A 57,671-nucleotide genomic window follows, 5' to 3' on the forward strand; every position below is an offset into this window, starting at 1 on the left:
CAAGATTGCCGGCTCCCAGTGCTACTTCCGAATCTTTGAGCGGGCACGCAGCGTTACATCGGTTCGTGTGCGAGCCGTCGGTTCACTGAACCGGACTAACGTCAGTGATGGACGACCCGAACAGAAGCGGGCGGACCCGTCCGAGAACGACGAGTCCGCCCTTTGTGTACAGAAGATCAGACGACGGTGCCCTCGGACTCGTCGTCCGAGTCGGTCTCCTCGATCTTCCACTTCAGCTGGAACTCGACCTCTTCCTCGCCGTCACCGCGCTCGTGCTCGATCGAGAACTGTGCGCGGGCGGGGACGCGGAACCGTTCCCCGGCGATCTGGATGCGGAACGAGGTCTCGGATTCGAGCGCGTCGGCGAGCCGGCGCAGTTTCGCGACGACGTCGGCGGTGGAGTAGACGCGTTCGACGTCTCGGGGAGCGGTTCCGGTCACGGTTTCCTCCAGAGGTCCGACACCCTGGCAGGGTGTCCGTGGCGTCATTCAATCGGGTGATCAACGCGCGCTGGAGGCGGGGTCACAGTGACCGGGCGAGGCGGAAGCCGACGTCGTCGACGCGGAAGGTCGGGTGACTGCGGCGCCGCACCGAGGCACGGCAGCTCCAGTGTTCGTCGAACCAGCCGCCGCCCTTCAGGACCCGGTACTCGCCGTACACCTCGGCGTCGTACACGTCCCAGCACCACTCCCAGACGTTGCCCAGCATGTCGTGGAGGCCCCACGCGTTGGGCGCCTTCCCGCCGACTTCGTGCACCGACTCCGCCGAGTTCTCGCGGTACCAGGCGATCTCGTCGAGCGGCCCGTAGCGGGCACCGGTCGTGCCGGCGCGGCAGGCGTGCTCCCATTCCGCCTCGGAGGGCAGGCGGTAGCCGTTCGCCGACCGGTCCCAGGTCGAGGAATCCAGCTGGTAGGCGGGAGTCAGGCCTTCGCGTTCGGACAGGGTGTTGCAGAACCGGAGCGCGCCCGGCCACGAGACGTCGACGAGGGGAAGCCTCCCGGGCTCGCGAGTGACGGGAACCGGGGCGAGCAGGAAGGACGGGACATCGACGGTCCAGCTCCGCTGCGTCCGCCGGTCCGACAGCGTCACCTCGCCCGCCGGCACAGTGATCATCTCCATGGTCCGGCCGATGTTACCCAGACCGAGGGCGCCGGTGCGCCATGATGGACGCGTGCCTCTGCTCATCGAGCCCGCCCTGCCCACCGGTACGTTCCGGTCGGTCCGGCAGCCGTGCCTGATCGTCGATGACAGGCTGGTGCTGAGACCTTGGTGTGTTGACGACGCGGAGGACGTCGTAAGCGCCTTCGCCTGCCCCGCCATCCAGCGCTGGCACGTCCGCTGTATCGACGGAGCGGACGAGGCCCACGAGTGGATCGCGGGCTGGGAACAGCGCTGGACGGACGAGACGGACGCGAGCTGGGCGGTGGTTGACGCGCGCGAAGACCGGCCGATCGGGCAGGTCGGTCTCCGCGCCATCTCGCTATTCGAGGCGTCGGCGCAATTGTCCTACTGGGTTCTCCCTGCCGCTCGCGGAGCGGGGATCGCGGGCGGCGCGGTGGCGGCGCTGACGCGGTGGGCGTTCGAAACCGTCCGGCTGAACCGGTTGTTCCTCCTGCATTCCACCGCGAACGCCGCCTCATGCCGCGTCGCGGGCAAGGCCGGATACGCACTGGAAGGCACCTTGCGGTCATCGATGCTGCACGCCGACGGGTGGCACGACGTCCACCTGCACGCGAGGCTCAGGAGCGAATCGGCGTCCTCCGCCACAGGACGAGCGGAAGCGGAACGAGGGCGATCGCCGCACTGATCCAGATGGCGTGCCGGTAGTCGCCGGTCGACTCCGTGACGAAACCGGCGAGCACCGGCCCCAGGAACGCCCCGGCGTTCAGCGCGACCGTCGCGAACGAACCACCGAGGGTCGGCGCCCCGGGCGCCACGTGCATGACCCGCGCCACCAGCGCGGAACCACAGCCGAACGACAGTCCACCTTGGACGGTCGCCATGACGAACAACCCGATCGGCTGCGCGCCGGCCGCCGCCAGCACCGCCCAGCCCACCGGCAGGGCGCACAACGCGAGTACCAGGCCGCGCCGGAGTTCACCGTCTCCCGTGCGGCCCGCCACTGTGACACCGAGGAACGCGCCGACACCGAACGCCGCCAGCAGACCGGAAACCGCTCCGGCCGGAAGATGGGCGACGTCCGTCGCGATGACCGCGAGGAAGGCGAACGTCGCGAAGGTCGCGCCGTTGATCAACGCCGCCTGGAGCATCGCCTGCCGCACAGGAGGCGATTTCAGTTCACGTGCCTCGCGCCTGATCGAGACTTCGTGCGGACCCGCCGCGTCGGCGGGCGCCGAACGGAACACCAGCACCAGCGCGGGAAGACACAACGCGGTGACCGCCCAGAACGCGGAACGCCAGCCCGCGAGATCACCCAGTACGGCGCCGGCGGGCACTCCGGCGACACACGACAGCGTGATGCCCGCCAACAGGATCGCGGTCGCCCGCGCTTGCTTTCCCGGTGGTGCCAGAGCGATCGCGACGGGCATGGCCACGGCGAGGAATCCGGCGTTGACGACGGCCGCAGCGACGCGGGTACCGAACAGCAGCGGGAAACTCGTCGTCACGGCGCCGATGACGTGCACAACGACAAAAGCGGTCAGAAATCCGGCCAACGCCCTGCGGCGGGGCCAGCGCGCGCTGAGCACGGCCATGGCGGGTGCGCCGACGATCATCCCGACGGCGTAGGCCGACGTCAGCGCGGCGGCCGCGCCCACCGGGACGGACAGCTCACCGGCGATCCCCGGCACGAGACCGGAGGCCATGAATTCGGAGGTGCCTTGCGCGAAGACGGCAAGGCCGAGGACATAGACGAACAGGGGCAACGGACGACTCCCAGAGAAGAAGTGAGCAGGAGGAGCCGTGCGCGGGGCTGGAGGAAACCCGGCCGGACGCACGGAACAGCGCTCCGGTCACCGGGAAGCGAGAGCGGCCGATGCCTAGCGGCCGGGCACGACGACTCGCCGCCGGATGACCGGCGGCGGGGTTCTGTCCGACTCGGGGCTCGTCACGGGAACGCACACTACACAGGCCCGCCGTCGCCCCTCAACCCCAATGCCACGTAGCTTAACTTGAATATGAAAACCAGCTCCATGTTGCCGTTGTTCTGGCCGGGGCAGAACGGCAGGGGCTCGGGTTACCTGAGTGCTGCTCGGCGGTGCTGGTGTGGCGTTGGCCCCACGTATCCCTGTCGCCACACCAGCCACTGTCCACAATGGAGAAGCCTGCCCGAGGTCGCACCGGCTACCGTCGCCGACAAGAAACCGCAGGTCGAAAGCTTGATCAAGTCAAGCTACGTGGCATTGCCCTCAGCCCGATTGCCGTCACCGCGGGAAACGGCGCCCGTTCCGCGTGCCGGAACGCTTTCATTGCCCATTCGAAAGAACCCGGGTAATGCGTTCTGACCTGCGGTTTTCGTGATTGTTTCGGTACTGGGAAACGACCTTGGATTCGGTTAACCTCGACTTCATGATTCCCACAGTTGTCTGGGGTACAGGCAACATCGGCCGTGCCTCCATCCGGGCCGTCGACGCGCATCCGGCACTGGAACTCACCGGTGTGCTCGTGCACGATCCCGCGAAGGTCGGTCGCGACGCCGCCGCGCTCGCGGGAGTCGAAGGTGAGCTGGGTGTGGCGGCGACCGATGACGTCGAAACGGTTCTGGCGGCGGGTCCGCGAGCGGTGGTGTACGCGGCGTCCGGCGACATCCGGCCCGCCGACGCGCTGGCCGACATCGTCCGCGCGATCCGGGCCGGGGCGGTGGTGGTGACACCCGCGCTCTACGCGCTGTACGACCAGCGCAACGCGCCGGAGGAACTGCGGGAGCCGGTGCTCGCGGCGATCGCCGAGGGCGGTGGTTCGCTGTTCGTCTCCGGCGTGGATCCGGGGTGGGGCAACGACATCCTGCCGTTGCTGATCAGCGGGCTCGGCACCACGGTGGACGCGGTCCGCTGTCAGGAGATCTTCGACTACTCCACCTACGACCAGCCGGATTCCGTCCGCTACCTGGTCGGCATGGGGCAGCCGATGGACTACCAGCCGCCGATGCTGGCCCCGTCGGTGCCCACGATGGTGTGGGGCGGACAGGTTCGGCTGATCGCTCGGGGCCTCGGGGTCGACCTGGACGAGATCCGCGAGACGCTCGACCGCCGCCCGCTCGAGGAAACCGTGACCACGCGGGCCATGGGCGAGTTCGAAGCCGGCACGCAGGGCGCCGTCCGGTTCGAAGTGCAGGGGATCGTGGACGGCGAACCCCGCATCGTCATCGAGCACGTCACCCGGATCCACGCGTCGTGCGCACCGGACTGGCCGACGCCGCCCAGTGGCGACGGGGCGCACAGGGTGATCATCGAAGGCCGTCCCAGGATCGAGGTCTCGGTCGAGGCCACCGACGAGGGCGAGAACCGGTCCGCCGGCGGCAACGCGACAGCGGTCGGCAGGCTGGTCGGCGCCATCGACTGGCTCGTGGACGCCAAACCGGGCCTCTACGACGCACTGGACGTCCCTTTGCGACCGGCCACCGGCAAGCTCGGAAGGAGCGCGCGATGAACATCGACATTCCCGAGGGCAAGGATCCGATCGGCTACGTGTGGGGCGAGATGGTGCCCGGCATCGGCGTCGCGGCGTCGAATCTCTCGCTCGCGGTCTACTCGCACACCACGCTGGGGCTGCGCGAGTTCGAGGCGGCCCGGTTGCGGATCGCGCAGATCAACGGCTGCGTCTTCTGCCTGGACTGGCGGACCGAACGAGACGGGGTGAAGGTCGAGGAGGAGTTCGCCGACGCGGTGACCGAGTGGCGCACCACCGCCGCCTTCGACGAGCGGACCCGGCTGGCCGCCGAGTACGCCGAACGCTACGCGCTCGACCACCACGGGATCGACGACGAGTTCTGGAAGCGGATGGGCGAGCACTACAGCCAGAAGGAAATCGTCGAACTGAGCATGAGCATCGGTTCCTGGCTCGCTTTCGGAAGGCTGAACCACGTTTTGGGGATCGACACCGTCTGCGTTCTGCCGAAGATATGAGAAAAGGCCGGGGGCGTCACCCCCGGCCTTTCTTCGATCGTCGTCACAGATCGGTGGCGACGATCTTTTCGATGTTCCTTTCCGCCAGTGCGGTAATGGTGACGAACGGGTTCACCGAGGTATTACCCGGGATCAGCGCGCCGTCGATCACGTACAGCCCCGGATAGCCGTGGAGCCTGCCGTAATTGTCGGTCGCCTTGCCGAGTATCGCGCCGCCGAGCGGGTGGTAGGTGAGATGATCGCCCCAGATCTTGTACGTGCCGAAGAGGTCGGTCCGGTAGATCGTGCCTTCCTTGGCATTGATCTTGTCGAAGATCGTCTTCGCCATCTCGATCGACGGCTGTTTCCAGGCGGTCTGCCAGTCGAGGTCGACCTTGTTCGCGCTAGCGTTCCACGAGAACGTCCCGCGGTTGGGGTTCTTCGTGATCGACAGGTAGAACGAGGCATAGGTCTCGATGCCGGTCGGTAGCGGCGCGACCTCGGCGAACGCGCCGCCCGCCGCCCAGTTGTCGATACCCGCGGTGGGGATGGACGACTGCAGCGCCCCGGTGGCGTCCCACATGTGGTTGGCCCGTCCGCACATGACGTTCCCGTTGTCGCCCCAGCCCTTTCCGACCTCGTTGCCGAGGTTGGGCAGCGCGCCGGTGGCCTTGAGCTTGACCAGCAGTTTGCTCGTGCCGACGCTGCCGGCGGCGAAGAACACCTTGTCCGCGGTGACGGACTTCGTCGCCGTCACGGTGCCGCCGGTGTCGAGCTGCTCCATCACCACGGTGTACCCGCCGCCGGACGCGGGCATGACCGAGGTGACGCGGTGCAGCGCCGAGATCGTCACCCGCCCGGTCGCCTTGATCCGCGGGAGATAGGTCTGCTGCAGAGATTTCTTGCCCGCGTTGTTGCCGTAGAGGATCTCCCCGGCCAGCGCGGACCTCGGGACCGTGCCCGCCTGCTCCTTCTTCATGTAGTCCCAGTCGTACACATCCGGGACGAACAGGAACGGGAAACCCGACCGCTGCGCGTGTTTCCGGCCGACTCGCGCGTACTGGTAGCACTCGGCGGTCTCGAACCAGTCCGGGTCGATGGTGGCGACGCCGAGGCCGGCGTTGGCGCGCGGATAGTAGACGCCGTACATCTCGTCGGCGTTGACCGTGGGCAGGATCGAGCCGAAGTTCTCGCGCTTCGGCGTGACGGCCATCCCGCCGTTCACCAGCGAGCCGCCACCGACGCCGCGGCCCTGGTAGACGGTGATGCCGCCGAACTCCTCGGCGTCGAGGATCCCGGTGTGGCGCGGGACGTCCTTGTCCAGCGGGAAGCCGAGGAAGTTGCTGAGCGGCTGCTTGGTCCTTGTCCGCAGCCAGAACGAGCGGTAGTCGGGCTTGGTGGTGTTGGCGAAGATCTTGCCGTCCGTACCCGGGGTGTCCCATGCCATGCCGAGTTCGACGAGGTGGACGTCGACGCCGGCCTCGGCGAGCCGGAGCGCGGCGACGCAGCCGCCGTACCCGGAACCGATGACGAGCGCCGGGATTCGAGCGGCGTCGGCGATCGAATTTTTCGCGGAAGCGGTCCCGCCGAGGGCGGCAGCCCCCAAGATAGAACCAGTTCCAGCAATGAAGAGGCGGCGGGATAACTGTCCGGAAGCGCTTCTCCGCATGGTTTCGTCGCTCACGTGATCTTCCTCACCGTTGAGGGATTTAGAACAAGTTATACCTGCGGCTATGCCGAGTGGCAATAAAGAAGGCGGATGGGCCACTATGTACTGCTGTGGAGTCCACTCGAGTTGATCGCTGGCTGTGGGCCGTCCGGCTGACCAAGACGCGTCCGGACGCCGCGGCGGCGTGCCGTGGCGGTCATGTCCGTGTGAACGGCAAACCGGCCAAACCCGCGACCACGGTCGTGGCGGGTGACGAAGTGCGTGCGCGGGTGCACGACACGACGCGGATCCTGGAAGTGACGCGGGTGATCCAGAAACGGGTCGGTGCGGCCGACGCCGCGACCTGTTTCATCGACCGGACACCCGCGCCGCCGCCGGAGGCCGCCGTGCCGGTCGCGCGGCGCGAGCGGGGCGCGGGGCGTCCGACCAAGCGGGAACGCCGCGTGCTCGACCGTTTCCGTTCAGGAGAGCGCTGAGCGCGACCCCGGTCACCAGTCCGTGAAGGCCTCCTTGAGGGACCCTGGGTCCCTCAAGGAGGCCTTCACGGACTGGTCGAAATGTTCACATATATGGACATGATTCACATCCGTTGACGGCCGACAGGGACGTGAACTATAAAGACTGGGTCCGGGTGTACACGCCGCAACACCTTCCGTCAGTCCGTCACGGAGGTTTCGGGTGTCCCGAAAAAGTCCTCTTCGTCGTGCCGCCCTACCGGCGGTCGCCGCCGTGGTCGCCACCGCCGCACTCCTGCAGGTACCGCCCGAGGTGGCGGACGCGGCACCGGGGCCCGGCGCGCTGACCGGCCTCGACCTCGGCGCGGCCAATCGCCGCGCGCCGGTCGCGGGGCTCTACGACTGGTCCAAGGCCGGGTACCGCGGTGGTGCCGCGCTGCCGGGCTCCGGTGAAGTGAATCCGAACGCCACCTGTCAGGTCACCGCCGCCGAACTTGCGAGCCAGTACAACGTCAAGCCCGACGACGGCGCCGATGACACGAACGGGATCCAGGCGGCGATCGACGGGATCAAGAGCGCGTGCTCGCCGTCCGGGAGCTACACCAAGCTGAGCACGATCACCTTCCCGGCAGGCCGCTTCGACGTCACGCACGAGATCCACGTCGACGCCGATTACCTGATCCTGCGCGGCGCGGGCAAGGACGCCACGAAGTTCGTCTACAAGCCCGACGTGAACACCCTCTACGACACCCTCACCCCGGACGGTTCCGACTGGGACGAGGACGGGATGACCTCGGGTGCGGGCAAGGGCGGCTGGTTGTGGCCCGGTCGCGGGCTGTTCCGTGTCCAGTCCAGGGGAGTGCACACGTCCTATGCGAGCGACTACGCCTCGGCGCCGGCGAACCGCAAGGACATCTTCGAGGGCACGATCAACGTCCACTGGAAGGCCGGGGTGAAGCTGCGGGGCAAGCCGGGTGACACCGCGTTCGCAGCCCGGATGGGGGACAAGGTCGTCCACCTGGCGAGCAGCGGCGCCCTGACCTCGCTCGCCGCCGGGAACCTGGTCAACATCCGGGCGGCCAACTCGCTGAAGCTCTACGAGCAGCAGCAGGCGACGCCGACCACGTTCCCGTTGCTGAACATGCACATGCGCCAGCAGATCTTCACGATCGCGGCGCTCGACACCACGGCACGCACCATCACCCTCGACAAACCGCTCGAGTACGACGTCCCGGTGAACTCCACGTCGGACGGTTCGGCCCCGATCGACGGCGCCACCTATGACTCGAAGGCCGCACCGCTGGTCGACCCGGTGCTCGGCGTCGGGTTCGAGGACCTCGGGTTCACCCAGGACATGCCGGGCCTGAACCCCGCGGAGGCGAACAACAACTACGGGAACATGGCGCCCGCGGCGGAGATGCACGGGATCGTGTTCAAGTGGGCGGCGAACTCGTGGGTCCGCGGCATCCGGGCGGACATGGCCGGTTCGCATCCGATCGTCACCGAGGAGGCCAAGAACCTCCAGATCGTCGACAACGAACTCAACGGCTCGTGGAACAAGGGAAAGGGTGGCAACGGCTACTTCCGCGGCTCCCGGGTCTGGGATTCGCTCTACGCCGGCAACACTTCGACCCTGCTGCGGCACTTCACCTTCCAGTGGTCCGCCGCCGGCAACGTGGTGATCGGCAACTCGTTCGACTCCGACCTGAACCTGCACGGAGGCTGGGAACGCAACAACCTCTTCGAACTCAACACGGTCAAGGTCCCGTACGCGCACCGCTCCGGGAACTGCCGCGCCAACTGCGGTGAGGAGGGCGGAGGCGGTCCCGACGACTCGAACTGGTTCCCGATCTGGTGGGGCGCGGGCAAGAAGGCGGTCAAATGGTCGGGCGCTTCCGGCTACCGCAACGTGTTCTTCAACAACGCCATGACCAAGCAACTCGCGGACAATGGTCCGTATAACGACTTCTACGCCGACCGGCACCGCGTCTACGCCTTCGGCTGGGACGGCACCGCGTACAAGCACCTCGACGTCGGCGGGACACCGATCGCCGACTGGGCGAAGAACGAGCAGCGGGACTACACCGGAGGGCACGGGGTCGACGCGACCAAGACCGACGCCACGTCGTCGCTGTTCCTGAAGTCCGTCGACGGGACCCCGCCGTCCTCGACGACGAGCCAGACCACGACCACGTCCACCTCGACGACCACCACCCAGACTCCCAGCACGTGCCTGACCGCGACGTTCACCCGCAAGTCGGTGTGGGACAGCGGCTACGGTGCCGGCTTCACGATCACCAATACCTGTTCGGCCGCGGTGGGTTCGTGGACGGTCGAGTTCGACCTGCCCGCCGGGACGACGATCACCGGTTCGTGGAGTTCGGTGCTGACCAGGACCGGGCAGCACTACCGGTTCGGGAACGCGTCCCACAACGGGAGCGTCAAACCCGGCGGCACGGCGACGTTCGGCTTCAACGCCACCGGTCAGGGGCTCCCGGCCGCGTGCTCGATCGCCGGAACGAAATGCGGAGGCACGGAATGACGAGGAAACGACTGCTCGCCGCGATCGCGGCCACGGCGTCTGCGGCGGGCCTGTTCGGCGCCGTCGTCACCGCGGAGGCCGCCGCGCCCAGCCTGACCGCGGTGTTCGCCCAGAGTTCGGCCTGGGACAGCGGGTACGGCGGGAAGTACACGCTCACCAACGCGGGCGACGCGAACAGTGCACAGTGGACGATCGAGTTCGACCTCCCCGAAGGCACCGCGATCACCACCTCGTGGAGCTCGGTGCTCACCAGGACCGGGCAGCACTACAAGGTCACCAACGCCGGCTTCAACGGCACGATCGAACCCGGCGGCACCGCGTCCTTCGGTTTCAACACCACGGGGCTGGGCCTGCCGACCGGCTGCACGGTCAACGGCAGCCCGTGCGGGGGAGGGGCGCCGACCACCACCACGGCACCGACCAGCACCACGACCGTGAGCAACCCGCCGACGACGACCACCACCACCGTTCCCTCGGGAGACGTCGTCGACGTGGGCACCGCGGCGGAACTGCGGGCCGCCCTGGCCGCCGCGAGCCCCGGTCAGACCATCCGGCTGGCCGAGGGAACCTACCGGGGGTCCTTCGTGGCCACGAAACCCGGCACGGCGGACGCGCCGATCACGGTGACCGGACCGGCGACGGCGGTCCTGATCAACGACGGTCCGTCGGGCGAGGCGCCTTCCTGCCCTGCTCCGACGGCGGGCTGGGATTCCGGGTACGGGTTCTGGCTCTACGGCGCGCCGTACTGGCATCTCAAGGGCTTCACCGTGCAGGAATCGAAGAAGGGGATCGTCGCGGACGACTCGCACCACACCGTGATCGAAGGTGTGCGGGTCCACCGGATCGACGAGGAGGCCGTGCACTTCCGTCGCTCCTCGGCCGACAGTGTCATCCGCGACTCGACGATCAGCCACACCGGTCTCGTGCAGGCGGGTTACGGCGAGGGCGTCTACCTCGGATCGGCGAACTCGAATTGGGCGTGTCACGGGAACTCCGGCGGAGTCGACCGAAGCGACCGGATCCAAGTGCTCGACAACCACATCGGGCCGTACGTCGCCGCGGAGGGCATCGATGTCAAGGAGGGCACCGCGGACGGGGTCATCCGGGGCAACAACTTCGACGGCCAAGGGGTTTCCGGGCAGAACTCGGCCGATTCCTGGGTCGACGTCAAGGGATTCGGGTACGTGATCGAGGGGAACACCGGCACCTTCGCCTCGCCGGGGACGTTCGCGAACGGCTACGAGACCCACAACCCGAGCACCACCCCGTCGTTCCCGAACGGCTGCGGCAACGTGTGGCGGGACAACAAGTCCGATCTCGGAGGCGTCGGTCAGTACGCCATCAAGATCACGTCGACGTCGAAGTGTCCGGAGCGGCCCAACGTCGTCTACGCGTCCAACGCCGTGTCGAGTGCGGTGAACGGGCTGACCAACATCCCCGTCACGCCTTGACGGCCGCCGGTGGCGGGAGCGGCACGGCTCCCGCCACCGGCGGGTCAGTCCCGGACCGCGGTGATCGCGACGGTGGCGTAGCGCGTGGTGAACCGGCCGCCAATCCTGTCGATCGCCGTCCCGACCTCGGTGAGGATCTTTTGTCGCACAGTGGGTTCGACCCAGGTGAGCGAGCCGAACGTCGGGAGCTGGTCCAGCCATTCGTCACGGGTGTAGACCCGCTCCCAGTCGTGGCGGCTTCGCTCCGGCTCGCCGAACCTGCCTGCTTCCCGCAGACCGTCGGCGACCTTCACGATGAGTGGCCCGTACGGGTCAGAGGACTGTTTCGGCACGCTCTTGAGATCGATCGGGGCGTCCGGCACGAGCCGCCGGTAAGCGTCCGCCAAGGCCTCCGCGACCTCTTCCGGAGGTTCGGGCACATGCCAGAACGCGGCCAGGATTCCTCCGGGCCGTAGCACTTCGGCGGCCTTGGCGGCGCCCGCCACCGGGTCGACCCAGTGCCAGGCCTGCCCGGAGACGAGCAGGTCGAACCGGCGTCCGGCGGGGTCCCATGCCTCGAACTTCGCGACCTCGACGTCGATCCCGCTCCGGCGGGCGAACTCGGCCATCCGGGGGTCCGGTTCGACGCCCAGTACGTGACAGCCCGCCGCCTGGAACTGGCGAGCTTCGATCCCGGTGCCGGCGCCGACGTCGAGGATTTCGCGGCCGGGAGCCGCGGCGATGAGGTGATCGATGAGTTCCGGGGGATAGGCGGGCCGGGTCCGGTCGTAGCGTTCGACGTCCACGCCGAAGGATTCCGCGGCCTGTCGGTAGCGGTGAGGCTCTTGCCCCGAAGGTAGAGTGGGCATGCGCCCACCTTAAGTGGGCACTTGCCCACTAGTCAACGCAAGGGAGCCGTATGCCGACCGGGGTAGCCTTGCGCGCCGTCCGCGCGCAGTTGTTCGACGCCGCCGAACGGGTCCTGCTGCGGGACGGGCCGAGCGGGCTCACCAGCCGCGCCGTGACCACGGAGGCGGACTGCGCGAAAGGCGTGCTCCACCGGCATTTCGACGACTTCGACGGATTCCTCGCCGAGTTCGTGCTGGATCGGATCGAGAAACTTGACGAGAAGGGCCTCCGGGAGGCCATCGGCACCGGAACGGTCGTGGACAACCTCACCTCGGCGCTCACGGCGGTGTTCGAGTCGGTCGCGGTCGCGATCGTCCCGCTCGTGATCTTCCGCGACGAGCTTCGCGCCCGGTTGCGCCGCGAGTGGCCTGTCGGCATACCGGTGCTGACGCAGGCCGCTGTCATGATCGGCGCTTACCTCGACGAGGAACGAGCGCGAGGCAGGATCGCCGAGGACGCCGATGTCGAGACGCTCGCGGCCACGCTCATCGGTGCCACTCATCTGCTCTACGCCGACCGGACCGCGCCCGCGCCGGAACCGGCGCAGGTGCGGAAAGTGGTGGAAACGGTGATCGCGACGTGAAAAAGGCGGCGAGTCCTCAGTGGACTCGCCGCCTTTTCCCGTGGATCAGGACTGCGCGGCGGTGACGGTGTGCCGCAGCAGCAGCGACGTCGTGACCGGGCCGACGCCGCCGGGGACCGGCGTGATCGAACCCGCGATCTCTTCGACCGCGGCCTGGTCGACGTCGCCGACGAGGCCGCCTTCGGGAGTCGGGTTCGTGCCGACGTCGATCACCACGGCACCGGGCTTGACGTGGTCCGCGCCGATGAAGTGCGCGCGGCCGACGGCCACGACCAGGACGTCCGCGGTCTTGGTGACCGCCGCGAGGTCCTTGGTGCGGGAGTGGCAGACGGTGACCGTCGCGTGCTCGCCGAGCAGCAGCAGAGCGGCGGGCTTGCCGACGATGGTCGAGCGGCCCACGACGGCGACCTGGGCGCCGGACAGGGCGACCTGTTCACGCTTCAGGATCTCCAGCACCGCGGCGGCGGTGGCGGGCGCGTAGGTCGGGAGACCCGCGGTGAGACGGCCGAGGCTGACCGGGTTGGCGCCGTCGACGTCCTTGCGCGGGTCGATGTGCGCGCCGACGTCGTCGAGCGTCACGCCTTCGGGCAGCGGGGTCTGGCAGATGATGCCGTGCACCGACGGGTCCGCGGACAGCTTGTCGAGTTCGCGGGTGACGTCCTCGCCGGTCGGCTTCTCGAGCTGGACGACCCGGCAGTCGACGCCGACCTTCTTCGCGGCACGTTCGATCGAACGCACGTACCAGGCGGTGGCGTCGTCGTCGGTCGGGACGAGTACGGCCAGTGTCGGAGCGGTACCCGATTCGCGAAGCTTGGCGGCGGTCTCGGTGACCTCGGCGGTGATGGCGGCGGCGATCGCGCGCCCGTCGATCAGCGTCATCGGGCGAGCCTTTCGCGAACCTGGGCGATGAGGGCGTCGGCGCGCCCGGCGGCGGGGGTGTACTCGGTGAGACGGGTCTCGGTCTCCTTGCGGAGCTGCTCGTCCGACATGGACGCCAGGTTGACCTCGACGTTGACCACGCCCGATTCGAGCGCGGACTTGGCGGACGAAGCCGCGACCGCGATGTCGGAGATGACGTTGGTGTTGGCGCCTTCGAGGATCGAGGCGGCGACGTCGATGACCTCGGCGGCGAGGGCGGCCGTGCGCAGCGGGACCTCGGCGGCGCCGACCAGGGCGGCCTGGATCGCGGCGGTGCGGGCCTGCTTCTCCTCGTCGGTGGCCTTCGGGAGCTTGTAAGCGGCGACCACCGCGTCGAAGGCGGCGGCGTCGTCGGCGGCGAGGCCGAGCGCACGCGTCCGGAGGTCCTCGGCCTTGCCCAGCGCCTCGGTCATGGTGGCCTCGTGCTCGGCGTACTTCGGCTTGCCGATGGTCAGGTTGCACACCATGGAGACCAGGGCTGCGCCGACCGCGGCGTTCATCGCGGCACCCGCGCCTCCACCGGGCGTCGAGGCCTTCGAAGCCAGCTCGTCGAGCCACTGACCGACCGGTCGATCCTCCACGCGATGTTCCCTTCACGCTGGTTTTGCCGTCGCGCCGAAGCCTACCCGGGGGTTCCTGGACAGCCCGAAGGCCACCTTCGCGACGATCGACTTCGGCGAAGGTGGCCTCGGGAGAACGGGGGTCAGGACCGCTGGTACTCCTCCCAGGTGAGCTTCGGCGAAACGGCGGGGCCGTCGTCGGAACCGCGGCCGGCGAGGCCGTTGTAGCCGAGGTAGTAGTCACCGGCCTGGTGCTGCGCACCGGACGACAGGTCCGGATCGGACAGTGCGATGGCGTGGATGTGGTAGGCGAAGCCCTGGGCCGGGGTCCGGACCCAAGCCGCGAAGCCCACCTGACGCAGCTTCCTTGCGACGTCGGTCCGCGTGGTCGAGGACATGCCCTCGACGCCGATGTCGAGCGCACCGCCACCGTCGTGCGTTCCCGCGGAAGCGCCGACGCCGCCGGGGTTGTACGAGCCCTGTGTGATCGTGAGCTGCCTGCCGAGCAGGCTCTCGGCCTTCACCAGCATCGCCTTGGTGCGGGTGTTCATCGTCTCGCCGTGGTAGGTCAGGCGGCTACCCGCCGAGACCACCGCGGTGACGGTGTACCGGCCCTCGCCCAGCTTCTCGAGTGACGTTTTGCCCGGCAGGCCGGAGGCGTCGATCCCGGTGTAGCCCAGCGACTTCTGATAGCTGGAGTACGCCGTGATGGTCGACGTGCCGAAGTGGCCGTCGACGTATTGCTGGTCGAGCAGCCCCTTGGCGGCCAGCGCCTGCTCCACCAGCAGCACGCTGTCCTTGGCTCCGGGGGTCAACGCGCTGTCGGCACGGCGCGGGTCGATCTGCGCGGCCTTGAGCACCGCTTCCATGCTGGCAGTGGGCAACGCGGTCACCTCGGCGCCGGCCGGTGCGGCCACGCCGAGGGAGAGCACGGTCGCTGTCGCGAGCACGGCTACCTTGGTCAACAATTCCTGCCTCCTGAGCGGATCCGGTTGTCCGGGCAGCATGGGCAGCGTGAATACAAGGGCCGTACAAACGAACCTTTCTCAGGTCCTTGTCGCCCGGTCGGGTGTCACTCCGGCGAAACCGGGGGTGAGCTGATAAGACTTCCGGTGGACGCCGAAAGGTCGAGATCCACATGGTGCTACGTACTTCGCCACCCTCGAGGGCTCATCTCAGACTGCTCGCGGCGGCGGACGCGTCCCCGCCTGCCCGGCGCCGGGACCGGTACGGCGGGATCCCCGACCGGAGGCTGGCCGCGATCCTCGCCGCGGAGGACGTGGCGGAGGAACACGGGCTGAGCGCGCACGTCCGGACGACCTGTTACGTCCACCGCGGCTGGGTGCATCAGTGCATCTCCGATCCGATGCACGTCCTGGTCGTGACCGGCCATCGATGGTGCCGTCGCTGTGATCGCACGATCGAAGTCCAGGTCGACGAGACCTTCCCGGGATCGGTCGAGCTCTTCTGCGACGGCTGCGGCGTCCCGCCGGACACCGTCGCGAACCGCGAGGTCCTCCTGGCCTGCAGGGCCAGTCTGAGCGCCATGCACGGAGGAGAAGTGTCGACGCTTTACGTCGTTCCGGACCGCTGACCGGCACCCGATCGCGCTGTCCGACGGCGCCGGACAGCCGTACCTCCGGCGTCCGATCGGAGCAGTCGGTGGTTTGGACCACCACTGTTATCGAAGCGTGATCTGGACATATCGCACGGACGGCTACTTTGTTGTGGCGCGCAACGAATTGCTTCGCCCGTGGATTTCCAACGCCGGAGGTGTCACGACGTGAACCGGATCTTTGTGCAGCCCGAACGGCGGAAAGGGGTCCGTGGCGTGCTCGCCCTCGGCCTTTCCGCGCTCCTGATCGCCACCGGACTCGGTGGTGCCACCGCCGCGGCCGCCGACTACAGCCAGAGTGCCGCGTCCTTGAACGCGACCCAGGCACAGTTCTCCTTCACGCCGGCGACCCCCGCGCGGTACGTCGACATCCACTACACCGGTGTTCCGGGAGTGGGGCAGCAGAACGTCCGCATGGCCGACGACGGCGGCACGTGGCGGCACACCGTCGGCTCGCTGTCGGCCGGCACGGTGCTCGACTACTGGTTCACCTACGAGAAGAACGGGCCGCAGTACGACACCCCGCACTTCACCTACACCCACGGCGGCGGTGGCACGACCGTCGCCTCGCCGACGTTCGATCCGCCGGGGGGCAGTTATCCGAGCGCCCGCTCGGTGACCTTGTCGAGCGCGACGGCCGGCGCGGCCATCCGGTACACAGTGGACGGTTCCACGCCGACCGCGTCGTCCACTCTGTACACCGGGCCGATCACGGTCTCCGCGTCCTCGACGATCTCCGCGATCGCGCTCAAGTCGGGCTCGGCGAACTCCCCGGTGGCGTCGGCGAGCTACACGATCGGATCGACACAGGCGACGTGCCCCGCCCAGGCCGAGGTCCCGGACTTCGGACCGAATGTGCGGATCTTCGACCCGGGCATGTCGGCGTCGTCGATCCAGGCCAGGCTGGACGCGGACTTCACCGCGCAGAAGGACACCCTGACCGCGCAGTTCACCGAGCGCCGGTACGCGCACCTGTTCAAGCCCGGCGTGTACAACGGGATTCACGACAACGTCGGCTACTACACCTCCGTCGCGGGCCTCGGGCAGAACCCGGGCGACGTCGTGATCAACGGTGACGTGACCGTCGACGCGTTCAACGAGTCGGACAAGGGTGTGGCGCTGCAGAACTTCTGGCGCTCGGCGGAGAACCTCGCCGTGGTCCCGAGCAGCGGCTCGACCCGCTGGGCCGTCGCGCAGGCCGCGCCGTTCCGCCGGATGGACATCCGCGGCGGGCTGCAGCTCTACCCGGCCAGCTACGGGTTCGCGAGCGGCGGCTACACCGCCGACACCAAGGTCTCCGGTCAGGCCGCGTCGATCTCGCAACAGCAGTGGTACACCCGTGACAGCAGCTACGGCAGCTGGGACGGCGGGGTCTGGAACATGGTCTTCTCCGGGACGAGCGGCGCTCCCGCGAACACCTTCCCGAACCCGCCGGAGACGACGCTGGGCACCACGCCGGTGTCCCGCGACGTCCCGTATCTCTACCTCGACGGCTCCGGCAAGTACCGCGTGTTCCTGCCCTCCCTGCGTACCGGCGCTTCCGGGCCGAGCTGGGTCAATGGCGGCACTCAGGGCAGCTCACTGCCGATGAGCCAGTTCTACGTCGTGAAGGCGGGGGACACGGCGTCGTCGATCAACGCCGCGCTTTCCCAAGGCTGCAACCTGTTCTTCACGCCGGGCGTCTACCACCTCGACCAGACGCTCAATGTGACGAAGGCGAACACCGTCGTCCTCGGCGTCGGCTACCCGACGCTGGTGCCGGACAACGGCGTCGACGCGATGCGGGTCGCCGACGTGGACGGCGTCCGGCTCAAGGGCCTGCTGTTCGACGCCGGAACGACCAACTCGCAGTCACTGCTCACGGTCGGCCAGGCGGGCGCGACGGCGAACCACTCGGCGAACCCGACGACGGTGCAGGACGTGTTCTTCCGGATCGGCGGTCAGATCGCGGGGAAGGCGACGAACAGCCTGATCGTCAACAGCCGCGACACGATCATCGACCACATCTGGGCCTGGCGGGCCGACCACGGCAACGCGGGCACCTACGGCTGGACGATCAACACCGGCGACACCGGCGTGGTCGTCAACGGCGACAACGTGCTGGCGACCGGCCTGTTCGTCGAGCATTACCAGAAGTACCAGGTGATCTGGAACGGCCAGAACGGCAGGACGATCTTCTTCCAGAACGAGATCCCGTACGACGTCCCTGATCAGGCGGGCTGGAAGAGCCCCAACGGGCTCAACGGGTACGCCGCCTACAAGGTGGGGGACAACGTGACCACGCACGAGGCGTGGGGCCTGGGCAGTTACTGCTTCTTCAACGACAACCCGTCGGTGAACCTCCACCACGCGTTCGAGGTGCCGAACCGCTCCGGCGTCCGGTTCCACAACATGGTGACGGTTTCGCTGAACTACAAGGGGACCATCACCCACGTGATCAACGACGCCGGGGCGGTGACGCCGCCCGGGACGACACCGAGCAACTTGGTGAGCTACCCGTAACGCGGCCGCCCTCGTGAGTGGTAAGGACGGTTAGAACCGTCCTTACCACTCACGAGTCCTTCACGCGCCGACCATGTGCCCCGCCACCGCCACGTCGCGAAAGCCACGTTCAGGACATCCAACGTCGCGAACGTGGCTTTCGCGACACGCTCCGACATCACGAAGCTACCTTTGCCTTACCCCTCATGGAACCGTCCTTGCCACTCACGAGTCTGTATAACGTCCTATACCACTCGGCTTCGTGTTGATCTTCGTCAGGCGGGCTGGTCCTGAGCACGGCGATCATCGATCTCTCGGCGCTGGAACTGCGGTTCGGCGACGTGGGGGAAAGCGGGATGACCCGCTATCACGGTCGCTACTCGATCGACAACTTCAGCCACGTGAAGGGCGTGCGGGACAAGCCGCTCGCAGGTGAATCACCGGCCTTCCCGGCTGCCTTCGTAAGCCCGCTCGCGTAGCCCGGCGAGCCAGCCGGGCCGCGGCTCCCAGCCCCGCGGCGGGTGAAGCATCGGATCGAAAGCGGGACGAGAGGCGTCTTCGTCCACCTCGTGGAGGGTCAGCGTCGCGCAGGGCTTCCGATGTCCGTTGGCGCGGACAGTCTCGAAGAGGTAGGTCACCGGCCCTTCCGCCACCAGTCGCGTCAAGGCGTCCAGTGACGCTTCGGCGTGCCGTGACGTCTCCGCGCGGGCCGACAGCCAGATCAGGTCGCCCTTCGTGCGATAGGGCAACAAAGTGCTGTAGCGCCCGGTGGTCCAGGCTCGCGCCGGCCGCGGCAACACGCGGCCGGCGAGGCCGGTACCCGAAGTAGTCAGCGTGAGATCCCACGGATCACCGTCGGCCGAAGGAATCCGAACCGCCAGCCCCAGCGCGTCGGGCAGCCGCCCCGGGAGTCCGGCTCCCTTGGACATCCGCACGGTGACGGCCACCGGCTCCTCCGGCAGCGCGAGGTCATCGTGCGCCAGAGCGTGAAGTTCTCCTTTGAGCAGTAGACCGTTCGGGTGAAAGGCTCTCGCCCCGCGAAGTACCGCGAGGGCATGGAAGCCGATGCGGAAGAACTCGCCGACCGGCCCGGCCCGCGATGCGTTGACCTCAGCCACGATTTCCACCCTCCGTGTGACGCGCGTGCTTTCGCGGTGGCTACCCCGGACGCGCCGGATCACACGGGAAATCCCACGAATTCGAAGACGCCGATCGGTCTCGGTTTTCCGGTGTGACCGGCTTTCGCACGGGTACCCGACGTGGTGTTCGCCCAACGGGCGTCCGAGAGTCTCTTCCACCTTGGATCGGAGGAAATCATGACTGCATCGCCGACCATGGTTCGGCGGGCTCCGCGCCAGCTCATCGCCCTCGGGGTGGGCGCGGTCTTCCTGCTCGTCGGCATCCTTGGCTTCATCCCCGGCATCACGACGAACTACGAGCAGCTGAGCGGCGCCGGGCATGATTCCGGCGCGTTGCTGCTGGGTGTGTTCCAGGTGTCGGTCCTGCACAACATCGTCCACCTGGCGTTCGGCGTCGCGGGCATCCTGCTGGCCCGGACGGTGAGCGGCGCGAGGGCGTTCCTTGTCGGCGGCGGGGTGATTTACCTCGTGCTCTGGCTTTACGGGCTGTTGATCGACCACGGATCGGCGGCGAATTTCGTGCCCGTCAACACTGCCGACAACTGGCTGCACCTCGGGCTCGCCGTCGGGATGATCGCCCTCGGGCTCATTCCGCTCTCCGGCTCGAAGGCACCTATCGCCGACTCGCGTTAGTCCCTACCCCTGAATTCTTCGGAGGTTGTCAGTGTTCCGTCATACCAAATCGCTCCAATTCGAGGCCAAGCCGGAAAAGCCGGACGCCTTGTACGCCCGAAGGCTGCAGGAACTGATCGGTGGCGCCTACGGTGAAATGACCGTCACCATGCAGTATCTCTTCCAGGGCTGGAATTGCCGGATCGAGGGCAAGTACAAGGATCTGATCATGGACACGGCGACCGAGGAGATCGGTCACGTCGAAATGCTGGCGACGATGGTCGCCCGGCTGCTGGAAGGCGCGCCCGCCACCACGGTGGCCGAGGCGGCGAAGGACCCGGCCACCGCGGCGATCCTCGGCGGGATGGATCCCCAGCAGGCGATCATCTCCGGTGGCGGCGCCACGCCGAGCGACAGCCAGGGTTACCCGTGGAACGGCCGTTACATCGTGGCATCGGGCAATCTGCTGGCCGATTTCCGGGCGAACGCCGCGGCGGAGGCGCAGGGCCGGTTGCAGACGGCCCGGCTGTACAACATGACCGACGACCCGGGTGTGAAGGCGATGCTGCAGTTCAACCTCGCACGGGACACGGTGCACCAGAAGCAGTGGCTCGCCGCGATCGAGGAACTCAAGGCCGACGGCCTGGAAAGCGACATCGCGCCGACGGCGCTGTTCGACGAGGAGAACCAGGCCCACAACAACACCGTTTGGCACTTGTCCGACGGTCCGGACGGCTCGAAGGGCGGCTGGAGCTTCGGCGAAGACGGGATCGAGTACCTGATGGACCCCGAGCCGCTCGGCGGCCCGGGCACCGCTCCGAAGCCCGATCCGGCGCTCTACGGCACCTATGCGCCGCTGCAGGACGCGGTCGGGACGGTCAAGGGCAAGGCCAAGGACATGAAGAAGAAGGCCACCAAGTCGCGCAAGAGCTAGGCGCGCCGAACCGCGTGAAGGGAGCCCTTCCCCGGCACTGCCAGGGGAGAGCTCCCTTCATGGGTGCTGTGGGCGAACGAGTCAGTCGGCGGGTGATCCAGGGGCACGCTCTTTGCCACGCGCGAGTTCGGCGTCCAGCTCGGCGCGGAGGAGGATGAGCGCGGCCGCCCACAACGCTGCCGACAGACCCCGAGGCAGTCAAGCCGAGTGTCCAGGTCGGAGCCACGCACACTGCCACCGTGCAGGTCGATCGACACCGTGATCCTTAGCTCGAACGCGTGAACCCCACCGCATCCCAAACCCACACGTCCGTCCCAGCCTGCTCGAACTTCTCGATCAGCACGTCCGCCAAGTGCGGCAGCAACACCTTCAACTGGTCATCGCACGCCGGACATGATCACAGAGGCACCCGCTGCCCCCGACAGCCGGCCCACCACGCCGATCACCAAACTTTGGACAGAGCCGAACGTTTTACAGTCCCGCGGCCGTGAAGTCCCTGACCACGATAACCCGGTCGCGGTTCCACGGGGAACTGCCGGGTGATGTCGAGGAGGGCGTCCTGACTGTGCCCGGAGCCGAAAGAGCCGCTCCCGGATCAGTACACCTAGTCGGCCATCAGCCTTATCGTGCACAGTTGAACTGCGGCACCATTCTGAAAACGGCTCCCTGGTCCGCCGTCGGCCCTGTCGGCGCTCGGCAGGTGACAGCGGGCCGCCGTCAGAATCGGGAATTGAGGACGTGGTCGACGGCTGCGTGCAGTGTCTCGGTTTCGGTGGTCAGGATCGATTCTTCGGAGGGCAAGGCTCTCTGGATCGAGAGTCCGTTGAGGACGGTCACAAGAAATCTGGCACGTCGCCGGTTGTCACCCTCGGCGAGCGCGCCTTCGTTGCCCAGGACGGTCAGCCAGTACTCGACACGGCGTTGCGCTTCCCGATCGATGGCGAGATACGCTGCGCGATTCTCGTCAGTCGGTTCGCGTTCGATGTATGTCGTGAAGATCTCTCCCCAGGCTGCTCGTGCTTGTTCGCCCACGCCGGCGAGAGCCAGCACCTGCCGGAGACAATCGGCCAACCGCTCCCGCGCCGGCACCGATCGGTCGTGGATCCTGTCGCCGGGTGCCACCGCGTCATAGATGCCGGCGAGGACCGTGTCCTGCAGCGCGCGCTGTGTCGGAAAGTGATACCTGAGCGAGCCGGTGCTCACCCCGGCCCGCGCCGCGACCGCCCGCACGCTGAGCCGCGCAGCCGGATCCTCGCCGAACATCGCCATGGCCGCCCGAAGGATCCGCTCCCGGCTGCTGACACCCGTCTCCTGTTCCACGTCACACCTCCACTGACACACTGTACTAGCACGCTGTGATACTGTCGCGTCCGATTGGAGTAACACAGTGTGTTAGACGCGGCCGGCACAAGGTCGCTCAACAAGCGAAACGGACGTGAAACTCATGCACCGCCTCCGCAGGCCGTTCCAGATCATCCGCGCTGATCTCCGGGCGTACCTACTCGTCAACGCCTTCGTCTACGGAGTACTGCTCCTCGGCATGGCGTTGGGGGCGCTCTTTCCGGACCTGCACGCCGCACGGACCGCGTCGTTCGCGAGCGGCGACCAGGGGGCGCTGGTCAACGCGGTGGTCGGCAACGGATGGGTGTTCGGCACGGTCATCTTCGTCGTCAACGTGTTCCCGACCGCCCTGCTGCTCATCACCCTCCCGTCGCTGGTGGTCCCCTTCGCGGGACTCGCGGTCTTCGCGCTCAAGACGATCGACCTGGGCATCACCCTCGCCCCCGTCGACGCGACATCGGGGCTGACCCTCATCCCGCACTCCCTCACGCTGCTCATCGAGTTCCAGGCCTACGCGCTCGTGATGTTCGGCGCCTACCTGCTCGGCAGGTCGTGGCTGCGGCCGGCGACCGTTGGCGCCCCGACGCGCCGCCAGGGATACCTGCGCGGTCTGAGCCGGCTCGGCTGGCTCTGGCTCCCGGCACTCGCGCTCTTCGTCATCGGTGCGGTGTACGAGGCCATCGAGATCTACTTCCTCGTGCCGCTGGTGCTCGGATCCTGATCCGTGCGCACCGGCGGCCCGGCGACGACACGCACGATGCCGGGCGGCGCACCGTGATCAGTGCCGACCACCATCCCTGTCCCGGCGCTTTCCGTTCCCACCGAATCTATCTCCGTCGGCGATCCCCGGCGGGGTGAGGAGAAGCTGTTATGCACGAGTCGAGCCGCCGTCGCGCGGCGAAGCGGGTCAAGCCCGGCACCGGGAGAGAACTGAAGCCGTTCCGTTGGTGGCAGCTTTTCTCGCGATCGCTGTACTCGCTCGTTCTCAGCCGCGACGACGGGCGGCCGGCGACGTACACCGTCGACGTACGTCATCGCCGGCGGTTCTTCGCGAACGACGGCAAGGGCACAGCCGACCTCTACCTCCACGGACGCCATCACGCCGAATCCAAGCTCCCCGCCGCCTTTCCCGTCCCGGGCGGCACGATCGAGGTCGCAGAGTCCCCGTTCGGGCTGAAGCGCTGCCACTGTGTCACGACAGACGGGGCGGAGTATCAGCTGATTCCGGATCGCAGGTCGGCCGAAGGACGCCGTGCGCACCTCGCCCGCACGCACCCCGCGCTGAGCCGCGCGATCAGCATCACGTCGGTCGTTCTGCTGGTGATCTCGGTGCTCCTGCTCATCCCGCAGCTCATCGAGGTCGCCTTCACCCTGCCGCCTGTCGCGGCGCGCTTCGGGACCTTCCGCTCACCCGTCTCCCTTCCTGCGTGGCTCAACTCTTTGCTCGGCGTCGGTGCCGTGCTGGCCAGCATCGAACGCGCGCTCCGCTTGCGCCACAATCGGTTCCTCGACACCGTTGGCTAGCGCCGCATCCCGGGCGTGGGACAACGGAACGCTCACCGGGTCGGTTACGGGGCGGATGGAGACGACGTCAGGCCGGCGGTGCGGATCGGCGCATTCGCGTTTCTGGACAGCGAGTGCGAGCCGTAGTTCGTGGATCTCGTCGCCGTGGCGGGCCGACTCAGGATCTGCGGTGCTGCGGTGAGCGACGTGGTCGTCCCATTCCGCGAGGATGGTGTGCGCGCGGTTCATGGTCGCGCGGCTGACTCCGGCTTCCTGACAGAAGTCCTGCTTGGCCAGCCGTCCGTCGGTGTGGCGTGCGGCTCCGGTGAGATGCGGCGGTGGGAGTCGTGGCGAGGTGCTCGACCCCGATCATGCTGTTGTGGCAACGATCGGGACGGCAGCGGTCGTGCAGCGGGCCTGAGTGCCCGTCGGGGATGGTGGTGTTCTCCAGGACCGGGGGTCCTCGAGCGTCGGCTGGATCCAGGCGAAACCGTCCCTGCCGAACCAAACCGACACGACCTCGTTTCGTGCCCACCTACCCGCCGCCTACGTCGAACACACGACCGCCCCAGGCGAATAGCGCACTCCCGAATATGTGCGGGTCTTCCGTGGGGCCGTCCGGGTTTTCCACCGTGGCAGCCGAGGAACCCCCTGCTGGGGACTTCTTGGCTCACCCGGTGGCGCCGGGGCGAAACAGCGGGTCAGACCGGGCGGGAACGCGACGGTGGCGGCGGCGGGACCGTCTTCGCCAGGACGATGTCCGTCAGCCGGATCGTCGCGAGTCCGCGTTTGGTCTCCACCGTGCACTCGGTGTCGTCACGGGAGCGCAGGTAGCCGAGCGCGTCGGTGAACCCGCCTTCGATCCGGTACCGCACGACGACCCTCGTGCCGACCGGGACGTCCGGAAGGGTCACCGGTTCAGGTGTGCGGTGAGCTCGTCGTCGCTCGGCTCGACCAGGTGGGTGCCGTCCGGCCAGACGATGGTCGGGATCCGCCGTTCACCGTTCTGCAGCGCTCGCACGGTCTCCTCGGCGCCGGAGTCCGCTTCGACGTCGATGTAGTCGTACTCGACGCCCTTCGCGTCCAGCAGGGCACGGCTGCGTTTGACGTCGGGGCACCAGCCGGCGCCGTACACGATGAGATCGCTCATGCCTCACAGCATGCCAGGTCGCGGTCCGGCGGCGTGTTCGGCGAGAGCCGCACGGTCGGCGAGCCCTGTCTTGGCGAGCAGGCTCGCGACATGCTTCTCGACCGTCCGCGGCGAGATGTGCAGCCGGGCGCCGATGTCCTTGTTGCCCATCCGCTCGGCGAGCAGCACCAGGACCTCGTACTCGCGCACGGTGACGCCGGACGCGCGCAGGTCGCCGGGGACCCGGTCGACCCCGGAGCGGCGCTGCCGGACGGGTGCGCCGAGCTTGCGCAGCAGGCTCCGGCAGGCGGCCGCGACCGCCTGGATGTCCCTGCCGTGGAAGTACTCTTCGGCTTCTTTGAGCCAGCCCGCCGGATCGCCCCAGCCATCGGCGGCGGCCGGTTCGGCGATCAGCCGGAGCCCGAGATGCCGCGCAAGGGGATAGGGCGCCGAGGTCTCCAGCGCGGAGGCCACCGCTCGTTCGGCTTCCGCCGCGTCGCCGCGCCTGCCGTACTCGACGGCGTGCGCGAATTCGACGAACTGCCTGTTCCACCGCATCCCGCTCACAGCGGATCCGTCCTCCGGGCAGGGAGCGCCGCCGAGCGTGTCGACGAGCGTCCTGAGCCCGTGCTGGCCCGCGAGGTGGAACCGGCTCGGCCGCCGGTCCTCCAGTTCGATGACCTGGTCGAGTTCGCGGCGGGCCCGGTCGAAGTCCTCTTCGAGCAGTGAACAGAAAACGCGCGCCAGCCCGATGCTGAGCACCATCTCCTGCGCGTTCTCGCCGCCGCTTTCGCGGAAGTCGTCGAGTGCCTGCTCCATCGCCGGGCGGTCCGCCCGGTGTCCTGCCGACATCGCCCTGGTCATATGCGCGTACTGGAGCAACGCGGTCAACCGGAGCCTGCCCAGCACGGCGAGGTTCTCTTCCAGCAGCGCGTGCGCGGTGCCGAACTCGCAGCGCAGGATCGCGTGCATGGTGCGCACGGAATCGACCGCGCAGTGCAGCGTGATCGACCCGGTCCGCTGGGCGTCCGCGCGGGCGAGCAGCAGGGTCTGTTCGTCGCCGTTCATCAGCACGCGATGCCCGCCGAGCCGGACCAGCGCCTGGGTGCGGAGGTGGTGCAGATGGTTGTCCTCGGCGGTCCGCCGCGCGAGTTGCATGTAGTGCTCGGATTCGGTGAGGTCCCGCGAAAGCGCGAGCATGCCGAGCACCTGCAGCGCCTGGCAGACGACGAAGGGCTGCTCGGTCGCCTCGGCCACTTTCCACGCCTGGCGCGCGAGCCGTTCCGCCGTGCCGGTCCGGCCGGGGACGTCGAGCCAGAGGTTCGCTTCGACGGCGTCGAGCGCGGCCTGCTGAGCGGGCGAGATCGCCGAACCCAGGGGAGCGCGGGCGCGTTCGATCTGGCCGAGACATTCGTCGTGCCGTCCGGCGATGTAAGCGGCCCACGCCAGCTGGGTGTGCAGTTTCGCGGCCCGTTCGAGCGTGCCGATCTCGCCGAATCCGGTGGAAAGCTCGACGGCGCGGTCGAATTGGCCGGTCTGCCCGAGCGCGTACAGCAGCGTCTCCAGCACCTCGGCCCGATCACCCGCGTCGGCCCCGGCGAGCAGGTCGACGGCCTTGGTGAGCATCGTGACCGCGGAGTCCGCAGCACCGGCGTCGAGGGCGCGGCGGCCGGTTTCCGCGAACAGACGGCCCGCCGCCCGCTCGTCCAGCGCGGTCAGCCGGAGCGACGCGACGAGCGCGCACAGGTCGCCCGGCAGTCCCGGGTACAGCTTCTCGACGGCGTCGGCGGCCTGACGCGCGAGTTCCGCCTTCCGTGCCGGTGACTGGCGCGCCAGCAGCGCTTCCGCGGTCAGCGGATGACGGAAGGCGTACCAGCCGGGTGTCGTCTCGTCGGTGGTCACCAGGTTCGCCGAGACCGCGGCGCTCAGGTGGTTGTGCAGGGTCCGGTCGTTCGTACCGGTGACCGTCTGCACCACCGTCAGCGGGAAGCGGCGGCCGATGATCGCCGCGACCGACAGCAGTTCGCCCGCCTGCTCGCCGAGTTGCTCCATCCGGACACCGATACTGGTGACCAACGCGGCGGGTACGCGGGCGCGGAGTTCGCCGATGACGCGCCAGCCGTCGCGGCCCTCGACCAGCAGGCCGTCGTTCACCATGCCATGGAGCAGTTCCTCGACGATGAACGGAAGGCCGGCGCTGTTGCGCCACAACAGTTCCGCCGCCGAGGACGGCAGATTCTCCGGCTCGGTGTCGAGACACGCCGCGGCGAGTGCGCGGGTGTCGGTGAGGCCGAGCCTGCCGAGTTCGACGACGGTGCAGCTCATCCGCTGCGCGCCGGAGGTCGCCAGGCGGAGGGCGTCGGACGGCTCGTTGCGGAGCGTGCCGACGAACAGGGTCTGCGCCGCGGGCAGGTTGTCGACGAGATACTCGAGAATGAACAGCGTCTCGGCGTCGGCGTCCTGGAGATCGTCGAGGACCAGGAGCGTGCCGCGGTCGCGGCTGGTGACGGCCAGCAGCCGGAACACCGCTTCGGCGAGCACCATGAGGGAGCCCGACTCCCGCGGCCGGTCGCCCCGGCCCCAGTCGGGGATGAGCTGGGCGAGCACGGGGATGAACGGGTCGAGTTCGGCCGCCTCCGGCGGGCCGCCGCCGCGGAAATGCGACAACAGTGCCTGGGTGAGCGGCCGGAACGGGACGAGCGGGCCGATCGAACTGGCCCTGCCCTGCAACACCGGGATGTCGGCGGCGACCGCTCGTGAGGCGGCTTCGATGGCGAGCCGGGATTTGCCGATGCCACCTTCGCCCACGAGAAAGATCGCGCCGCCGCGATCCACGATGGCGCGATCGAGAGCTTCGGAGAGCTCGGCCAGTTCGGCGTCGCGGCCGATCACCCGCGACGAACGGATACCCACCGCCGTGACTATAGCGAGCGGATTCCCCCGTCACGGCCAAAAGTCGATCACGAAGGCGGGCGGCGCGTACCCGCCTTCGTGAGCTTTCTCAGATCCAGCCCCCGGTGAAAACACTGACGACGGACGGCGAGCCGGTGTCCGTGGACAGGGTGGCGAGCGGGTTGGCGCTCAGCCGCGGCTTGCTGCCCGCCAGCGCGTGGTTGCGCGAGCCGACCTCGAGGGCGCGCGGCAGGTTCACGGCGCCGAGGGCGTCTTCGGTGGCGGGCAGATCTCTTTCGTACATGTGGTTCTTCTCCTCATACTCGATTTACCGGCGGAACAACGGTGGCCGCGGGATGCGGCCGGTCGGGGCGGAGCAGGAGCGCGGAGGGGACCCGATCGCCGAATCCCAGCCTCAGCAGGCCGTAGCCGATCCCCGCCAGGCCGCTCAGCAGCCCTGGCGAGGGGACCGCCCCGGGAGTCCCGCAGCGGGCACCGCGCTGGTCGATGGCGGCGAGCAGATGACCGGTCCGGCGGCGTACCGCGGCGGCGGCGCCAGTGTGCCCGTTCTCCGCCAGCACGCACAACACGTCCAGCACTCCGGACTCGCCGTGGCAGAGACTGAGGTCCTTCAGCGGTGCCCCGTCGGTCAGTCGTTTGACCGTCCGGTCCAGGTCTCTGGCGTGACCGGGATCGGGCAGGCGCGCGGCTTGTCCGAGGGCGTCACCCGCTAGTCCGTCGCACCAGGCGCCGGTGCTTTCCGCCCGATCGTCCGCCTTTCCGGATGGTTCTTCGCCGGAACGGTCGTGTGCCCGCAGGACCCAGTCGACCCCGGCCGAACCCCGGGCGAAAGACCTCTCTTGCGGAGGTTCGCGGTCGAGGAGCTGTTCGGTGTAGCGGTCCGCCCGCGCCAGCGCCGCCTCCAGTCCTGTTTGGACATACACCGAGCGCATCGAGGCGACGCCGCCCGCCAGTCCCGTCGTGAACCCGGGCGGCGTTTCGGAGGTGGCGTCGGGCATCAGGTCGACGGCCTGCTCGATGAGGTCACCCGCGGGCAGGCCGACCAGCGTGCTGAGCCGGGCGATCGTGTACGCGACGCCGCCGAGTCCGAGAAGCCCGCCGCAGCCGGCGGTGGCGGCAAGCTCACGGTCGGCGCGGAGAGTGGCGAAGAGACCGGGAAGCGGGCTGATCGCGTATGCGGCCAGATCGCGGTACCGCGCGATTCCGGTCAGCTCGGCGAGCTGGGCGAGGAACAACGCGACACCGCAGTAGCCCTCGCCGAGTCCCGCGCCCATCGGCAGCACGGTCCAGTAGCGGTCGTCGACGAGTTCTATCCCGAGCCAGTTGGAGCGGTGTTCGTCGGAGAAGGCGTTGGCGACGATCTGATCGGCGATCCCGCACGCGGTCACCAGCAGTCGTTCCGCGTCGGGAGCCTGATTCGGCACCGCGATTTCCGCGGTCTCGCCGCCGCCGTGATGGCCGGCGGTCGCCGTGCTGATGGCGAGGGTGGCCGAGATCAGCCATTCCTGGTCGCGCTGGTCGAGTGGGTCCATGTCGGCGACCTTCGCCAGCACGGTGTCCAGCGACGGCCGGTCGACCACTCCTTCGACACTTTCGCCGCGTGAGTCCGACAGCGAGGTGGAGCCGGGGGTCGAGGTGAACATCGGCACGTCACCCGCCCACAGGTCCTCCCGCTCGTGCGGCACGAGGCGGCGCAGCTTCTCCTCGTCCGCCGAGTCCTCTTCGAGCAGGTCGAACGCGCGGTCGCGGTCGGCGGCGTCGCGCAGCAGGTCGGGATGGGTGGTCTCGTCCAGCAGGCGGAAGTAGAAGTTCGTCGGCCGGATGAGTACCCGGATGGGATCTTCGGCGCAGCGCCGGAGGTGTTCGGCGAGTTCGTCCCGTCCGGTGGAGATCGCGTCGTAGCCGAGCCGGAATCCGGCCAGCAGCGCCGCGCTGTGCTCGGCGGGCGTGACGTCGCGGCCGTCGAGGCGCGGCAGGTTGTTCGCGCCCGCGAGTTCGCCGGGCACCCGGACCAGCCGCATCCGGTCGGTGCCCGGATCGACCCAATCGACCCGGTCGGTGGGCAACTTGCCGCCGCGACCCGCGAGGCCGGAGATGTCGACGGCGCCGTGCTCGCCGGCGAAGAGCTGGGGGAGCAGCAGCGTGCGCTGGACCGACCGCGCCAGCATCGCCGTCGCGGGGTCGCCCTCCGGCGGATCGGGCGGCGACGGCTGGAACAGCGTCTCGATGTCGATCAGCACCGGATGGTCGCCGCAGGCGATGATGTTCTCGTAGTGGACGTCGGTGGCGTCGAGCGCGTACAGGAGCGCCAGGAGGATGCCCTGACGGCGGTAGAAACGGTCGACGTCGGCGATATCGGCGCACGGCCGGTGCTCGACGAACCGGAGCCAGCCGTACCCGTCACGCGGCAGCGCGTCGGCGGTCCGCAGTTCGAGACCGGGCAGCCGTTTGTTCAGCCGTTCGACGACGTCGGTGAAACGCTCGTGCAGGATCAGCGGGCGGGGTTTGTAGATCACCTTGGCGCCGCTGGAGAAGCGGAGCAGTTTGACCGAACGGCCGCGTGCGTGCGAGTCACCGATCCCGCCCGCCACCTCGACGAGCGTGCCGAGTTCGCCGTCGACGACCGAGCAGGGCAGCAAGGCGGCGTCGGCCGAGAAACGGGCCAGCGTTTCGGCGTGGGCTTCGGCCGCGTGAAGGCAGGCTTGGGCGAGAAGCCTGGCCAGAACCGGGTATTCGCTGAACAACCGGACGAGTCCGGCCGGAGTGGATTGCCTGCGCACGAAATCGGAGAAACGTTCTTCGGGCGTCTCGCCCTGGAGATTGCCGGCCTTGCGGGCCCTGTGGAGTTCGAGGACCAGCGTGCGGACCGAGAGGTTGAGCAGATGCTGGCCGAGTTGAGTCGCGAAACCCTGACGGAGTGACTGGACGTCGGCGTCGGCGAGGTCTTCCGGGACCGCTTCCCGGGAGGCGGCGTCGACGAGCGACCTGAAGACCCCGGCGAACTCGACACGCCAGTCACCGACTGGGGGACGCTCCGGCAGAAGCGCGGTGACAGCGTGTTCGGCGAAGTCCGCCCATACGGGCTTGTCCGCTTTCCGTTCGCGCGGGGTCTGGCCGTGCGCCCACCACCTCGGCGGCAGGGACGTCGCGGATGGTTGGGGCGTCACGGCAGTCATGCTTCCAGTTCGGCGGGGCACGCACATGGGGGCGACACCCCCACATTCAGCGCACGCACGAAGATGTCCGGAGAGTGACGGCCGGGTACGGACGGTCGATACCCATGGCCTCACCGGAATATGGGGTCCCGATACCCATGTGCGGGAGCGGGTCCCGGTCGCACCATGGTCGCGAGGAACTCGCGGTGGTCGCAGGGGGATCACCGCGGTGTCGGGCGCGGGCCGGTTTCTCTGGGGGTCCGGCCCGCGCCGCCGGAGGTGCGTCGACCCGGCACGGGTTACGAGACCACCTACGCCGTGGCCCCAGGCCGCCGGCCACGACGTCGACGGCCCGGACGAAACGGCCGCGACCCGGCATCGGGTCGCGGCCGTCGTCGTGCACGCTTCGCTCCTCACGAAGCGTTGTCATCGATCAGTAGGGGTAGACGGTCCATCGCTGGTGCGCCTGCCCGCTGTCCACCTGCTGGACGACGGCGGTGGCATTGGGATCCTGGGCACCGGCGGCTTCGACGATCTTCGCCGAATGCACGCTGCGCAGGGCGACCGAGCCGTCCGCGGTGGTGGTGAACTCCCACTGCTGCGTCGTCCCGTTGTGGCACTGGTACTGGACGATCGCGTTACCGTTGTGCAGCTCGCCATAACGCAGGTCCAGGCACTTGCCCGAGTGGCGGTTCTTCAGCGTGTAGACGTTGTTGCCGAGATGGGTCACGTCCCAGAGCTGCTTGACGCCGCCGACACAGTCCCACAGTTCCATGCCGGCGAGGTCGTTCAGCGCGCCTTCGCCGATGAGGCCGGCCGTCTGGATGCAGCGGCCCGACTTCGCTCCCCTGAGGTCGACCGTGTTGTGGGGGACCGCGGCGACGCGGTAGGCGATGGTTCCGCCGTTCTCACTGCTCCAGTCGATCCGGCCGTTCTGGAACACGCTGCGCTTGCCCATGGGCAAGCCGGTCTCGTCGGACTTCGGGTAGCCCAGGTATGACCGCTCGGCTCCCATCGCCTTGTACTTCAGGCTGATGTTCCCGTAGACCAGCCGGGCGCCGGTGCTGGGGTGCCAGTAGATCGAGCCGGAACCGACGGCGAAGTCGGCGACCTTCCCCACACCGTCCGAAGCGGACCGGATGTCACTCGTCGGGTACCCGAGGGAGCCGGTTTCGTAGCCGTACTCGGCGAACTTCCGGTGGATGTCACCGTTGATCGCGACGGTGCCGTTCCGCGTGATGTAGACGGAGCCCGCGGTGAAGCGCTGCATCGGGCTGTTGTCCTGGCCGTAGGTGCCGGCGTCCGCGACGGGGTAGCCCATTCCCGCCTCGAAACCCATGGCGGCGAACTTCCGGTGGATCTCGCCCTTGACCTGCCGGATCGCGCTACCGGGTACGTAGTAGACGGTTCCGGTGGCGAAACGGCTGTAGCGGACGTTCGTGCCGCTGACGGTGCCCTCGTCGGTGAGCGGGTAGCCGTATGGACCCGTTTCCCCGCCCGAGTTCGCCCAGATCTCGCCGATCAGGCCGAAGACGATGTGGGCGCCCGTCGACGCGCTCCAGACGATGTGGAGGTTCTCCCCGCCCATCGTGGGTTTGACGATCCGGAGGACCTGGCCGTTGCCGTCCTTGGCCGGCACCTGGTCGGTCATCGCGCCGCCGACCCCGGCCGGCCCGCCGAGGGCGAGGAGCTTGTCGAGGACCGGGCCGTTGTACACCGCCTGCACCGCGATGCGCTGGTTGGTCCCGTCGTCGCCGGCGGTGAGGTAGAGCCTGCCCTTCTCGTACACCCGGTGGCCGAGGCCGACCCCGTTGGAAGTCCCCTCGGGGACGAAGTCGCCGATGGGCTTGCCGAGCTTGTCGCGCAGCGGCTGCTCCGCGGCGTAGCGCCGGTCGACCGGGTGTGGTGCCTGCGGAGCCTCGGCGTGCCACTCCGGCGCGACGGCGTAGTAGTCGTCATCGATCGCGCCGGTGACGAAAAGGTACTTGCCGGAACTGCGCGACGGGCGGATGGAGACGCTGGACGCGTCACCGCGCACGCACCAGGTCGCGTCGCCCTTGAACGCGTTCGAGCCGTCGGTCGGGTCGACGTAGGCCGTCACGCGCTTGGACTGCGGGGGAATGAACGCCGCGTTGGCCGCCGAGGAGGCGCCCGAACGCCAGCGCAGGTAGTGGTTGGGACGGCTGACCGACTGGAACGAGAAACACTCGGGATTGCTCAGTCCCGGCTCGATCCTCCACTGCGCTTCCGGACGATTGCCCGGCTGCCACTGTTCGAGCACGACGTCGCCGTTGCGGTCGGTGAGGTAGACGTCGACACCGCTGTACGCGTCGACGCGCAAGGTCTGGACCAGGTTCTCGTACTGGCCGGTGCGAAGGAACTTCTCGCGGTCGCTGCGCTTAGCGGCGAGGGCCGCGTCCGCGGCCGCGACCAGCGCGGGCCGGATCAGCTGGTTCGCCGCGCGGGTGCGCAGTTCGGTGATCTGGCGGATGTACTCCTGGTCGCGCTTGTTCAGCTCGTTCACGATGTCCCGCAGGTGTGCTTCCTCGGCACCCTGGTTGATGAAGAAGGTCCAGTCGGCGGGATCGAGGCTGCCCACGGCGTCCTCGGCGGCGCCGTGCACCTCGGTGTCACGGGGGACGGCCTTCCAGATTTCGACGACGAAGTCCCGGTCCTTCAGGTTGATCAGGTACTCCAGCCGCGCCGTGGGCACGGATCCCAGGGTGTGCGACACGGCGTTCGCCTTGGCGGCCTTCGCCCGTTCGGCGGCCTTGGCCGCTTCGTCCTTCGTGGCGTCGTCCTGGATGACCCGATCCACGTCCTTCTTGTGCTCGGCGAAGACCACGACGGTCAGGAACCGCCATTGGTCGTCGGCGGTACCCCGCAGCGCCGTGCGGGCGGCCTCCTTGACCGCCATGTCCTTGTAGCCGTCGGCATTGAGTTCCAGGTGGACGATGAAGTCGAAGATCGACTTCGCCAGGACGGTGTTGTCGACCGGGATGCTCAGGGTCGAAGCGGCCAGCGCCTTGGCGGCACGTTCCTGTTCCTGCTGCTGTCGCCGATCGGTGACGATCTTTTCGTCTTCCCGGTGCGCGTCGTGGATCCCGACCTTGATCCACTGCGTGGACGCCGCTTCGCCGTCGGCGGCGAGAGCGGCGATGGCCGTCTCCTTGAGCTTCTGGTGCTCCGGTTCGAGCGGGTGCTGCTTGTCGATGTCATCGGCCGCGTAGTACATCGCGGCGACGAAGCCGCGGTCGCTGAGGACCAGCAGATCGGGTCCGGCCACGATCTTCAGTACGGCGGCGGCATTGCCCTTGTCGATATCCGTGGACTGCGCCGCGGCCGCCGGCGCCGATGGCGGCGCGGCGACGGCCGTGGCGGGCGTCACGACACCTGCCGTCGTCGCGACGATCGCGGTGGCGACGATCAATCTTTTCAAAACCCCTCTTCGCCGTGCCGATGGCACGCCGAAGGGACCCCAGTATCCGTTCAAGACATCCTCTCCTTGGACGAAACGCGCGAGACCGGCATTCGGTCTCCATCGCGAGTTCGAATAGGAGACCAGTTCATGGTGAAAAAAAGACCGCGACTGTGACGTGGATCACGCCCTTTACGGGCGTTGTGTCCCTGTGCCATAGTCGTCCTCGGCGTGCGCAGGCACGCAATTCTGGGGTCTGGGGTTCTGGGGATGAGATTTCGTGTGCTGATTGGCGCCCTCATAGTGTCGGTCATCGGGATCAGTGCCAATGTCGCTACGGCGAATGGAGTAACGGGAACGGCCAATAGTTCGAGCGTTCCGGGTATCGAGAATTCGATTTACTATCCGATCGTGCGGCAGAACGCCCTGTATCACGCGGAAGACCTGGTCAGGGTGGCGGCCTGGCAGGCGTTGCGGTCGGACGAGGGTGAGCCGGCGCTGCGCGAGTTCGTCCGGACGGGGTTCCTCGAGGCCAGGAAGCGGGCCGAGGGGTACAACGCGCGCAACAAGGAGTTCGCGCGCCGGGTCATGAACAACTACAGCGCGCAGTATTCACCGAACGTGCATGCCGAGGCCACGGCGGCGTACAAGGGCGGCTCCGCGCAGCAGGAGCAGTTCTTCCGGACGGGGTTCGCCGCGGCGAAGGCGCTCGACGACGCCGCTCGCGAGGCCGATGAGCAGCACAAACAGCAGATTCTGGAAGAAGATCGCGCTTTCGTGCGCTTGCTGGCGGAGTCCGACCCGGGCGAGCAGGTGCGCTTGGCCGCCCAGTACGCCTTGCGCGCCGGAGGTACGGACAGTCACCTTCGGGCGTTCTTTGCCTCCGAGTGGATGGCCGCGTCCGCGACGGACATCGAGATTTTCCGGATGCGCACGCAGGAGGCCGGGGTCCGCTTCTACGCCCTGATCCCGCAGTTGATCGCCGATGCGGAGGAAGCCGAGCGGGAAGCACTCGCGGCCGAAGGCGCGGCGGCGGAGCAAGCTCGCGCGGTCGCCGCCCGGGCATGGGCCACCACCAGGGAAAAGGCCGACGAGGCCCGTGCGGTTTGGGAGGCCGAAGCGCTGGCCTGTGCCGAGCAGGCACGGTACTGGCGGACGGTGATCGAGCGGGCCAACGCCAGTGCCGACCCGGTCTGGGCGATGATCGCCGCGAAGGCGGACAAGAACCGTGCCAACTGGGCCACCGACGGAACCTTCGCGGATGGGCAGACCCAGTACTGGGCGAGTGTCGAAAAACATGCGAAAGAACATCGAGACCAAATGTCCCCGGCGGGCTGAAGCAAGCTTCACTTTGATCATCTGTCACTGAAGACTTATTTTCCGAGGTTCTCGAAAAACGTCTTCGATGTGCGCGAAAACCGCAATCGACGGTGAACGGGACGAGGTAGTGCGAATCTGCGCTCGTCCCGTTCTCTCCGCTGCCCGGAATTTATTTCCGGGGTCTTCTCGTGCGCGCTTTCGCTGATTTCCACGATCTTTCGACTACTGGGTTCCGACTACTGGGGAGTGGTGTGCCATGAAGAGGAAGACGCGACCCGTCAGACGTGGGCCGCTGGCCTCCAGGTGGTGCCGTGGCGCGGTCGTGCTGACCGTGTCCACGGCATTGGTCATCTCGGGTGCGGGATTGGAGATCGCCTCGGCCGCACCCGTCGTCCCGGTGATGGCGGCCGCGCGGCAGGCACCCGCTCCACCACCGGCGACGGCGGTGCCGCCCGCTCCGGCGACGGCGACGAGTGATCCGGAAGAGGAAGCGCTTCTGCGGCAGCTACAGCTGGATCTGCTCGCCGACATCGCGGCGCTGGACGAGGACGAGGAAGTCCGCGTGGCGGCGCGGGAGGCCTTGAAGAAGGCCGAAGCCGGTGACGACACGGCCATCACGACGTTCTTCGAGCGCGGGCACCAGGAAGCCAAGGCGCAGGCGAAACGGCGCAAGGAAGAAGCGGACAACCGCAACCGCGCGGTGATCGAGTCGCTCGCGGGCACGGGTGGCCCCGCCTTCAACGCCGCCGTCGACCGCGCTCTGCGAGGCAACGCCTACGACCGCGTGAACTTCCTGGCCTTCGGAAGGGACATCGCCGCTGAGCAGGACCGCCGGTCCGGCGCGTACGAGAAGGAACTCCGGGACCGGCGGCGCGCGCATGTCCAGGTCGCCGCGGACCGGGGGACGCCGGAGGTCTCCGCCGCCGCGAAGGTGGCGCTGGCCCAGGGTGACGCCGCGATCGAGGAATACCTCAAGACCGGGTACCTGGCCGCGGCCAAGCGCGACGCGGACGCCCGCGAGCGTCAGCTCGCCGAACTGGAACGTCAGCGCAAGGAAGCCGAAGCGAACTCGGAGCTGGCGCAACGGATCGCGCGGGTCATGCGGGCGCGGCAGAGCCTGCTCGCCGCGCACGCCGACGGCGTCCGATCGCTGGAGCGGACCGCCAACGACATGACGCTGGCGGCGAACGCGTCACGTGAGGCGGCGCGGACACTGGCCGCCGATCAGGCCGGGCACACGTATCACCCCGAGCTGTACCAGCGGGCGAAGGACGACGTCGCCCGCTTCGTCCGTGACGCGCGGACCGACGCGCAGCAGGCCCAGGCCGCGGCCGCGCTGGCGAGCGCCCAGGTGGACATCCTGGTGCAGAACCAGATGCCGCACGGCACCCAGTGGGCGACGGTGGTCCAGGGCATGGCGGCCGCCGCGAACGCCGCGAAACAGGCCTCCGAAACCGCGGCACACGCGATCGACGCGATCGCCGCCGACGCGGCGGCCACCGACGCCGCGGAGAAGGCCGAAGCCCGGGAAGAGAACGCCCGGCGCTGGCAGGCCAATGCCCGATCCCACGCCGACGCGGCGGAACGCTTGGCCGGCGCCGCCCGTGAGCAGGCCGCGGCGGCCGCTCAGGCGGCGGCGCAGGCACAGCAGGCGCGGACAGACGCGGAAACCGCGCTGCAGAACGCCAGGACGCACGCGGCGAAGGTGAAGCAGGCGCGGACGGAAGCCGAACGCGAACGTGACGTGGCCGGAACCAAGCGGCATGAAGCCGAGCAGTGGCGCGATCAGGCCGCGCTCAAGAGGCAGGAGGCCGAGGCCAAGCAGCAGGAGGCGGCGAACGAGCGTGACAAGGCGAAGCGGGAGGCGGAGACCGCCCGGCTGAAACGGCAGGAAGCCGAAGCACAGCAACGGATAGCTTCGGACAAACGCGTCGCCGCCCAGGGGCAGGAGCAGATCGCCGCCGACGCAGCCAAGGAGGCGCGGCGTCAGGAGCAGATCGCGGCCGACATCGACCACAACGCCGCGATCGAGGAGGACAAGGCCCACCAGGCCCGGGAGGAGGCGGCGCGGCTGCGGCAGTCCGCCGAGACGACGGCGAAGAAGGCACAGGCACTCGAACAGCTGGCGGCGCGGGCCGAAAGCTCGTCAGAGGTCCTGCAAGAGGACAAGCAGAAGGTGCGTGCCGCGGCGACTCAGGCACGGACGGAAGCGAACACGGCGAGGGACGCCGCGCAGGCTGCCGACGGCTTCGCCACCCAGGCCGGTCAAGCGGCGGTGGCGTCGCGTGCCGCGGCCACGGAGTCACAGGCGGCCGCGGGCAGGTCGCGGGCGCACGCGGATCGGGCGATGGCGGCGGCATCGCAGGCGCGTGCGGCGGCTCGGGAAGCCGAGGTCGCGGCGGAGAAGTCGCGTGCCGCGGCGAACGAGGCGGAGGCCGCGGCCGCCCGGGCCAACGAAGCGGCGTCGCGTGCCGAGCGAGAGGCCGCCGCCGTCCACGCGGAAGCGCTGAAAGCTCGGGCTTCGGCCGAAGAGGCGACGGCGGCGGAATCGCGTGCAGCCGAGAACGCCCGCAACGCGGCGAACCTGGCGCAGCAGACGGCGGTGGAATCGGAGCACGCCCTCAACGCCGCGCACCGGACGCAGGAAGAGGCCAACGCCGCGGCGGCGGAGGCAGCGACCGCCGCGACCCAGGCCGGGATCGCCACCCGCGCGGCGGTCGCCGCCGGACTGTCCGGTGCCGGGATCGCCGCTCCCGCCGACCAGGCGATCAACCTGGTCAGCCCCTTCACCGGAGACGACCTCGACGCCGATTTCGTGCTGATGGTGGCCAACCGGGCGAAGGACGTCGGCGACACTCAGGTCCGCGCCGCCCAGGCCGCCGCGGCCGATGCGGGCGCTCAGTCGGACCGTGCCGCCGAAGCGGCCAGGAACGCCGGGCGCGAGGTCAAGCCCGCGTTCGAGGCCGCTGCCACCGCAGCCGCCTCGGCGGCCGACGCGGCACGGTCCGCCGCGGCGGCTCAGCAGTCCTCGGCGGCCGCGGCGGTGTCCGCCGCCGCGGCGAGGAAGGCGTCGGCCGACGCCGACGTCGTCGATGCCGACGCACAGGCCGACGCGAAGGCGGCGCGCGCGGCAGCCGACCAGGCAGCGGCCGACGCCGCCCTGGCCGGGCGGGCGGCCGACCGGGCCGAGGCGGACGCCGCCGCGGCGAGGAAGGCGGCCGACGACGCCACCCGCGCGGCGAACGAAGCCGTCGCCGCGGCCAACCGGGCCCAGCAGGACGCGACCGCCGCTCAGCAGGCGGCGGCGCAGGCCCAGCGGGACGCGGACGCTGCCCGTGAGTCAGCGAACCGGGCCGCGGACCACGCCCGTGACGCCGATTCCGCGGCCACCAACGCCGAGAAGTACGCGAAGAACGTGGAGGACAGAGCGAAGAACGCCGAGGCGGACGCCAAGGCGATCCAGGACCAGCTGGCCCAGCTCCAGGAGCAGCTGCGTCAGGAGGAAGAAGCACGGGAACGCGCGGAAGCCGAGCAGGCCATCATCGACGACAGCGAGGTCCCCGCGCTGACGCCCGAGGAAGAGGAACTGCTGCGCGCGGAGAAGGGGCAAGCGGGTGTCGACGATTACAACCGGGCCCGTGCCGACGCGAACAAGGACCTGATGGGGCTGATCGTCGAGGAGGGCGGCCAGGTAATCCTCGATCTGATCGGCTACACCGACGCGAAGCGCTGCTTCATGGAGGGCGACTTCATCTCCTGCGTGATGACCGTCATCAACGCGTTGCCGATCCTCAAGATCGCTTCGGTGCTGAAGAAGATCCCGGACGCGGTCAGCGCCACCGTGCGGATCGTGAAGGGCATCCGCACCTTCAAGGACGTGAAGATGCTCGGCCGTCGCATCGCCGACAACCTGCGCGACCTGATCAGGCAGCTCAAGGGTTGCAAGAAGCCGCTCGCCGCGGCGTCGGCCGCCGCCCCGCCCGCCTGCGAGGTCGTCGACAGGGAGGCACTGCGCAAGAAGACCGAGGACGAACACAAGAAGCAGCCCGCGGTCAATCCGCAACCGGGGCAACGGCTCAACACCGTCGCGCGGCAGAGGGAGGTCGACGGCTGCTTCAAGAGCGTGATCCCGGCGAACGTCTCGTTCAACTACCCCATGGAGGACTTCACCTGGCTCGGTAAATCCGCCAAGCGGGCCACCGGCGGCATCGTGTGCGCGAACCAGACCACCACACGATCGGGAGAACCGGCGGCACCGGTGGGGCATCCCGAGGATCCCGCGAAGCTGAACAACATCTCGGTGCACAAGGGACATCTGGTACCGGCCAGGCTGCACGGTTCCATGCTGGTGGACAACATCGTCAGCCAGTGGCGCACGGTCAACCTCTCCGACGTCAAACGGGTGGAGAACGCGGTGGGGGACATGCTGGACCGCCACCCGAACCGGGATGTCTCGGTCATCTACGAGGTCCACGTGCAGTACCCGAGTGCCACGGCCGCGATGCCGCGGTGGATCTTCATCGAGGCGATCTCGTCGAACGGCGCGACGTGCTTCGCCAAGATCGAGAACGTCCCGACCGGTAACGTCGTGAAGGAAACCTGCCCCGCGTTCCGGACGGCTTGACGGCGACCAGGAGAAGAAATGACAGACGCGGCACAACGGTCGTACGTGGACGAGATCTGCGAGCTCGTCGGGTGGCGGGCCGGGGACTTCCGGCCGGAGCTGGACTGGGCCACCGTGGAACGCGAGCTGGGAACACCGCTTCCCGGGGACTACAAGGAATTGCTCACCCGGTTCCCCTCCGGCGGCTTTCGGGGCGTCATCATCGCCTCGAACCCTGGTGAGAGCGCCGAGGCGTGCGCGAGCGTCAAGGGGGAGAACTCCGAACTGCTGGAGCTTTTCGGCGACGAAGATCTCGGCTACCTGCGAGGCGTCCCGTATCGGCTCTTCCCGGAACCCGGCGGGCTCTATCCCTGGGGGAGCAACGGCGCGGGGGGAACGTTCTGGTGGATCCCCACCTCGGCGAATCCGGACGAGTGGGGAGTCGCCTACAACAACCGCGACGCGTGGCACGAGGCGCATCCCGGGCCGATGACGAAGGTCATCCGGGATCTGCTGGTGAGTACCGGCGAGGACAACCTCCTCGGCTGGGACATGGCCGGTAAACCGGTGAACTTCAGCGGTTATTGGGGGGACCGGCACATCTCCTACCCGGGCTGAGACCAGTCCTGGCGGTGTCCCGTTCGTTTGATCGCGAGGCACCGCCAGGATCCGGCCGCGGTTATCGGGGTGACGGGCGTCGGCGGGCTGGCTAGCATCGGCGGCGATCATGGAGTGGATCAGCGGCAGATCGCCCGGCTTCGGACCGGGAGGGCGCGGGTTCGAGTCCCGCCTCCATGTTCATCCTGGAGTAGTTCAGCGGTAGAACGCCCGGCTCGAGACCGGGAAGGCGCGAGTTCGAGTCTCGCCTCCAGGTCTCGATGGACGGGGGGAGACCGGTGAACGAGGGGCAGTTCGGCTACGCGTACGGCCAGTTGCGTCGCGCGCTGCGGCACGCCGGCGCCGATTCGGCGCGGGCGGCGGGCTGGCGGGCCGTGCTCGACGGGATGGCCGACGGCACACTGACCGTCGGCTCCCGCACGCCGGTCGCCGACACCCCGGCCTGGGTGACACTCGAGGTGCTGCACGGCGGGTTCGCCAGCGGCCGCTACCTCGCCGAAGAACCCTTGCGCGAAGACGAGATCGAACTCGTCCGCGCGTTGCCCGACGGCGCGCCGGGCACGACCGACCGGGAACGGCTGAACCTGCACTACCTGACCGACGAGGGCCAGGCCGTGCTGCTCGGCGCGCTCGCGGCCGGGTCGTACCGCGTCGAGGTCCCGGAGCACGCCGCGCTGATGACGGTCGCGTGGCTGCTCGCGCACGACCACCACGCCGCGGCGCTCGACCTCGTCGTCGTGGTGCGCCCGCTCATGCACCGGCTGCGGATGACGCCGGTCTTCGGGGAGCCGTCGGCCCCCGCCGGTTCCGTCGTCAGGCTCCAGTCCGTCAAACAGGTCAAGACCTCCTTGCGCGCGATCACGACGCCGTCCGCGATCGACACGATGCGCACCAGGCTGCGGGAGCGTCCGCTGTACGACCGGCTCGTCGCGCTCTGGTGCGAAACTGTGGAAGGCGAGCTGCCCGCACTGCACGACGACGGCGTCGTCACGGGCGGCTGGCCGTGCCGTGTCTGGCCCGCGGACTGGAGTGCGCGCCGGACGGCGTTGCTCGCCGAAACCGAAGGCGTGACAGCGCATCCTCGCGCCAACTTCACCCGGCTGCGGACCGCGCTGGCCGCGTGCGAGACGGACAGCCGTTCGCTGACCGCCCGGGACGTCGGATGGGTACGCCGTGCGCTCGCCAACACCATCGGCAAGCACGGCGTCCCCGGTTCCGAGCGGCGGACGGCGTTGCGGGAGGCGGAGCTTTCCGTGGTGGAGCGGCCGACCCGGGCCGAACTCGCGGAAGCGGTCGCCGTCCGTCTCGACGCCTACTCGGATGACGGTGGTGTCCCGTCCATCGAACCGATCACGGAGGACGTCGACGGCTGGAGCGTGCCGGACGGTGTGGTCGCGAAGGTGAGCCGGGCGTGGGAGGCCCCGGTCGAGGAGTTGGTCGCGCGGGACGTGATCACCTCCGGCGAGGTGCTCGCCACCGTGCTGCCGCAGATCACCGCGTCGCTGCTCGCGGCGAACATCGAAGACCCGGCGCTGTCCGCGTTGTACGCCCGGACGTACGCGGCGTTCCGGCGCCGTCGCAGCCTGCTGCTGCTCGATCTGGCGACCCAGGTCGGTTTCAGCGAGTTGCCGTGGGTGGCCGCGCTGGAGCCGCTGCGCGCGCACCGGCGTGACGCCGCCGAGGCCGCGCGGCAGACCCTCGCCCAGACCACGACGCTCGCGCTGACCGCCTTCCCGCACGCGATCCTGCCGAACCCGCTGGTGAGCGAGTTCGCGTCGCTCGCCAAGCAGGCCGGCCTGCGGATGCCGCTGGTCGAGGAAGTCGCGGCGGACATCTTCATGGGCACCTTCACCACGAAGTTCCGCGACGCCGCGGTGATCGCGAGCCGGGTCATGGCGGGCTCGCTGTACGCGCGGTACTACGACCTGCCGGAGACGTGGCCGGAAGAAACCACGACCCGATGGGGCCGGAAGACCGCGGACGAATTCGCGAAGGTGTGCAAGGCCAGAGCGGCGGAGGCGCGTCGCGGCCGCATGCCCGGCGTGGCAGTGAACGGCACCGTCCTGGAGCAGAGCCAGATCGTCACCACGCACAACCTGGCCGTACTGGCCGACGGGCTCGGGCTGTGGGACCGGCTGACGGTTCTCGCACCCGGCCTCGCGACGCGGTCGCTCGGCTGGGCGCTGCGCCGCACCGCCGTGCCGACCAGCGACCGGCACGCCGCGCTGACGGCGGTCAAGAACGCGGCTTACGCGTGGCGGCAAGGGATCTTCTTCCTCAGTTTCTGCGACACCGAGAAGCAGAGGACGATCGTCGATGAACTGCGCCCGCGGCCGGCGGGCACCGATCTCGGACCGGCGGTGGACGGGCTCGCCGCCGTCGTCGCGGGGTACCGGTTCGACGCCGACGGAACGGTCCACAATGGACGCCGGTGGCTCAGCTGGGGTGGCGGCGAACGGTGCCCTTGAGGTGGACCTCTTCGCCCAGGCCGACGCGAGCCGTGTGCGAGGGACGATCTACTCGGGATTCGGCTGGCAGACCGACTTCGTCGTCGGGGCGTTGCAATCACCCGGTGGCCGGGCGATCATCACGCTGCCGTCCTGGCATCCGAAGGCCGATGTTTCGACGGTCGTGCCCCGGCTGTCCGGCTCGGTGACGTCGTTCCAGCACAGTTTCCTGGTCAGTGAACACGGCGCGCGACCATCTGGGGCAACGACTCGAACGAGCAGGCGCGACAGATCGTCGACCACGTCGCGCATCCGGCTGCCCGGGAAGAACCCGTGACGCGGGGCAGGGAGCTGGGGTTCACGCTTTCGTAGGGTGAATGGACCTACCGGAACCCGGTGAGAGAACACGGTCGTGTCCCCTCACCGGGTCGCAAACACGGAGGGCCGACCCGCGCCAACAGACCGGCCCCGTCAAACCCTGTGCCTAGAGCGTCAGACCAGCCAGCCGAGCACGTGAGCCAGGTGCGCGAGCAGACCCGTGATCAGGTCGTGGCCGTGGTGCACGTGCTGGGTGAACATCTGCATTGAGGGGCTCCTTGTTCGGATTTCGTGTTCGGTTGTGCTCTCGCGAGGAGCGATCGAAGATTTTCACCGGGTTGGCAGCCTGTCAAAAAACGATTTCCCGGGCCCGTGGTCGGTCATGAATCTTCCCACGATAAACATGTAAGTCTTTCGTGTTTTGCGCGAGGGGTGTGGTTCGCGAGCGCTGACACTGTGGGTAGCAGGCCTGAGGTGAGCCGATGTGGACGCCAGGATTCCACTACGGCAAGTGGGCGGGGGCGTAACACGAAACGGTGATCCACCTGCCACGAATGGTGAATCGGCGAGAATCACCGATACGGGTGACAAGACGAGGCGGATCGGTCCGCTCAACAGGGGAGCGGGTCCTCTCCGAGGATCCGGACTCCGTTCGCCGGTGATGGTTTCACCGCGTCGAAACCCTCGGCGATCATGTCTCGTTCGTAGGCGGCTACGACGTCCATGAGCGGGCTGCCCGCAGCGGCTTCGGCCAGCGCCGTGGAAAGTGCCGCCGCGTCCGCACATCACGATCGCCGAGGACACCGAACTGCGCGTGGCGGTGCCGGTAGTCGGCACGTTCGCCGGCCGTGCCTCCGTGCACGTCGACGAACTGGTCGACGCGCCCTGGATCGCCGGCCCCTCGCCGAGCGCGAAGCCGATGCTTGGTGTCTGGCCAGGTCCGCCGGGGCGAGTACGCGTCGTCCACAGTGCACGGGACCGGCTGACGAAACTGCATCTGGTCGCCGGCGCGCGATTCCGGAACGCTTGTCGCCAGTTCTCCCACTCGGCGTGATGTCTCTGCGGGCCGACGGAGCGCCACCCGTGATCCGCCGTGTTTTCGTGGCCAGGCTCCCGGTGCCGTCACATCGGCGATCGCAGCGCTCGCCCGGGCGATCGCCGGCCTCAGTCGATGAGGACGTTCTTGTAGAACAGGTTCGCGTAGCGGTTGGAATTCTCCATGCTGCTGCGCGACCCGAATCCCAAGTACAAACGGGTTTCTCCGGCCAGGCTCCGGTAGATCCCGAGGCCCTCCGGCTCGCGGTATACCAGCGACTTTCCCGCCTTGGTCAGCGCGCGGCTCTTCACCTTGCCGGTGTTCATGTCGATGCACGTGACGTAAGAGTTGATATCGGCGGGGTTCTCGTGGCCCGTACCGTCCAATGTGTACAGATACTGGCCGTAGATGGTGTATCCCTGGAACGTCACCGGCTTGTCGGCCAGCGCGGGCTGCGCGAAGTGCACCAGCGGTGCGCTGAAGTCACCGGCGGCGGCGGACGCGAGCGGGTGGACGCTGATGAACATCTTGCCGTTTTCTTTGCGGCGTACCGCGATCCTCTTGTTGATCGGATCGGTAGCGCAGGTGATCGTGTCGCTGCCGGTGAGGAACTTCTTCACCGACGGCGTGCCCCCGTTGACGAACTTGAACCTGGCCAGCGCCGTCCCGCGACCGTCGCCGGTGGGTCCGTCCGAGTCGCATTCCATCCAGATGTAGGAGTCGGTGCCCACCGGTTCGACGCCGATCGACACACCGTGCCCGGCGTTGTTGAGATGCATCGACCCCTGGATCTCCCCGGAGAAGTTGACCTGGGTGATACACAGGTCGTCCCCGGTCCCGCCATTGCGGGCGTTCACGATGAAGATACGCACATTCTGGTTGTCGAAGGCGAAGCCCTGCATCACGTGGTGCGACTCGTGCAGGATCTTGCTGCGGAACTCGTCGTAGGACGGCTCGGTGAGGTCGAAACGCTTGGACGCCGGCATCGCGGTGATCGCGGCCGAAGCCGGTCCGGCGAAGATCGCGCCGGCGCCGAGCAGTGCCGTCGTGGCGGCGAGACCACCACCGGTGCGCAGCAGTGAACGCCGCGAGAACGTGGATCCCCCAAGATCCGGGTGCACCTGCTCGGACATGAGCGTTCTCCTTCGTCGGATTTTCGTGGTCCGATCGAAGGTTCTTCAAGCTCGTACAAGATTCGTACAAGTCGGCCGCGAACCTTTTCGGCCCGTTCATCGTGAGACGTTTCAGCTCAGCCGAGGTTGCTTCCGCTTGATCAATCCCACTCGGCGCATGTCGAGATCGTGAGATGGGCATTTTCGGTACCGAGAGCGATTGAGGGCGGCATGACGCCACCGATCGCCGCCGGGGATCGGACCGCCCACCCCGGCTACGGCAGAAGGGGAAGATGATGACCACTCGCACGAATATCCGCCGGAGCGCCGCGGTCCTGCTCGCTGCCGGAGCGGCAGCCGGGGCCACGGTACTGACCACCGGTACCGCGGGCGCGATGCCCACTGACTTCCACTGCACGTCGGGTCAGGTCACCAGCCGGCTCGTGTACGGCGGGGCGGGCGCCGGTGGACGGGACGCTGCCATCCAGTTCACCGCGAAGTCGGGCGAGACCTGCACGCTGCCCGGTTCGCTGCCCCTTGACCTCGTCGGCGCCCGCGACGTGGTGTTGTCTTCCGACGCCGCGCCGGATGCCCCGTCGGTCGAGGTCAGTGACGGGTCCTCGGCCTACATCCCGCTGCACTGGACCGCGATCGGCTCGCCCGAGCAGGAGACACCGTTGGCCATCACGGTCACCGCACCCCAGGAAACCAGCCCGCGCGGCGACACCAGTGACCGGCGGATCACCCTGCCGTGGAACTTCGGTGCGGTGAACGCGGCCCCTGAGAGTCACACCATCCGCACCGGGGCGATGACGGCCGGACCCGCGCCCACCGTCTGACCTCGCACACGTGCCCCCCGCGAGGGGTCGTGAGTGTTTTGGCTCGTTCTAAGAGCGTGTCTTTGAACCTGTCTGGGTGGTCCTGGCGCGCTTAGTGGCGGGTCAGGCGTCTGGTCATGATAGTGATCATGGAGATGTTGATGAATGCGGCGGAGTGCTGCGGGAGGCGTTCGTAGTCGCGGACGTTGCGGCGGGCTTGGGTGATCCAGGAGAAGGTGCGTTCGACGACCCAGCGGCGGGGCAGGATGATGAATCGGGTTTGCCCGGCGATCTTTTTCGCGATGTCGAGGGTCATGTGCAGGGTGGTTTTGGCCCAGTCGATGAGTGCGGCGCTGGTGTAGCCGCCGTCGGCCCAGACCCAGCTGATGTTGCGGTGCGCGGCGTGCAGCGCTGCCAGCAGCAGGCGGGCGGCGGAGCGGTCTTGCAGGTTGGCGGCGGTGACCAGCACGACCAGCAACAGTCCTTGGGTGTCGGTGGCGATGTGGCGTTTGCGGCCGTCGATCTTCTTGCCTCCGTCGTAGCCGCGGCTGGGTTTGCCGACGGTTTCGGCGGCCTTGACCGACTGGGAATCGATCACCGCCGCGCTCGGCTGGGGACTCCTGCCCGCCTTCACCCGGATCCGGTCGCGGAGCCGGTCGCGGATCTTCTCGAACACCCCGGCCTTGGACCAGCGGGTGAAGAACCCGTGCACGGTTTTCCAGGGCGGGAAATCCGAGGGTAGGGCCCGCCATTTGCTGCCGTTGTCGGCCACATAGCGCAGCGCGTCCACGATCGCGCGACGAGGGTGTTTCTCCGGACGACCACCAGCGGCGGTCTCACACGCGGGCTTGGGCAGCAACGGCTCCAGCAACACCCACTCGGCATCAGTGGTGTCCGACGGGTAACGACGAGCACGGCAGCCCACTGACGTGGGCCGATCGACAACAGGGTACAAAGGAGACCGGGCCTCTGCTGGGTCGTGATCGAGATGTGGTGTCAAGATCACTAGCAGAGGCCCGACCCATACCCGCAACCGGCATCAAAGACAGGGTCTCAGTGCGATCAGGCAGTTGTGCCAGGCGGCGGGAGACTGCTGGCACCGGTCCATGGCCCTGTTCGGACTGGGGATGGCCGAGGTCTGCTTCGGCGGTGACGTCGACGCCAGCGAGCAGTACATGCGTGAGGCACTGGAGATCGATCTGCGCGCATCTGATGTGCTCTCCGCCGCGTATCGGATGGACGGGTTGGCATGGAGCGTTTCGTCGGCCTCGGCGCCGCGCCGGGGAGTTCCCACCAGCTGTGGGCGGGATCGCCGGGATCGCACGCGTGGATGAGCAGGGCACGGTCGTGGTCGTCGAGCAGTAGAACCCGGGCTCCGACGCGCGGTTCCGTCACGGTGGACATGGCGCCGCTCCTCTAGCTTTGTCGGTCAAATTCTCTTGGCGTGAGCTGGCAGGGCCGGCGTAAGTGAATTATCGCCGCATCCCAACCTAGTCCCGGTGGAAGGTTACCGGTGTGTGCAACGAGGAGCAGCCAGGCGTTGTGTGCTTCACTTCGGCAATGGCAGCGAAATCGCATCGTCGAGCCGCGCGAAAGCGGAAACAGCGTCAAGCACGGGCCGCTGCCGCACCGGCGTTGGACGTCCACACTGAAGTCATCCTTGATTCAGTGTCGTCGATGGAACAAGTGATCCTGTCACTCGCCGCCTCCGCGGATCCCCTCGGAAAGATCGAGGCAGACTTTCACGATGCCGTTAACGACCTCATCGACCGTATGCGCGACTTCGGCGCCATCCGGCTGACCGAGGTTGCGCGTCTGGCGTACCTGCCCTGGGGCGGTGGCGGACAGCCTGTCGTCTCGGCCGACGTGTCGGCCGCCCACGTCGAACTCGTGGCGCTGATCGCTTTGGCGGCCCGGATCTCGGGTGATTCCGGAGGTGATCAGAAGATGAGCCACTTCGTGTCCGGAGCGAAAGAGGACTTGAACAACCTCCTGTACCAGTCCCAAGTGCGAGCGATCGCGGCGACGAACCCATCAGACAAGCTGGCGATGGTCTCGATGCTGGTCCGGGGTTCGGAAGTCTGGCTCCGCAACACCTCCTACCCCGATCGTGCTGAAGCCACGGTGCGCGACCTGCTCGACGGGTGCCCAGACGTCAGGCAGGAACTGATCACCAGCTTGGGGTTCTCCGGCGGAGAAGCCCTCGCCGTGCTCGAGGCGTGTCACGATCTCCAGCAGGACAACATGAATTCGCGCATGCAGGAGATGGTGCAAGCGATGAACGAAGCAGGCGCGTCGGTGATCGGTGGCACGCTCGACCCCATAGTGAGAGACGCTACGCGGGCGAAGTTCAACGCCGCGTGGGAACCCGAGGTAGAGGCTGCGACAGTCGGTATCGACCAACTCGTAGCCAGCACGGGACTGCCGGAAGACCGCGTCCTCGCCATCGTGGACCAGTTCCGCCTCAACGTAGGTGCCACCACACCGGCGCAGATCGTGGATGACTTCATGGCGGGGAAGAATCCTCTACGCACCCACCCCCTGCTGGTCAGCGACTGCGGCAGGGTGATGCTGCCTCACCACGCCCTCACAGGCGGTGCGATCAAGCACAACCTCGAACAACATCTCAAGTCGACCACCGCCTGGGATGCCTACGCCGACCACCGCGGGCATTTGCTCGAGACACGAACGCGAGCAGCTCTGGAAAAGGTTCTTCTTGGAGCGCACTTCCGCGATGGCTTCGAGTACTACGTACCAGATTCTCCCAAGGAACTGGCCACCGGCGACCCCACCCGGTACACCAAGCGGGTCGAGGGCGACCATCTGATCATCCTCGACGACGTGGCAGTCATCGTCGAAGACAAAGCCGTTGCGCTGAGCGCGCTCTCACGCGGCGGCAAGGTAAACCGCATCCGGACCGACCTCACCAACATCATCACCAAGGCGGCAGTGCAAGCAGGGCGTCTCCGCGACGCCATCGAACGTGACCACGGCGTACGGATCGACGGCGAAGGATGGGTCGACCTGCGGCACATCCGCGAGATCCACACGATCGCGGTGAGCCTCGACGACCTTTCTGGCGTCGCGACAGCGACCGCAGAGCTCGTCAAAGCAGGCCTGCTCGAGCGCTCCAACATCTGCTGGACAGTGTCACTTCACGACCTCGAGCTCATCACCGAGCTCGTCGACCGGCCTGCCGAGTTCCTGCTCTACCTGCGTCGGCGGCGCAACCCCGACGCCACTGTGCTGTACTCGGCCCCAGACGAACTCGACCTATTCCTCTACTTCTTCGAGTCCGGCCTCTGGGTCGAACCTGACCCCGACCAGATCCGGATCACCTACCCATACCTGCCCGAACCAACTCCTGGTCAACGACGACGCCACCGCAAGCAGACCCGCGCGATCATCGCTAGCCGAACAGATCAGCTTGACCATTGGTACTACGCCAAAAATGGCAACGGACCAGAGGTAATACCGAAACCCACAATGACTGGGACGCCTCTCATACCGTTTGTCGACAGCCTTCGCGAACGAGGCGACTACGGATGGCTCTCTATCGGCGCGACCCTGCTCGCAGGCGCCACCGCCGCACAGGCAAGAATGGCCGGGGTCGCGAAAAAGCTTTTGGACAATCCCCGGGCCGATGGCCGGGGCAGAAGCCTCACCATGCCTCTCATCAGCAGCCCCGATCCAGCGGAAGGCTGGCTGCTCGTCTGGGTGACGCGCCCACCAGGCCAAGACCCGGCGTCCTTCGAGAAGGACTCGACAGACTACCTCCGAGTGAAGATGCACCAGCTGTCACTAACGCGAGGCGCGGTATTCCTCTACGACGAATCGACCCGGGAGTTCTGGGGGAGTCGCTACAGCGGACAGCGCGATCCTCTGCCAGACGCCCTCAAAGCTCGGCTGAGCCAGCTCGAGCCGCCAGAGGCGGTGCAACACAGACTGCCATCTCCAGCGAAGAGGAAGAAGAAACAGCGGAGCCGCGCCAGGAAATGATCGGAGGGTTATGCGATGCGATCGGGATGCGACTCGGCACCGCCTGTCCTCGGAAGGCGGCACGCTTGCTGTCACTCCACAATAGATCGATCTAGGAGCGGTTCGGTCGCGGAGTAGCTCTGCGCTGATTTGGGTGACTGTTCATGCGTGACGTCGTGGGACTCGGCGAGTGGGCTGCTCTCGGTCCCCGCGGCCGCGCTGACGTGCTGGTCGAGTGAGTCTTTCAGGCGACGCCGGGCTCCCGGCTCACCTGGTTTCGATCCGAGACCGAGTGCTCGGCGAGCTGGACTTGCTGCTTGGGCAGCATGACGCGAAGACCGGTCCGCCAGCGGTCGTGCCGCCGCTGGTGACCCCGGTCCCGGAGTCCACCGGGTTCAGCTGGCACAGCGGATTTGTGACCGTGCAATGGATCTCGGGGCGAGCGGAAACACTGGGGGTGTCGTATCGCACGAAAGCCGCGCTGATCACGGACCTGGCGGCGAGGTTCCCGGATCTGCCCGCGCCCGCGCTGCCCACGACCCGTCGTGCAGGGACCAGCGGTCTTGGGGTTCCCGGCGGTCGATGTTTTCGCCGCGGTCAACGCCTGGTGTCACGCGCACGGCCGGCGGTTGCCGTGGGCGGGCTGGCTCGCTACGGCGATCTTCCGCAGTGGCTGGATCTGCTGCCCTTCCTCGCCGAGATCGCCACCACGATCGAGGAGCCGACAACCGCGATACCGTGAAGGCCGCGTTCGCCGCGGCGGGCCGGACCATGGCGGACAAGTTCCGTCGGCAGATCCTCGCTGCAGTGCGCGCAACACCAGCGGGACTGTGGCCGTGGATGCCTGCGACGCGCATGGCACCGCCGCAACCTGGCTACCGCGCGGTGACCTCTGTCGGGAACTGATCCAAGTCTGGCCACGGCCCAGCGGGCCACGCCGTACGAGCGGCGCGGTGCTCGGTAAGGGTCATGGAGCCCGTGGTCGCCGAGGCGGCCACGGGCTCCACGGTTCCGGCGAGAGGCGGTTCCGGACTCACGGCCTCGCCGATACGGATCTCAGCGGACGGTGAGGGTGTAGTCCGTTGTTCCGGTGTTGCCGGTGCTGTCCGTCGCGGTGATGGTCACCTTGTAGGTGCCGCGCTGGTACGGGCCCATGACGGTCATCCGCGAAGTGCCGCCGGGGTTGACGGTCTGCGGGGAGAAGGTCGGCGGGTGGGGAACGCCGGTGCCGCTGAGCCGGATGGGACCCGTGCCACCGGTGACCGTGATCGTCGTGTTGGCGTAGCCGCCGGGCGGGACGGTGCCGGAATTCGACGAGAGGGACGGTTTCGGGCCGATGGTGTTGCCACCGTCGCCGACCGTGAGTGTGAATTCGGCGGTCTTGGCTCCGGAGGTGCCCTTGGCGGTGACGGTGACCTTGTACGTGCCCGCCTGGGTGTTCGCTGACGGTTGCAAGGTCAGCTTGGCCACGTCACCGGAGTTGATGCTCGCCGAGGGCTGGAAGGTGGCGGTCGTACCGGCGGGCAGGGTGGATGCGCTTAGCTCTAGCTTCTCCGGGCCTTGGTCGCCTGCCTTGGTGGTGACGCTGGTGGAGACGTGCTTACCGGGCTCGGCCTTGCCGGAGGACGGAGACAACGCCATCGTGAACTTGCCGTCGCCGGGCTGGGTCCCGCCGATCTCGGCGCGGGCCCAGTCACCCATCGCGTTGGTCAGGCGGGCCATGATGCTGTAGCGGTCGCAGGCGCTGGAGCCCCACGACGAAACGCCGACGACCACGCCGTCCACGATGAACGGGCCGCCGCTGTCACCCGAGCAGTCGGCGGTGCGCCCGTCGTTGTAGCCGGTGCACACCATGAGGTCGCCGTTGACCCGGATGTCGAAGACCTGGCAGCCGGCGGGATCGTTGACCGGCATGGTGGTCTTGCGGAGTTCGCCGGAGCCGCCGTCCGACGACGTCTTACCGTAGCCGAGGGAGGTGCCGGAATTGCCCGGCTGGGTGAGCGCGCTGTCTCCAGAGCCTGCCACCTTGGCCCATTGGCTCTCTGGCACCGGGATGTCGTCGACGGTGGTGACCACCGCGACGTCGTAGCCGGTTCGCCAGCCGCCGGAGCCGGTGTAGCCGGGGTGGGTCTTGAATGAGGCGACGGCCGTGCGGAACGTCTCGTCGCCCGGGGTGTTCAAGTCGTCGTCGCCGTAGAAGTAGCTCTTGGCGCCGGTGGTGTCGACCATGCAGTGTGCCGCGGTGAGTATCTTGCGCTTGCCGACGACGGAGGCGGTGCAGGACTGTCCCTGCGGGCCGCCGCCTCCCACGCGCATGCCCGCGATGACGAACGGGTACTCCTTGACGGTGGTGCGTTCCCCGTTGACGATCCGGGTTCCCCAGTCTCCCGTGCGGAGCTGGTCGGTCGGGGTCGCGGCGACACTGACCGTGTCGGGTGGCGCGGCGACAGCGGTGGTGTTCATGACCGGCAGCGCCACCGTGGACAGTGCCAGGGTGAGTGCTACGGCTAAGCGTGGCGTTCTCATCATTCTCCTTCGAGGAAACGGGGACGGCGATGTCCGTCCACTTCGGTCAGAACGTGATGGACCAGCCCGTGAGCGTGCCGACATCGAACCGGTAGGTGTCGCGAACCGACAGCCGCCACGTGCCGTTCGCGTCCTCGCGTGAGGCGTCGACGGTGAAGTTCTGGTGCACACCGCCGGATTCGCCGACACCGCCCGCGCGCTTGAGCGGGTAGGACACGCCACTCGGCCCGATCAGATCGATGTCGAGGTCTGCGGTGTAGGTGTGGTCGATGTCGACTCGAACCGGTAACGCGGCCGACGCCTTGCCCTGGCAAGAGTCCTGGCTCACGGAGGTGTCCACTGCCGGACCCGCGTCGGGGATGGCCACGTCCTGGTCGTTGCTCTTGGCCCCACATTTGGACGGCGTGCCGCCGCCGATGTCGCTCACGTAGAGCACCTTGTTGGGCGAGTCCGTCCCGGGGTTGGTGATCAGGTCCGGGCTGGCGCTTCGCACCAGCGCGTCGCTGACCTGCTGCGGGGTCGCGCCGGGGTTCGCGGACAGATGCAGCGCCGCTGCGCCCGCGACATGCGGGGAGGCCATGGACGTACCGCTGCCGGTGCGGAACTCTCCGGTGTGATCACTGGAGTAGATGTTGCCGCCCGGAGCGAAGAGATCGATGCAGCGACCGTAGTTCCCGCCGCGGGTGCGGTCTTTGTTGAACCAGCCGACGGTGAGCGCCTCGGGAACACGCGCCGGGCTGACGCCGCACGCGTCCTGGCCGTTGTTCCCCGCGGAGACCGCCACTACGATCCCCTTGGCCACCATGGCTTTGACTTGCTCGTCGCCGACGCCGGGGACGTCCATGCCCAGACTCATGTTCACCACGGCGGGCTTCACGGCGTTCTTGGCCACCCACTCCATGGCGCTGACCGTGGCCGAGTCCGGGCCGGAACCCTTGCAGTCCAGCGAGCGCACGGCCACGATCTTGGCCTTCTTCGCCACCCCGACCGTCGCGCCCGCGATCGTTCCCGCCACATGTGAGCCGTGCCAGTAACAATCGCTCGCGTCGGTGTCGTTGTCGAGCACGTCGTAGCCGTGACTCGCCCTGCCCTCGAACTCGGGGTGCTGGGCGTTGACGCCGGAATCGACGACGTAGGCGGTCACCCCCTCACCCGAGTTCGGGAAGGTGTACTTCTTGTCCAAGGTGGAGGTTCGCTGGTCGATCTGGTCCAGGCCCCACGAAGGCGGGTTCGGCTGCTCGCCCGTCGCCCTGGTCGTGCCGTCCTGGTGTACCGATTTGAGCGACGGATCGGCGGCCAGGCGTCGCGCCTGCCGCTCGGTCAGGTTGCGGACCGCGAAGCCGTTCAGGGTGACCGAGTACGTGTCGGTCACCTCGCCGCCGTAGCGCCGGCTCAGTGTCGCGGCGTGGCCCTCGGTCGCGGCGCGGGCGCCGTTTTCGAGGATCACGATGTACTGTCCGGGGTAAGGGTGGCCGGCCTGCGCGACGGCCGCTTCCGCCTGCTGCGCCACAGCTTCGCCCGCGGTGGTCGCCATCGCGGCGGCGGCGACCGCGACGGTGAACAAGCTCGAAAATAATCGTTTCCTGCGCTCTTGCATCTATTCCTCCAGCATGCGTTCGAGCGGCGATCGGCAGGGACTTGGGACATCAGGCCGCTCGGCAATCCACTTTTCGGCGTGGGCGACAGGGAAACAAGCGTGGTCGAGACCCGTATGAGTACGGAATCGTCCGTGCGCGCCGAATGCGCGTGCTCACGGGGTTACGCCGCCCCGGCGGCCGACCTACCCTGTAGGACAGTCCTTTTCGCATGATCACCGGCAGGAGCGAGCATGGGTCATGGTGGCGCGAGACCGCTTCCCGTCCGGTCCGGCTCGGTGCCGATGGTCGGCCGGGACGCGGAACTGGCCGCCCTGCTCGGCGCGGTGGAACACGCGCCATCGGCTGTGTTCGTGGAGGGACAGGCCGGGGTGGGCAAGACCAGATTGGTCGCCGAGTTCGCCGCGGCCGCCCGCGCCCGGGGAGTGCGTGTGGTGAGGGGTGCGTGCCAGCCACTGCCCGAGCCGTTCCCGTACGGAGTGCTCTTCGACTGTCTCAGCCAGTGCGGTGACCACCTGGACGACCCCGGCCCGGTGACCGGCGCCCTGCGCGATCACCTGCCCGAACTCGCCGGGCTTCTGCCGCCCGCGCCGCGTGCGCTCGGCGACCCCGAGGCCGAGCGACATCGGATCTTCCGCGCCGTGCGCGAACTGCTCCGCTCCCTGGGAGACACCGTGCTCGTGCTTGAGGACCTGCACTGGGCGGACGAGGAGACCCGCTGGGTACTGCGGTTCGTGCTGGCGAGCCCGCCGCCGGGCCTGTCGATCGTGGCGACCTACCGCCGCGAAGACCTGCCCACCGTGGCCACGCTCGGCTACCCCTCGCACGTCCCGCACGGGGTCACCGGCGTCAACCTGGTCCTGCGGCCCCTCGGCGCGGTGGAGGTGCGCGCCATGATCAACGCACTCGTGGCGGACGAGGTGACCTCGGAGCGGTTCGCCGAGGTCGTCCTGCGCGAGACGGCCGGGATCCCGTTCGTGATCGAAGAAGCCGTCCGGGCGCTGCGCGACCCGATGGCGGACGTACGCGCGGAAGGTGACCTCGCCCAGCGGGCTCTGGACGGGATCGACGTACCGGTCCTGGTTTCGGACGCGATCAGGGAGCGGATTTGGAGCCTGCCCGACGCCGCGCGGTCCCTCGCAGAGGCCGCCGCGGTGCTGGGCGTGCCGGAGACAACCGATGTTCTGAGCGCCGTCGCGGGCGAGCCGGAGGTAGAGCACCTCATCGCGCTGACGCAATCAGGTGTGCTCGTGGAGGAGACGGCGAACAGGTTCGGTTTCCGGGACAACATCGCCCGGCGCGCGGTCTGTGCTTCACTGCCCGGTCCTCGGCGACGGGAGTTGCACGAACGCGCCCTAGAGGCACTTTCGGCCCTCGACCGGACACCTGCCGGACGCCTGTCCGTGCACGCAAAAGCGGCAGGCAGGAAAAGTGAATGGCTGCGGTACAGCGAACTCGCCGCCGAGGCCGCGGAGGAAGTCAAGGACATGACCACCGCGGTCGACCTGCTGTCCGAGGTGCTGACCGATCCGGAGATCAGCGTCGACGACACCAACCGGCTGGCCATCAAGCTGTGCGGCTACGCCCTGATGGGGCTGCCCGGCGGGGTGGTGACGGCGCGTGTCGAGAGCCTGCTGTCGGACCCAAGGCTCGCCCCGGACGTCCGGGGCGAGGTGCACCTGTGGTTCGGGTTGCTGCTGCAACGGGAGACCGGGGAGGTGGACCGCGGCGCCGGTGAGATCGCCCGCGCCATCGACCTGCTCGCCGACCAGCCGGAACGCACCGTGCGTGGGCTGGCGGCCATGGCAGGCCCGTACTTGGGAAACGCCTCCATCGCCGAGCACCAAACCGCGCTCGGCCGGGTGGAGATGATCACCGACCACCTGCCTACGCAGACCCTGCGTACCGTCCTGCTGGCCACGACGCTCGGCGGGCGGCTCATCGTCGGCGACTCCAGCACCTGGGAGCGCGTCGCGCAGCTGCCGTCCCCTTCCGACGTGCACGACCCTGACGAGATCCACCACCTGGCCCGGGCGCACTGCAATCTGGCGGACGCGTGCTCGTGGATCGGGCACTATGCGCGAGCGCGGGAGTTCTTGCGCAGCGGGGTCGCCTTGGCCGAGCAGGTCGCTGCCTCTTACGTTGTCGGTACCGCCGAAGCCACCGCCGTCCGGCTCGACTGGCTCGACGGGCAGTGGTCGGGGCTGGAACGGCGGATCGACCGCTTGGTCGAAACCTACGCGAACCTGCTGCTGACCACCGACCTGAACCTCACACGAGGCTGGCTGGCGGCCGCACGCGGCGAATGGGTGCGGGCCGAGCGGGCTTTCGAGGCGGCAGGCTCGTACCCGCTCGCTCAGGTGTTCCCGGTAGGTGTATCGGCGGCCGGGGGCATGGCGGGCATGTTGCTCAGCCAGGGCAAGGTCGCTGCGGCGGAGGAACACGTGGAACGCGGCGTAGGGATGCTGCGGAGCAAGGGCGCGTGGGTGTGGTCGGGCGACTTGTTGCCGCAGGCCGTGGACTTCTACCTGGCCATGGACCGCGTCGACGCCGCGCGTCGCCTCGTCGCCGAGACCATTACCGGTCTGGGAGGTGTGGACGCCCCGCTGGCCCACGCGGCGCTGACCGGTTGCCGCGCGAGGCTGGCTGCGGTGACGGACGACCGCGAGGAGGCGGACAGGCTCTACCGGGAGGCGATCGGCCTGCATCACGACCTTGGTCTGTCGTACCGGGCCATCCAGCTCGCGGAGCAAGCCGAAGGTGGAGCCATCGCCGACGTCACGGAGCTCGAGGTGCTCGCCGAGTCCTACGAGTCACTCGGGGCGACGGTCGACGCCGCCCGCTGCCGCCACCGCATCCGCAGCACCGGCGTGGCCACGCCTTCGCGACGTGGGAGGCGCGGCTACGGCGACGAACTGTCCCCGCGCGAGC

44 protein-coding genes and 2 tRNA genes (1 of these 46 only partly in view) are annotated in these 57,671 nt (G+C 68.1%); 26 read left to right on the plus strand and 20 right to left on the minus strand.

Features of this window, described 5'->3' with window-relative positions; translation table 11 throughout:
- Window positions 1–176: 176 nt before the first annotated feature.
- Both H074_RS08155 and H074_RS08160 read right to left on the minus strand, forming a co-directional pair.
- Complete coding sequence (locus H074_RS08155; protein WP_007029555.1) at window positions 177–440, minus strand: amphi-Trp domain-containing protein; 264 nt, start codon at window positions 438–440, stop codon at window positions 177–179.
- Window positions 441–522: 82 nt separating this feature from the next.
- Window positions 523–1,119 (minus strand): formylglycine-generating enzyme family protein, encoded by a 597-nt coding sequence (locus tag H074_RS08160; RefSeq protein WP_007029556.1) that lies wholly within the window; start codon window positions 1,117–1,119, stop codon window positions 523–525.
- A 52-nt stretch (window positions 1,120–1,171) separates the two neighbouring features.
- On the opposite strand from H074_RS08160, the gene H074_RS08165 reads away from it, so the two are divergent.
- Window positions 1,172–1,807: a GNAT family N-acetyltransferase gene (locus H074_RS08165; protein WP_007029557.1), complete on the plus strand. Its 636-nt coding sequence runs from the start codon at window positions 1,172–1,174 to the stop codon at window positions 1,805–1,807.
- Here the strand turns inward: H074_RS08165 and H074_RS08170 are convergent.
- Window positions 1,740–2,885: a Cmx/CmrA family chloramphenicol efflux MFS transporter gene (locus H074_RS08170; protein ID WP_007029558.1), complete on the minus strand. Its 1,146-nt coding sequence runs from the start codon at window positions 2,883–2,885 to the stop codon at window positions 1,740–1,742. The genes H074_RS08165 and H074_RS08170 overlap by 68 nt on opposite strands.
- A gap of 643 nt (window positions 2,886–3,528) precedes the next feature.
- On the opposite strand from H074_RS08170, the gene H074_RS08175 reads away from it, so the two are divergent.
- Both H074_RS08175 and H074_RS08180 read left to right on the plus strand, forming a co-directional pair.
- A complete protein-coding gene (locus tag H074_RS08175) occupies window positions 3,529–4,608 on the plus strand; it encodes an NAD(P)H-dependent amine dehydrogenase family protein (protein ID WP_007029559.1) in 1,080 nt (359 codons plus the stop codon).
- On the plus strand, window positions 4,605–5,084 hold the full coding sequence (locus H074_RS08180) for a carboxymuconolactone decarboxylase family protein (RefSeq protein ID WP_007029560.1): 480 nt from the start codon (window positions 4,605–4,607) through the stop codon (window positions 5,082–5,084). Before H074_RS08175 ends, H074_RS08180 begins: the two co-directional genes overlap by 4 nt.
- Window positions 5,085–5,127: 43 nt before the next feature.
- On the opposite strand, the gene H074_RS08185 is transcribed toward H074_RS08180, so the two are convergent.
- Window positions 5,128–6,669, minus strand: a complete 1,542-nt coding sequence (locus H074_RS08185; protein ID WP_007029561.1) for a GMC oxidoreductase — start codon at window positions 6,667–6,669, stop codon at window positions 5,128–5,130.
- A 173-nt stretch (window positions 6,670–6,842) separates the two neighbouring features.
- Between H074_RS08185 and H074_RS08190 the strand changes: the two genes are divergently transcribed.
- From H074_RS08190 to H074_RS08200, 3 genes are all read left to right on the plus strand, one after another.
- Window positions 6,843–7,208 (plus strand): RNA-binding S4 domain-containing protein, encoded by a 366-nt coding sequence (locus H074_RS08190; protein ID WP_007029562.1) that lies wholly within the window; start codon window positions 6,843–6,845, stop codon window positions 7,206–7,208.
- A gap of 202 nt (window positions 7,209–7,410) precedes the next feature.
- Complete coding sequence (locus tag H074_RS08195; RefSeq protein ID WP_235096699.1) at window positions 7,411–9,729, plus strand: cellulose-binding domain-containing protein; 2,319 nt, start codon at window positions 7,411–7,413, stop codon at window positions 9,727–9,729.
- Window positions 9,726–11,180 (plus strand): cellulose binding domain-containing protein, encoded by a 1,455-nt coding sequence (locus H074_RS08200; RefSeq protein ID WP_083920390.1) that lies wholly within the window; start codon window positions 9,726–9,728, stop codon window positions 11,178–11,180. Before H074_RS08195 ends, H074_RS08200 begins: the two co-directional genes overlap by 4 nt.
- A 44-nt stretch (window positions 11,181–11,224) precedes the next feature.
- On the opposite strand, the gene H074_RS08205 is transcribed toward H074_RS08200, so the two are convergent.
- Entirely contained in the window at window positions 11,225–11,965 is a 741-nt protein-coding gene (locus H074_RS08205; protein WP_007029563.1) for a class I SAM-dependent methyltransferase, read from the minus strand.
- A 113-nt stretch (window positions 11,966–12,078) separates the two neighbouring features.
- Here H074_RS08205 and H074_RS08210 point away from each other — a divergent pair, with 113 nt between their 5' ends.
- Window positions 12,079–12,651: a TetR/AcrR family transcriptional regulator gene (locus H074_RS08210; protein WP_007029564.1), complete on the plus strand. Its 573-nt coding sequence runs from the start codon at window positions 12,079–12,081 to the stop codon at window positions 12,649–12,651.
- 45 nt (window positions 12,652–12,696) lie between these two features.
- Here H074_RS08210 and H074_RS08215 read toward each other — a convergent pair whose 3' ends face one another.
- From H074_RS08215 to H074_RS08225, 3 genes are all read right to left on the minus strand, one after another.
- Window positions 12,697–13,530, minus strand: coding sequence for a bifunctional 5,10-methylenetetrahydrofolate dehydrogenase/5,10-methenyltetrahydrofolate cyclohydrolase (locus H074_RS08215; protein ID WP_007029565.1), 834 nt, complete (start codon window positions 13,528–13,530; stop codon window positions 12,697–12,699).
- On the minus strand, window positions 13,527–14,150 hold the full coding sequence (locus H074_RS08220; protein ID WP_007029566.1) for a cyclodeaminase/cyclohydrolase family protein: 624 nt from the start codon (window positions 14,148–14,150) through the stop codon (window positions 13,527–13,529). Before H074_RS08220 ends, H074_RS08215 begins: the two co-directional genes overlap by 4 nt.
- A 122-nt stretch (window positions 14,151–14,272) precedes the next feature.
- Window positions 14,273–15,097, minus strand: coding sequence for a hypothetical protein (locus H074_RS08225; protein WP_039921868.1), 825 nt, complete (start codon window positions 15,095–15,097; stop codon window positions 14,273–14,275).
- Window positions 15,098–15,267: 170 nt separating this feature from the next.
- On the opposite strand from H074_RS08225, the gene H074_RS08230 reads away from it, so the two are divergent.
- On the plus strand, window positions 15,268–15,723 hold the full coding sequence (locus tag H074_RS08230) for a hypothetical protein (RefSeq protein ID WP_007029568.1): 456 nt from the start codon (window positions 15,268–15,270) through the stop codon (window positions 15,721–15,723).
- A 189-nt stretch (window positions 15,724–15,912) separates the two neighbouring features.
- Window positions 15,913–18,246: a chitobiase/beta-hexosaminidase C-terminal domain-containing protein gene (locus H074_RS08235; RefSeq protein ID WP_007029569.1), complete on the plus strand. Its 2,334-nt coding sequence runs from the start codon at window positions 15,913–15,915 to the stop codon at window positions 18,244–18,246.
- Between the two features lie 416 nt (window positions 18,247–18,662).
- On the opposite strand, the gene H074_RS08240 is transcribed toward H074_RS08235, so the two are convergent.
- Window positions 18,663–19,343, minus strand: a complete 681-nt coding sequence (locus tag H074_RS08240; protein ID WP_007029571.1) for a hypothetical protein — start codon at window positions 19,341–19,343, stop codon at window positions 18,663–18,665.
- 198 nt (window positions 19,344–19,541) lie between these two features.
- On the opposite strand from H074_RS08240, the gene H074_RS08245 reads away from it, so the two are divergent.
- Together H074_RS08245 and H074_RS08250 are read left to right on the plus strand one after the other, a co-directional pair.
- Window positions 19,542–19,997, plus strand: coding sequence for a DUF4383 domain-containing protein (locus H074_RS08245; protein WP_039921824.1), 456 nt, complete (start codon window positions 19,542–19,544; stop codon window positions 19,995–19,997).
- 31 nt (window positions 19,998–20,028) lie between these two features.
- Window positions 20,029–20,910 carry a manganese catalase gene (locus H074_RS08250; RefSeq protein ID WP_007029573.1) on the plus strand — a complete coding sequence of 294 codons (882 nt, stop codon included), beginning with the start codon at window positions 20,029–20,031 and terminating at the stop codon, window positions 20,908–20,910.
- Between the two features lie 717 nt (window positions 20,911–21,627).
- Here H074_RS08250 and H074_RS08255 read toward each other — a convergent pair.
- On the minus strand, window positions 21,628–22,230 hold the full coding sequence (locus H074_RS08255; protein WP_007029574.1) for a TetR/AcrR family transcriptional regulator: 603 nt from the start codon (window positions 22,228–22,230) through the stop codon (window positions 21,628–21,630).
- 124 nt (window positions 22,231–22,354) lie between these two features.
- Here H074_RS08255 and H074_RS08260 point away from each other — a divergent pair, with 124 nt between their 5' ends.
- On the plus strand, window positions 22,355–22,972 hold the full coding sequence (locus H074_RS08260) for a hypothetical protein (protein WP_039921872.1): 618 nt from the start codon (window positions 22,355–22,357) through the stop codon (window positions 22,970–22,972).
- A gap of 149 nt (window positions 22,973–23,121) precedes the next feature.
- Entirely contained in the window at window positions 23,122–23,775 is a 654-nt protein-coding gene (locus H074_RS08265) for a hypothetical protein (RefSeq protein WP_007029576.1), read from the plus strand.
- Window positions 23,776–24,455: 680 nt separating this feature from the next.
- Here the strand turns inward: H074_RS08265 and H074_RS08270 are convergent.
- The 6 genes from H074_RS08270 to H074_RS08295 all read right to left on the minus strand — a co-directional run bounded on the left by H074_RS08270 (window position 24,456) and on the right by H074_RS08295 (window position 34,390).
- Window positions 24,456–24,668, minus strand: coding sequence for a putative acetyltransferase (locus H074_RS08270; RefSeq protein WP_007029577.1), 213 nt, complete (start codon window positions 24,666–24,668; stop codon window positions 24,456–24,458).
- Complete coding sequence (locus H074_RS08275) at window positions 24,665–24,904, minus strand: glutaredoxin family protein (RefSeq protein ID WP_007029578.1); 240 nt, start codon at window positions 24,902–24,904, stop codon at window positions 24,665–24,667. The genes H074_RS08270 and H074_RS08275 overlap by 4 nt, the downstream gene beginning before the upstream one ends.
- 3 nt (window positions 24,905–24,907) lie before the next feature.
- Entirely contained in the window at window positions 24,908–27,796 is a 2,889-nt protein-coding gene (locus tag H074_RS08280; RefSeq protein ID WP_007029579.1) for a helix-turn-helix transcriptional regulator, read from the minus strand.
- A gap of 88 nt (window positions 27,797–27,884) precedes the next feature.
- Window positions 27,885–28,079, minus strand: a complete 195-nt coding sequence (locus H074_RS08285; protein ID WP_007029580.1) for a hypothetical protein — start codon at window positions 28,077–28,079, stop codon at window positions 27,885–27,887.
- Window positions 28,080–28,092: 13 nt separating this feature from the next.
- Window positions 28,093–30,972 (minus strand): type 2 lanthipeptide synthetase LanM family protein, encoded by a 2,880-nt coding sequence (locus H074_RS08290; RefSeq protein WP_235096700.1) that lies wholly within the window; start codon window positions 30,970–30,972, stop codon window positions 28,093–28,095.
- 412 nt (window positions 30,973–31,384) lie between these two features.
- A complete protein-coding gene (locus H074_RS08295) occupies window positions 31,385–34,390 on the minus strand; it encodes an RICIN domain-containing protein (RefSeq protein ID WP_152521369.1) in 3,006 nt (1,001 codons plus the stop codon).
- A gap of 390 nt (window positions 34,391–34,780) precedes the next feature.
- Here H074_RS08295 and H074_RS08300 point away from each other — a divergent pair, with 390 nt between their 5' ends.
- The 8 genes from H074_RS08300 to H074_RS08335 all read left to right on the plus strand — a co-directional run bounded on the left by H074_RS08300 (window position 34,781) and on the right by H074_RS08335 (window position 44,729).
- Entirely contained in the window at window positions 34,781–35,707 is a 927-nt protein-coding gene (locus H074_RS08300; protein WP_007029583.1) for a hypothetical protein, read from the plus strand.
- A 304-nt stretch (window positions 35,708–36,011) separates the two neighbouring features.
- On the plus strand, window positions 36,012–40,313 hold the full coding sequence (locus H074_RS08305; RefSeq protein WP_007029584.1) for a DNA/RNA non-specific endonuclease: 4,302 nt from the start codon (window positions 36,012–36,014) through the stop codon (window positions 40,311–40,313).
- Between the two features lie 18 nt (window positions 40,314–40,331).
- Window positions 40,332–40,910 carry an SMI1/KNR4 family protein gene (locus H074_RS08310; protein ID WP_007029585.1) on the plus strand — a complete coding sequence of 193 codons (579 nt, stop codon included), beginning with the start codon at window positions 40,332–40,334 and terminating at the stop codon, window positions 40,908–40,910.
- A 108-nt stretch (window positions 40,911–41,018) separates the two neighbouring features.
- Window positions 41,019–41,090 (plus strand) — tRNA-Arg (locus H074_RS08315).
- A gap of 4 nt (window positions 41,091–41,094) precedes the next feature.
- Window positions 41,095–41,166: transfer RNA gene (locus H074_RS08320), tRNA-Ser, on the plus strand.
- A 22-nt stretch (window positions 41,167–41,188) separates the two neighbouring features.
- A complete protein-coding gene (locus H074_RS08325; RefSeq protein WP_007029586.1) occupies window positions 41,189–43,378 on the plus strand; it encodes a hypothetical protein in 2,190 nt (729 codons plus the stop codon).
- A 1-nt stretch (window position 43,379) separates the two neighbouring features.
- Window positions 43,380–43,694, plus strand: a complete 315-nt coding sequence (locus H074_RS08330) for an acetyl-CoA hydrolase/transferase C-terminal domain-containing protein (protein ID WP_235096701.1) — start codon at window positions 43,380–43,382, stop codon at window positions 43,692–43,694.
- A 747-nt stretch (window positions 43,695–44,441) separates the two neighbouring features.
- On the plus strand, window positions 44,442–44,729 hold the full coding sequence (locus tag H074_RS08335; protein WP_007029588.1) for a hypothetical protein: 288 nt from the start codon (window positions 44,442–44,444) through the stop codon (window positions 44,727–44,729).
- Between the two features lie 110 nt (window positions 44,730–44,839).
- Here the strand turns inward: H074_RS08335 and H074_RS08340 are convergent, their stop codons facing one another.
- Window positions 44,840–45,844 carry a phage baseplate protein gene (locus tag H074_RS08340; protein ID WP_007029589.1) on the minus strand — a complete coding sequence of 335 codons (1,005 nt, stop codon included), beginning with the start codon at window positions 45,842–45,844 and terminating at the stop codon, window positions 44,840–44,842.
- Between the two features lie 275 nt (window positions 45,845–46,119).
- Between H074_RS08340 and H074_RS08345 the strand changes: the two genes are divergently transcribed.
- A complete protein-coding gene (locus H074_RS08345) occupies window positions 46,120–46,662 on the plus strand; it encodes a DUF4232 domain-containing protein (RefSeq protein WP_039921826.1) in 543 nt (180 codons plus the stop codon).
- Between the two features lie 91 nt (window positions 46,663–46,753).
- On the opposite strand, the gene H074_RS08350 is transcribed toward H074_RS08345, so the two are convergent.
- Complete coding sequence (locus H074_RS08350) at window positions 46,754–47,647, minus strand: IS5 family transposase (protein WP_338022394.1); 894 nt, start codon at window positions 47,645–47,647, stop codon at window positions 46,754–46,756.
- A 100-nt stretch (window positions 47,648–47,747) separates the two neighbouring features.
- Here H074_RS08350 and H074_RS41255 point away from each other — a divergent pair, with 100 nt between their 5' ends.
- From H074_RS41255 to H074_RS08365, 3 genes are all read left to right on the plus strand, one after another.
- Window positions 47,748–47,975 carry a hypothetical protein gene (locus H074_RS41255; protein ID WP_007029592.1) on the plus strand — a complete coding sequence of 76 codons (228 nt, stop codon included), beginning with the start codon at window positions 47,748–47,750 and terminating at the stop codon, window positions 47,973–47,975.
- 343 nt (window positions 47,976–48,318) lie between these two features.
- The gene (locus tag H074_RS08360) at window positions 48,319–50,640 is read left to right on the plus strand and encodes a hypothetical protein (protein WP_083920391.1); all 2,322 of its coding nucleotides are present in this window, start codon (window positions 48,319–48,321) and stop codon (window positions 50,638–50,640) included.
- 271 nt (window positions 50,641–50,911) lie between these two features.
- The gene (locus H074_RS08365) at window positions 50,912–51,361 is read left to right on the plus strand and encodes a hypothetical protein (RefSeq protein ID WP_007029594.1); all 450 of its coding nucleotides are present in this window, start codon (window positions 50,912–50,914) and stop codon (window positions 51,359–51,361) included.
- A gap of 314 nt (window positions 51,362–51,675) precedes the next feature.
- On the opposite strand, the gene H074_RS08370 is transcribed toward H074_RS08365, so the two are convergent.
- The gene (locus H074_RS08370) at window positions 51,676–53,145 is read right to left on the minus strand and encodes a trypsin-like serine protease (RefSeq protein WP_039921876.1); all 1,470 of its coding nucleotides are present in this window, start codon (window positions 53,143–53,145) and stop codon (window positions 51,676–51,678) included.
- Between the two features lie 46 nt (window positions 53,146–53,191).
- Window positions 53,192–54,742: a S8 family peptidase gene (locus tag H074_RS08375; protein ID WP_039921829.1), complete on the minus strand. Its 1,551-nt coding sequence runs from the start codon at window positions 54,740–54,742 to the stop codon at window positions 53,192–53,194.
- Window positions 54,743–54,973: 231 nt separating this feature from the next.
- Between H074_RS08375 and H074_RS08380 the strand changes: the two genes are divergently transcribed.
- Window positions 54,974–57,671 carry the 5' portion of an ATP-binding protein gene (locus tag H074_RS08380; protein WP_007029597.1) on the plus strand. 146 nt of this gene lie beyond the right edge of the window, so the window shows 2,698 of its 2,844 coding nt (coding positions 1–2,698); its start codon is at window positions 54,974–54,976; its stop codon lies beyond the right edge, outside the window.

This window comes from Amycolatopsis decaplanina DSM 44594 (assembly GCF_000342005.1).
In the GTDB taxonomy this organism is placed as follows: Bacteria; Actinomycetota; Actinomycetes; order Mycobacteriales; family Pseudonocardiaceae; genus Amycolatopsis; species Amycolatopsis decaplanina.

Coding starts and splice junctions, on each gene's coding strand:
- H074_RS08160 (WP_007029556.1), bottom strand. CDS start 1,119: ATGGAGATGATCACTGTGCCGGCGGGCGAGGTGACGCTGTCGGACCGG.
- H074_RS08175 (WP_007029559.1), top strand. CDS start 3,529: ATGATTCCCACAGTTGTCTGGGGTACAGGCAACATCGGCCGTGCCTCC.
- H074_RS08180 (WP_007029560.1), top strand. CDS start 4,605: ATGAACATCGACATTCCCGAGGGCAAGGATCCGATCGGCTACGTGTGG.
- H074_RS08200 (WP_083920390.1), top strand. CDS start 9,726: ATGACGAGGAAACGACTGCTCGCCGCGATCGCGGCCACGGCGTCTGCG.
- H074_RS08210 (WP_007029564.1), top strand. CDS start 12,079: ATGCCGACCGGGGTAGCCTTGCGCGCCGTCCGCGCGCAGTTGTTCGAC.
- H074_RS08215 (WP_007029565.1), bottom strand. CDS start 13,530: ATGACGCTGATCGACGGGCGCGCGATCGCCGCCGCCATCACCGCCGAG.
- H074_RS08230 (WP_007029568.1), top strand. CDS start 15,268: ATGGTGCTACGTACTTCGCCACCCTCGAGGGCTCATCTCAGACTGCTC.
- H074_RS08245 (WP_039921824.1), top strand. CDS start 19,542: ATGACTGCATCGCCGACCATGGTTCGGCGGGCTCCGCGCCAGCTCATC.
- H074_RS08260 (WP_039921872.1), top strand. CDS start 22,355: ATGCACCGCCTCCGCAGGCCGTTCCAGATCATCCGCGCTGATCTCCGG.
- H074_RS08265 (WP_007029576.1), top strand. CDS start 23,122: ATGCACGAGTCGAGCCGCCGTCGCGCGGCGAAGCGGGTCAAGCCCGGC.
- H074_RS08275 (WP_007029578.1), bottom strand. CDS start 24,904: ATGAGCGATCTCATCGTGTACGGCGCCGGCTGGTGCCCCGACGTCAAA.
- H074_RS08285 (WP_007029580.1), bottom strand. CDS start 28,079: ATGTACGAAAGAGATCTGCCCGCCACCGAAGACGCCCTCGGCGCCGTG.
- H074_RS08290 (WP_235096700.1), bottom strand. CDS start 30,972: ATGACTGCCGTGACGCCCCAACCATCCGCGACGTCCCTGCCGCCGAGG.
- H074_RS08310 (WP_007029585.1), top strand. CDS start 40,332: ATGACAGACGCGGCACAACGGTCGTACGTGGACGAGATCTGCGAGCTC.
- H074_RS08340 (WP_007029589.1), bottom strand. CDS start 45,844: ATGTCCGAGCAGGTGCACCCGGATCTTGGGGGATCCACGTTCTCGCGG.
- H074_RS08345 (WP_039921826.1), top strand. CDS start 46,120: ATGACCACTCGCACGAATATCCGCCGGAGCGCCGCGGTCCTGCTCGCT.
- H074_RS41255 (WP_007029592.1), top strand. CDS start 47,748: ATGGCCCTGTTCGGACTGGGGATGGCCGAGGTCTGCTTCGGCGGTGAC.
- H074_RS08360 (WP_083920391.1), top strand. CDS start 48,319: ATGGAACAAGTGATCCTGTCACTCGCCGCCTCCGCGGATCCCCTCGGA.
- H074_RS08370 (WP_039921876.1), bottom strand. CDS start 53,145: ATGAGAACGCCACGCTTAGCCGTAGCACTCACCCTGGCACTGTCCACG.
- H074_RS08375 (WP_039921829.1), bottom strand. CDS start 54,742: ATGCAAGAGCGCAGGAAACGATTATTTTCGAGCTTGTTCACCGTCGCG.